Raw genomic sequence first — 57671 nt, 5'->3', positions numbered from 1 at the left:
TATTTTGAGACCGCTATCGCACGCGCTACGGAGCGTAATCCCAATCCTTATGATGGAGAACCTTATTACAACCTAGGTGTAGCTCTGCAACTATCTGGGGATTTGAATGGAGCTTATTCAGCTTTCTACAAAGCAACATGGAATGCAGCCTGGAAGGACTCTGGCTATTTTGGTTTGGCACAAATTGATGCGAAGAGAGGCGATTGGAAAGCTGCTTTGGAAAAAATAGATCACTCATTGAGCCGAAACTGGTATCACCACAAAGGACGACAGCTGAAGGCCTCTATTTTAAGAAAACTTGGGGTAAAAGATGCCGCTTTAGCATTTATTCAGGAATCAATGGAATTGGATCCCTTTAATATGGGCTGTCGATTCGAATGGTACCTGTTAAATAAAGAAGAATCCATTTTTTCTCCTATTCTCGATTTAGCGCGTGTAAATATTCATAGTGTGATTGAGTACGCATTGGATTTTGCGCATGCCGGTCTGTATGAAGAAGCATCGTTACTGCTGGAAAAAACCATTGAAGACGTAAGCTTAGTATACCCTATGGTATATTATACACTAGGTTATTTTGCGACCCAGTTAGGCTTGCGCGACAGGGCAAAGAGTTACTGTGATCAGGCCATGACTATGGATCCTACCTATTGTTTTCCAAATCGTTTGGAAGAGATTGCAATTCTCCGACATGCCATCGGTTTAAATAGTGCTGACGCAAAAGCCTCGTATTATTTGGGCAATCTTTGGTATGGAAAAAGACAGCATCAGGATGCGGCAGACTGTTGGGAGCATGCGATCCAATTGGATGGAGAGTTTCCTACCGTTTTTCGCAATTTGGCTTTAGCTTATTATAATCGGATAGGTAAGAAGAAGGAAGCCGTGACTTTATTGGAGCGGGCATTTTCATTGGATGAAACTGATGCACGTTTACTCATGGAGCTTCATCAGCTCTACAAGAAGGAGGGCCGTCCTTACAAAGAGAGGTTGGCGTTACTCGATCGATATCCGGATTTGGTGACGCTTAGAGATGATCTATTCTTGGAGCGGATCACCCTGTTTAATCTGTTGGGCGAATACGAGCGCGCGAAAACGTTGCTTGCTTCCCGGCAGTTTAAGCCCTGGGAAGGAGGAGAAGGTAAGGTCTCTCGTCAATACACGATATGTCAGCTGGAATTGGCCAAAAAATCGATATTGCAAAATGAACCGCAGCAGGCGCTTTCCTTGCTAGAGGCAATTGATTATTATCCACATAATCTTGGTGAAGGTAAGCTGATTACCATGGAGCAAAACGACATTCACTATTATAAAGGGCTTGTCTATCGTTTATTGGGTCGGGAAGAAGAAGCTAAGGTTTATTTCTATAAAGCAACAGAAGGTGCTGATGAACCCCAGCAAGCCCTTTTCTATAATGATCCACAACCAGATAAGATATTCTATCAAGGTTTAGCCTGGCATGAGCTTGGTGATCCAGGGCGAGCTGAGCAACGTTTTCAATGTTTAATAGATCATGGAAAGTTATTTATTGACAAGCCCTTTAAAATAGATTATTTTGCAGTTTCCTTACCTGATATGGATATTTGGGAGGAAAATCTGGATGATAAGAATAAAATACATTGTCTGTATGTCATGGGATTGGGGTATTTGGGGAATGGGGATCGTGCTCTGGCAATGGATTATTTTGCACAAGTTCGGCAGTTGGATCCCAATCACCAGGGGAGCCAGGCTATCATGCATTCTTTCTTAGGTGAAACTTCTTTAAAAAATTAATTTCGTATGTATCGCTATATCATAGTATTCGTCATTCTATTTCAAAGTTACATGGTCTCGGCAGATGGACTAAATCGGCTTGACCTTGCAGGTGAGTGGAAAGTTCGGCTTGATCCCGAAGATGTCGGTATCGAGCAGGGCTGGGCTGGTAAATCGTTCGAAACATCGATCAAATTACCAGGAACAACAGATGATGCGGGTTTAGGAACCTTAAATACGTTGACACCTGCTCTTGCCAAACCTCAGCTTTCGCATTTAACGCGAGCACATCGTTATGTTGGGGCAGCATGGTATACGCGGGAACTTTCAATTCCGGCAGGTTGGGCTGGTAAGGAGATGATCTTAACCCTCGAGCGTGTTCTTTGGGAGTCCATGGTTTGGATCGACGGGGTAGCAGTGGTACAAAAGCAACGTAGCCTTGTCAGTCCGCATGAGTTTGACCTAAGCTCACTTCTGAAAACTGGGAAGAAACATCGGTTGACAATCCGCGTAGATAACAGAAAGAAGCTTCCAATCAGCGTTGATGATATGGCGCATGCTTATACCGATCACACCCAAATTATCTGGAATGGTATTCTTGGAAAGATTGCTATTCAGGCCTATGATGCGGTGCGTCTGAAGTCGGTGTACGCTAGCCCTAAACTAGCGAAGAAGGAAATCAATCTGCAGATCAATCTCCGTAATAAACTAGCAAAAGGCATTGTCGGTAAACTGAAAATAGCGGTAAAAGACAATAGGGGTTCCCTACCACCGGTTGAAAAAACTATTCAGCTCTCGCCAGGGGATTCAACGATCAACCTAAGCTACCTTCTTGGGGATAGACTGAAACTTTGGAGCGAATTTTCGCCGCATTTGTATGACATCGGTCTGGAATTGGAAGCTGCAGATGCCGTATCAACGTTGTGTACCTCAATAGGTATGCGTGAGCTTTCTACTGATGGGACAATCCTAAAAGTCAATGGTGAGCCTTTATTTTTGAGAGGAACATTGGAATGCAGTATTTTCCCGTTAACGGGACATCCGCCAATGGATAAGGCCGGTTGGCGGAAAGTCTTTCTGACAGCGCGCGAATGGGGGCTAAATCATCTCCGGTTTCATTCATGGTGTCCTCCGGAGGCGGCCTTTGCTGTTGCCGACGAATTGGGATTCTATCTTCAAATTGAGTTGCCAATCTGGGAGAATAATATTGGTAAAGATGAAGGAGTGATGAGTTTTCTCTATGAAGAGGCCGATCGAATAATGCAGACTTACGGAAATCATCCGTCCTTTTGTTTTTGGAGTATGGGTAATGAGTTGAGTGGTGATTTCAATGCGCTGAATACTTTGGTAAAACACCTAAAGCAGAAAGACAGACGGCATCTTTATACGGCAACTTCTTTTACATTCCAGCAAGGGCATGGTGTGAAGGAAGAACCTTATGATGATTATCTGATTACCCAGTGGACAGCTAAGGGCTGGGTACGGGGACAAGGTGTATTTAATAGCGAAGCACCCACATTCAATAAAAATTACAGCAATTCTTTGGAAGGAATTTCGATTCCGGTCGTGACGCATGAAATTGGACAATATGCTGTCTATCCAAATCTCGCCGAAATCAAAAAATATAAAGGTGTTTTAAAACCGCTAAACTTCATTTCTGTAGCAGAAGATCTGAAACAAAAGGGATTATTACATAAGGCCAAAGCATATACGATGTCTTCAGGAAAATTGGCTGCTATTCTATATAAGGAGGAGATGGAAAGAGCTTTGAAGACACCTGGTATCAGCGGGTATCAGCTCCTTGATCTTCACGATTTCCCTGGTCAGGGAACGGCGCTGGTAGGCTTATTAGATGCTTTTTGGGACAGTAAAGATATACTTCCTGCGGCAGAATTTCGACAATTTAGCGCTCCTGTCGTGCCTTTGCTCCAGTTTGCGAAAGCTGTATATACCAACAATGAAACGTTCGAAGCTTCTATCGATGTGAGTAATTACGGCCAGGAGGTTTTGAAGAATCAGGGGATTAGCTGGTTTCTGAAAGATGGAGGAAAAATAATCGCACAAGGACATTTTCAGTCGACCATTGGAAAGGGACATCAAGGCCATGTGGGGCATTTAGAAGTGCCATTACAAGCAATTGGACAGGCGAAGAAATTGACGATTCAACTTAAACTGGAAGGTACATCCTATGAAAATCATTGGAATATTTGGGTATACCCTCAACAGCTCGCTGTTGATTTTGGGGACGTGAGTTATACGCGCGATCTGGCGGAAGCGATGCGCTTGCTGAAAGATGGGAAAAAGGTGCTTTTAAATCCCGATTGGAAGAAAATAAACGGTATTGAAGGGAAGTTCGTTCCTAATTTTTGGAGCCCCGTACATTTTCCAAAACAGGCCGGTACCATGGGATTGCTTTGTGACCCTAAACACCCTATATTTGCCGATTTCCCAACAGATAATCACACAGACTGGCAATGGTGGGATCTCCAAATTAAATCGACTACGCTAATTACGGATGAGATCAAAGGCGGGAATGCAATTGTAGAGCTCATTGATAACTTTGCTAATAATAGGAGATTAGCCTCTCTTTTTGAAGGGACAGTCGGGGCGGGCAAACTGATGATTACTTCGTTTGATCTGGAGACAGATCTAGCCAACAGACCCGTGGCAAGACAGCTGTTGAGCTCTATCTTAACGTATATGAACAGTACAAAGTTTAGGCCTAAAGTGATCGAAAATCCAGCTATACTATCGCAGGTATTACGCTACAAAGAAGCACAGGAAAAATCCGAACCTAAAGCGATCTATTAACGATAAGATCGCTTTGGAAAAATTTAATATGCTTGATTAATATGTAGAAATAATTGTTAACTTGGCCTTGTAATCTAATTGTTACCTGAAAAGCACAATGACCAATAAACTGAAGATTGGGAGCTTTAGTTATGAGAAAAGAAAATGATGAAGCCAATTTGATCCAAGCGCTCTCTATAGGGAAGCAGGCTGTTTTACCAAAACTTTACGAACGATATGCAGACCGCATTTTCGATGTATCTTTTCACTTGCTGAAAGATACAGGTTGGAGCGAGGATGTTGTGCAGGAAGTTTTCGTGAAACTGTGGACCAATAGAGAAACTATAAAACAGGATGTGGATCTCTGGCCGTTCCTCTATGTATTGACTAAAAGAGAGTGTCTCAATAAACTAAGAAGCATCAAACGTTCTCATTCGGCCTTTGAGCTTCTATATTACCATATTGAACATCATTCGGATAGGGCCGATGGTTTAATAGAACGAAAGGAACTTGCCGATGAAATAGAAAATTACCTTGCTCAACTTCCTGAACAACAAAAACTTGTTTTTACATTAAGCCGAATTGAAGGAATACCCCACAATCAAATCGCAGCGGAACTCAATCTTTCTAAGAACACAGTAAAAAACCATCTTGCGAGAGCATCGAAACATTTAAAACAAGTCCGTTCTGGACGAAATCGGCTATTATCCTTATTTTTCTATTTTTTTTGAAAAGGATTTCATGGATTGATGGAATCCTCCTAACTGCTTATCGATATGCTAAACAGTTGGACTGAAGTTCCATTGGAAATTTTATACCTATAACAATTTCATAAGGATCTAAAAAAAAATAAAAAAAATATCTCTTCCTGTAGTCCTTTTCTGTTTTTGCGGTGTACTGAAATAAATACTTAGAAAGTACGAACCAATTTGACCATGCAAGAAGAAAGACTACGCTATTTGCTAACCCATTATTTTAGGAATACAATCTCTCGTTGGGAATTGAAAGAGATGCTCGATCAATTAGATCAGCTGGAAGAAGCTGAGTTCTCCGATCTTTTTGAACGTATGGGCGAAAGAGTTCCTGAACGCTCGGAGCTATTTAACAGGGATCAGGTTTTAAATCAGATCTCAAGTCGAATAGGCGGACATCATAAAGAGATAGGAGATGAAAGAAAATCAAAGCTGCGCTACATCAAATGGGGGGGGATTGCTGCCGCAATTGTTGTCTTTTGTTTTTCAATTCTGTTTCTGGTCCAACAAAGCGCGAAGGAAGGAACTTCTCAACAAGCCGTCTCACCAAGGGAAATCGCCTTGCCAGAAAACGGTGCGCCTATACTTAAACTTTCCAATGGTGACCAATATTCAATTTCAGAAGATCATCCTGAAACCTTGGATAAAAACGGTCTGAGCATCGTTAAAGCAACAGATGGTACAGTGGTATATCAAGTTAAAAATAATGTCGAGGGCAAATCTGAGATGAGAACTTTCCTGAGTCCAAAAGGTAGCGCATTGACCGTGAAGTTGGTTGATGGCACACAGGTTCAACTAAACTCGGGCGCGAGCTTGACCTATCCAACACATTTTGATGAACATACCCGAACGGTATTCTTGGATGGTGAAGCTTATTTTGATGTCACTCATGACAGTAGAAAACCATTTATTGTTCAGACGAAACAAACCCAGGTCAAAGTGTTGGGAACACAATTCAATATTGCCTCTGATCTCAGCAAAACTAAAATCCTGACCACTTTAATCAAAGGTAAGGTTGCTGTAAGTGCGGGGCATAATCAGCAGATTTTAAGCCTTGGAATGCAAGCACAAACCAATCTGCATACGAAACAAATTTCCGTACAGGAAGCCGACCTAAAAGAGGTTCTCGCTTGGCGGGATGGCTTCTTCCGCTTTACAGAAGATAATATTGAGACTGTCTTGCAAAAAGTGGGCGAATGGTATGATATCAAAGAAGTGAAGGTGAATTCATCGTCCACCGATAAATTTACGGGGATGATAAAGCGGACCAAAAAGCTCTCGGATTTACTCCGGCAGCTGGAAAAAATATCCAATTATAAATTTAAAATTCAGGATGGGAGGGTCCTTGTTATGTAACAATGAGACTTTGAGCTAAAAGTAATCGGAAGTGCTCGCAACACTCCCGATCGTAGTTTAGCAATTAAATAAACCTAATTGAGTTATAAACCATTTAACACCAAACCTATACAAATGTATAAAAGGAATAGCAAAAGTTGCTTTTTTACACAAAAATTCTTTGTAAAAGCATTTATCAGGATGAAAGTATGCATACTAATCCTCATCATCTCCATGGTGCATGTTCATGCATCTAGCTTTGGTCAACAAGTGACATTGGATATAAAAAATGGACGTTTGGTGGACGTCCTGGATGAGATTCAAAAACAAACGGGGTACGAGTTTTTGTACAATAACAGTTTGATTAATAAACAGAAAAGAGTGACTATTAAAGCAAATCACAAAAACTTTAAAGAGGTCCTACAAGAGTTTCTGTCGGAAAGAAACCTGACTTACGAATTGAATCTGAACACGGTATTGATTATGGCCAAAGTGGGTTCTCCGCAAGTTGCTTCCAGCACCGCGGTGTTCTTGCAGCGGCGTAGAATAACAGGAGTTGTGTCTGATACGAAGGGAGCGCCATTGGAAAGTGTCACGGTTTCGGTTAATGGGACAACTATTGGAACGAAGACCGATGCGCAGGGGCAATTTGCCTTGGAAATTGAAGATCAGCATAAGGTGCTGCAGTTTTCGCTCGTAGGATTTCAGTCGTTTGAGCGGAATATTATTGCGTCAAATCAGCTGAAGATCACTTTGGAGCCTGCGGTAAGCGATCTGGAGGAAGCTGTAGTTGTTGCTTATGGAAAGCAACGTAAAATTAGCGTAGTGGGTGCAATTAGTAGCGTTTCCCCGCAACAATTAAAAACTCCCGTTGCTAAGATCAGCAGCGCATTGGCGGGACAGATGGCGGGCGTTGTTACGGTTCAAGGTTCGGGAGAGCCCGGCTCTGCAACGTCATTTTGGATACGTGGGGTGAGCAGTTTTGCGGGGGGGACCGGTCCACTGGTATTGGTGGACGGGATCGAACGTCCCATGGACCTCGTAGACCCCGAGGATGTCGAGTCATTCTTTGTCTTGAAAGATGCAACTGCCACAGCCGTGTATGGCGTAAGGGGAGCAAATGGTATTGTGATCATTACAACAAAAAGGGGAAAGAAAAGTGTTAAACCGAGTATCAATGCACGTGTTGAGCGCGGTATGTTGGAACCTGTTGTCCTACCGAAATTGGCAAATGCTGCTCAATGGTTAGATTATTATAACGATATCAATTTTGAAGCTTCTGGAAAAGCCCCATTGACACAAGAAGAGATAAATAAATATGTGAATAAAGTAGATCCAGATGTCTATCCAAATGTGGATTGGATGCAAGAGATCTTTAAAAAGAGAACATCAAATGAACGTTTGAATGTAAATGTGACTGGAGGAGGAGATTTTATTAAATATTACGTTTCGGGTTCTTATATGAAAGAGAATGGGATCTTTCAGCCTCGAAAAACATCGAATTATGATCCATCTGTGAATTTCGACCGGATTAATTTTAGATCGAATGTTGATATTAGACTGTCTCGATCGACTGAAGTAAACCTAAACCTCTCCAATCAATACGAAACAAAAAACCGATTAGGTGTAAATTTGGGTGATATGTATGATATTGTGCTCCACACCACACCAGTGGCAACACCTACCCAGTTTTCAAATGGCGCCTATGCACAGCCACAAGGAGGACAAAATCCCTATTATTCGCTCAATACTACTGGATTCTCGAAGGATTTCTGGAATAATGCGCAGTCGTTGATTGGTATCACTCAAGATTTTTCGGAGTTGATAACTCCCGGTTTAAAAGCGAATGTTAAATTTTCCTGGGATGCAAAGAACTCTTCGACATTAGACAAAAGAAAGGCACCAACCACCTATTATGTTGACAAAACAAAACCGCGGGACAGCGAAGGGAATCTTATTTTAAAAGATAACGGTAATGGCAGCGATTATCTTGCTTTAGCCGACTATCATTCGGGAGAGCGTGCGACTAATTTTGAAAGTTCCCTGATGTATGACCAGTTGTTTGGAAACAAGCATCGCGTCGGAGGACTATTTTTATTCTCCATGCGCGAGCGGACAAATAACTTTCCAGAACGGGATTATATCGCAGCATTCCCCTATCGTAATACGGGGATTGCTTCACGTTTGACCTATTCCTACCAGGACCGCTATTTTATCGAAGGTAACTTTGGCTACAATGGATCTGAGAACTTTGCGCCAAAGAAACGTTTTGGTTTCTTTCCTTCCCTGGCTATGGGCTATGTTATTAGTAATGAAGCGTTCTTTAAGTCGCTATTGCCTGTCGTTAACTTTCTGAAAATTCGGGGATCAATTGGTCGGATTGGTAGCGATAAAATCGGTGGTTCACGTCGATTTGCTTACAATTCAGAAATGAAGCTCGATGGTGGCTATTCTTTCGGCATTGGTGGCAAAAATTATCTTCAGGGTATAGCAACCGGTTATCCAGGGAATCCACTGGTTGCCTGGGAAAGTGCATTAAAGCGTAATATCGGGCTTGAGTTAAGCATTTTCAACAAATTGACCATACAGGCCGATTATTTTGCGGAGAAACGTGATGGAATTTACATTCTTCAGGAAAGTGTGCCTTCCATCGTGGGAATTAATGTAAAACCCTATGTTAATATTGGACAGATGCAAAATAAAGGGGCCGAAGGATCCTTGGAGTTTAATCATCGCCAGGGAGAAGTCGGCATACAGGTCCGGGGTAATCTAACTTACAATCGAAATAAAAAATTATTTGATGACAAGCCGATTCCAAGATGGGCATATCATTCTGAAATAGGACAACGCTGGGGACAACAGCGCGGATTAATTGCTTTGGGGCTGTTTGAGTCAGAAGAGGAAATCGCGCATAGCCCGATTCAACGCTATGGCGATGTGATACGTCCCGGTGATGTAAAATATCGGGACATCAATGGAGACGGCGAAATTACAGAAGAAGATAAAGTAGCGATAGGTGATACAGATATGCCGCAATGGAATTATGGATTTGGCGCCAGTGTATCTTGGAAAGGATTTGATCTATCGGCTTTTTTCCATGGCGTTGGACAAATATCCCGGATTATAGCGGGAGGACCTCTATATGGTCAAACTGGCAACATCTGGGGCTATGGACAGATCTATTCGGATGTCGCTGATCACCGCTGGAGTGCAGACAACCCTAATCCAAATGCAACTTATCCACGGCTCTCATTTAATATTGCCAATAACTCTCAGGCTTCCACTTTATGGCAACGCGATATGAGCTTTATCCGTTTGAAGAATCTAGAATTGGGCTATACGTTGCCAAAGCAGCTCACGGAAAAATGGAAAATGTCAATCGTGCGTATTTATGCACAAGGCGTAAATGTGTTCACATTCAGTAAGTTCAAGTTGTGGGATCCTGAATTGGAAACAGTTTCAGGAAGCAGCTATCCTCAAATGCGTGTATTTAATGTTGGTTTAAGTGTAACACTTTAATCTGAAAGATAATGATGAAAAAGTATATATACTCGATTTCCTGCCTATTACTGGTATTTTCCCTCGGGGCATGTAGCAAATATCTCGACGTGGATCTAGAAAATCAAATGACTTTAGAAGAGGTTTTTAATAAACGGAAAACCACGGAACAGTATCTGGCTCAGGTGTATGGCTATTTGCCTATAGAACATGATATGTTCAATGGTGAAGGCGGAAATGTTCCGCTGAGTGATGAAGCCTTATTTTCATGGGTAGCCTGGGTTCCATGGCTTAACTTTGCGAATGGGGCATGGGGCGTGACAACCCAGGATTATACAACTTGGGAACAGAACTATAAAGGGATTAATCAGGCAACCATTTTCATTGAAAATATTGATAGAAATGTGGAATTGAGTGCTGCTACTAAAGATATTATGAAAGCCGAAGCCCGTTTTTTAAGAGCCTATTTTTATTATCTGCTTTTAAAAAGATATGGACCTGTATTTGTATGGGGCGATCGTGCTCCCGATAGTAAAATTGATCCAACGACAGTAGATCGTATGTCTTTGCAGACAAATGTGGATTTCATAGTTTCTGAATTTGATAAAGCAAGTGCCGTATTGCCACAGGAAATAACTGATCAAGCCTGGTATGGTCGATTGACAAAAGGGGCTGTGATGGCCGCAAAATCTGAATTACTGCTGTATATGGCTAGGCCGCTATTTAACGGAGCGAAACTTTATATAGGAATAAGGAATAAAAGCGGTGAATTCTTATTTCCACAAACCGCAGATCCCAATAAATGGGAGCTTGCGGCCAAATCTGCCAAGGCGTTGATTGATCTGAATGTGTATGCACTTTACCAAGATAACAAAGAGACGAACTCTTTTCGACGTGCAATTAAATCCTACATGGGTATTTATTTTGATAAGTGGAATTCGGAGATTATTTGGGGAAGATGGTCTGATGACGGCTTCAATTATAACGTCCGTACGGCTCCACCGCGAGTTGTGACGATGGGCTGGGGCGGTTATGCACCTTCGCTAAAACTGGTCGACACCTATCCGATGGCAAGTTCAGGACGCTACCCGATTACAGGTTACAGTAGCAATGGACAGCCTATAATTGATGAAAAATCAGGATACCAAGAAACGGGGTTTACAGATAACTATGTGCATCCCTTGGACAATTTTGCCTCTTTTAAGGCGCACAACAGTTGTGTCGGAAGGGATGCACGTTTCTACGCATCCATTTTGGCAAATGGAATGTATTGGACCAATCCAAAACCTCAACCCAGACAGGTGACATTCTTTGATGGCGGAACATCTTCGTATACGAAAACAGGGGACTGCGTAAAATCAGGCTACTTGTGGCGGAGAATGAGTGACCCAACAAATGATATCGAAGCGGGTAACTGGGGGCAGTTTGCATGGCCCTATTATCGTCTGGCTGAGATCTATCTAAACTACGCGGAGGCTTGCAATGAAAAACCTGCTCGTGATGAAGTGGAGGCGTTAAAATTTATCAACCTGGTGCGTAAGCGGAGCGGCTTGAACGACTTGGAAGTTGCTTATCCAGAGGTTCGGGGAAATAAAGAACTCCTGCGGGTATTGCTGCGAAAAGAAAGAATGGTCGAATTGGCATTTGAAGGCCATCGTTACCCCGATCTGAGAACCTGGATGATTGCAGAGGAAGAAATGAATGAGCCCTATTATACCCGTAATGTTGCCGCAACTTCTTATGAATCCTCTTGGGAACGGACTAAAGATGTTTTTCCTGGAAAGCGAAGTTTTCAGGCCAAACATTATTTCTTCCCGATACAGCAAAAGCAACTGAGCGAGATGATCAACATTACACAGAACTATGGATGGTAGTACTTATTAAATAATACTGAAAATGATGAGAAATTATATATCCTATTGTGTTCTTCTGTTGACACTTTTCCTGATGAATGGATGTCAAAAGGATGATCGAATGAACAACATGGTCGACGACACCATTTATTTCAGAGATTTCAAAGAGAATAAAATAACGGTATTTGACTGGGGAAAATTTGATTATAATGTAACTGTTGTTAAGGCTGGAATTGGACAACAGGAAGCAAAGATAAACTTCAAGATTGACGAAGCGTACCTAGCAGCCTATAACGCGCAGCAAGGGACAAATTATAAGCTGCTTCCCACTGATTGCTATAAAATTGCAAATACAACACTAGCCTTTGAAAAAAAGGATTATCTGCAGGATATCGCAATTGCTTTTGATACTGAGCGCATAAAAGTGTTGCAAGGAAAATATAAGGAATTATATGTGCTTCCTTGCCGCATTGAAGCAGAGGGTGGGGTGTTGCATGCACTGAAACCTGAAATGGCAACGACATTGTTGATTCCTAACGTTAAAGACCCATTTTTGGAATTCACTTCACCGGGCCTGCAGCTTGATCAGATCAAACTGAGCCCCACGGGAGCTGAACAGGTCGTAGGAAAAGCGACATTGGTCACCAATTATCCCAATCAATGGAATCTTGACTATGAAATTGAAGTGGATCCCGTGATTTTGGATAATTACAACGGAACGGTATCAGACGATAAGAAGTTGAAATTACTACCAAAAGCGGCCTATCAGCTTTTACCCGCGCCTTATAAAATTGCTGAAAAGGAGAATAAAACGAGTTTTTCATACACTATTCTGAAAAAAGGACTTATTGATGGAACAACCAATTTATTTGGGGAGTATGCGTTGCCTTTACGGATTAAGTCTGTTTCAAAAAATGGTATTAACCCTGATGCTTCCACAATATTGGTTCCAGTGTCCTTTCAACCGCCAGATATCCCCCGTAGTGGCTGGAAAGTAATTGCGGCTTCTTCCGAATGGATTGGCGGAGGTGAAAAGGAAAATATATTGGACGGGAACCCCGATACCTACTGGCATAATGTCTGGATGGGAGGAGAACCCCCATTACCGCATTATGTCATAATAGATTTTGGAAAGGAATATAATGTGATGATGATTGAATTAACAAGAAGGTTATGGAATAATGACTTAAAAGTCGTTGAGTTTTCGACTAGTAATGACAATAAAACATATGTTCCAATAGGGAAGATTGATTTCGGAACAAACAGTCCCAAATCGACGTTGGCCGTGAATGTTCCGACGACAAAAGCCCGTTATTTAAAATGTACGGTAACAGCAAGTAATCGTCCGCCTTCATCCGCTATAGCAGAAGTATATGTCAAAGGATTATAAAATGCATCCGAGATTAGACATAATACAACTTCAAGTATAGTCTAGCTTGCAATCTGGTAGAGCTGAAAGTCACTCCATTTTCCGGAGTGACTTTTTTGCTTTTTTAATATTTGTTCCTAAAATAAAAAAAGCGACTCTTTTGAAGTCGCTTTTTGTAGCCGAAACCGAACAAATCTCGAAACATTTTTTGGAAGATTTGGAGCGGTTGGCAGTGATAGACAGTGATGATAAATGAGGTACTATTATCTATTACCGAGTGTTGTTTTTTGACAAATCATCAGCTAACATTTTAGCCTGTGTAATTACGGTATCAACTGCTTTTTCTTGTAAGTCCGGTGGATAGCCGGATTTTCTTAATACTCTTCGGATATTTCTCCGGAGTTCTGCCTGAACGGATTCTTTTATTGTCCAGTCGATAGTGGTACTGTTACGGACTGTTTTTAATAATTCCTGTGCTATCTGTTTTAAAATATTATCTCCAAGTACAGCAACGGCACTGTTGTTTACTTCTAATGCCGTATAAAAAGCATATTCTCGATAATCTAAACCTAATTTTTCGCCCCGCCTGTCTGCTTTTTTCATCTCTTCGGCAAATGGGATTAATACTTTCTCCAGAAATTCTACGGTGTCAATCATTCCGTTATGGTAGCGTTTGATAGCATCCTCCAACATCTCGGAAAACTTCTTACTTTCAACCAAGTTGATTTTTGACTTCTTTTTGATTTCGTCTTTGAGCAATTTTTTGAGCAACTCAACCGCTAAATTCTTTTGTGGTAAGTCTTTCAGTTCCTGTAAAAAACGTTCATCAAGAATCTCAATATTCGGTTTCTTCAAACCCGCGGCATCAAAAATATCAATCACGTTATCGGCTGTAATGGCTTCAGAAATGATTTGCTTGATAGCCGTTTCCATTTCGTCATCCGTTTTACTACCTTCGTTTCTGTCAGAAATTTTGACTAATCTTGTTTTTATCGCCTGAAATAAGGCTACATCATCACGGATTGCCATTGCTTTTTCGTGTGGCACAGAAATAGCAAATGCTTTTAATAAATTTTTGGTGTTCTCGGTAAAACTTTGCTCTCCGTTTTCCTGACTGAAAATATAATCTACGATTACAGGGATAAACTTCAGCTTTTCTTCCGGCGAGAGTGTAAAGAATTTCCGCCAGTCAAAATGCCGTAACTGATAATCAATAGCTTCGTGCAATTCCAACATTTTTGCTACTGCCAATTCCTGGTCAAGAGTAGGCTTTCCTTCGCCTCCACTTGCGGTATATTCTGCTATTGCGTTTTTTAGTTCTTGACCAATACCCAAATAATCCACCACTAAACCACCTTCTTTGCCTTCGGTAAATATTCGATTCACTCTGGCAATAGCCTGCATCAGGTTATGCCCCCTCATTGGTTTATCCACATACAGTGTATGCAAACAAGGGGCATCAAAGCCTGTGAGCCACATATCACGAACGATAACCAATTTCAAAGAGTCATTCGGATTTTTTAAACGGTCTCCAATAGCTTTTCGCTTGGATTTGCTACGAATATGTTTTTGCATATTCAGGGTATCACTACTGCTTCCTGTCATTATCACTTTGATAACTCCTTTATCATCGTCATCTGAATGCCAAAACGGACGTAGTTGGATAATAGCATCGTATAATTCTACACAAATCCTGCGACTCATACATACAATCATTGCTTTGCCATCCAAAACCGAATTGCGTTGCTCAAAATGATAGACCAAATCTTCCGCTATTTTGGCTATACGATTCGGATTGCCCACGATAGCTTCCAATCGTGTCCATTTAGCTCGCGTCTGTTGGCGATTGCTCAATTCTTCACCTTCGGTGAGTTCTTCAAACTGTTCGTCAAGACTTACTTTTTCGTCTTCGTTAAAATGAACTTTTGCCAAACGGCTTTCATAGAAAATCGGAACAGTAGCTTTGTCATCTACCGCTTGCTGTATGTCGTATATGTCCACATAGTTACCAAATACGGCTTGCGTATTCTTATCCGAAGTTTCGATAGGCGTACCTGTAAAGCCAATAAAAGTGGCATTGGGCAAGGCATCACGTAAATGCTTAGCAAAACCATCAATAAAATCGTATTGACTTCTGTGGGCTTCGTCCGCTATCACCACAATGTTTTTCCGTTCGCTTAATGCTTTTATGTCTGCACCAATGTATTCGACAGCCGGTTCTTGTAAAATATTTGAATTTTCAGGTTGAATAATATCTTCTTGCATCGGCATAAACTTCTGAATAGTCGTAAATACAATACCTCCCGAAGCTACCTGAAGTAATTGTCTTAAATCTCTCCGACTTTCTGCTTTCTGTGGTTCTTGCCTCAATAATTGTTGGCAATTAGTAAAGGTCTCGTGCAGTTGCTCATCAAGGTCATTTCTGTCTGTCAAAATCACCAAAGTTGGGTTTTCCATTCGAGGGTCAATAATCAATTTACCCGAATAAAAAACCATACTTAAACTTTTTCCACTTCCTTGCGTATGCCATATCACTCCACCTCTTTGGTCTCCTGTTTCCGAACTGGCAATCACTGTACTTTCTACCGCTTTATTCACGGCATAATATTGATGATAAGCGGAAACTTTTTTAAGCATTTTTGTATCGCTTTTTTCAAACACAACGAATTGACGGATTAAATCCAAAAGCGTTTGCTTATTTAGCATTCCGTCAAACATGACCTGCATCTGCATTTCCAAATGAGTAGCTTCTGTCTTTCCGTCTTTGGTCTTCCAGCTCATAAACCTACCGAAATCACTCGTAAGTGTTCCGCAACGGGCTTCCCAACCATCGCTGATAATTAGTAACTCATTGTAGGTGTATAATGATGGGATAGCTTGTTTATAGGTTTGCAACTGGTTATATGCCGATTTGATGGTGGCATTTTCGTCTACTGCATTTTTGAGTTCTATTACAACCAATGGCACACCATTGACAAACAAAATCAAATCCGGTCGTTTGTTCTGACTGCCTTCTATAATGGTAAATTGATTGACAACCAAAAATTCATTGTTTTCAGGATTGTCAAAATCAACAATATATACTTTTTCTCCCCTTATACCGCTTTCTGTCCTTACTTCCACATCTACACCATCCGTCAGGTAACGATGAAATGTTTCGTTGTTGATGAGTAGGTTTGGACTATCGGTACGCAGTACTTTTTTCAAGGCATCTTCTTTAGCACCTTGCGAAAGCGAAGGATTGAGTTTATCAATAGCATCACGCAAGCGAGTGGTTAATACCACCTCGTTGTATTGTCTTTCGGGGTGATCGCCATCGGGTGAGATATTTACTCCGTTCAGATATTCATAGCCTAAACTTTGTAAATAACCCAATGCAATTTCTTCTATTTGGTTTTCGGTGATGCTTGCCATATCTTCATATTCTTCTATGAGGTTTGAATTTCAATTGGGACTTCAATCATAGTTCTGACTGTTGTATATAGTTCAACGTCTTGGGCAGGGGTTTCAAGCGAAATAATCAAGGAATAACGTGTTTTATTTTCAACTTTTCCTAAGTGTTTCCGCTCACGCCACCATCCAATAACCGGATAAATGGCAATGTGATTACAAGTTGCTAAATCTGCCGCTGTACCTTCCCAAAAGTCAGAATGAATTGAACCGCTACTACGGTTATTAGTCCCTATTACCCAGCGATTACTTCCTGCATTTCCGTTTACTTCTTCATCTTCTTCTCTGGCTGCTTTATTTACTCGTTTTCTAAAATCATCCTCATTTTCACCAATATTGTTTACATCAAAACGTAAACCGTGTGATTGATAACGATATTTATCTTTCCAACCTATGTCGCCTGCCCCCGGTTCTATAAAATAGGAAAGGGTAATCCGCAATTTAACAGGTGTTTGTCCCATTTCCAATAATAAATCGCTTGGCCAAGGAAGGTCGAAAAAGTGAATTTCATTCGTTTCGGTATCGCTGCTACTTCCTTCTTTGTAACTAAAGGGTTGAATGGTTTCCTGTGCAATAAATGTTAATGCACTCTCCTGACTATATAAAGCTTTGTCTAAATTAGGGACTCCAAACCCAAAAGTTCGTAGTAGATTTGTAATATCTCTTTTATTGTTTTGCTTTTCGTGCTGATTGCGCATCGCATTATTCCAATCGGCAGAATGAATCATTAAACCTCTGATAGTTTCTGCCCAGGCATTCGGATATTCAAAAGCTACTTTTGCTGCAAACCAAGATGCTTGTGCAGCGGCTGCACTTGTAGCATTCACAGTATCAAATGGCTTAATTTGTATAGATTTTGAAGTGGAAAGCAGTTCCAAGTCTTCGTGAGACGTGATGTTGTTATCAGGTGCTTTCAGTAAGTTTCCTCCTTCAAAGACAACATCGGGCTTTACCGGCCATTTTCTTTCCCATATTAGCGAAGTCGAACTGTAAGGAGACAGCTCACCCTCATTGGCGACAAGAGAATGGTTTTGAAAATTAGGATCAGTTACCTGTACTTTTTCGGTATGTGCTCCTGCCACGACAGCATTCCACGCCTGCGCGGGGTTTTGAACAGAAGAGATAAAATTTGAATAAGGATAATTTTGCCACGATTCATCATCACGGATATTCCCGGCGGAGACAATTATCAATCGCTGATTCTCACCTTCGCCATAAGCTAAGTTGTCCATTGCTCCAGACCAAGAGGAAGGTCTCCCAACATTTACATCTTCTGTTGAAGTAACGGACATACAATAAACCAAAACCATATTGGGATTTTGAATTTCTGCTCTTGCAATTGCCTGTGCAGTTATATCACCCCATAATTCTTTTGGTGTTCCATTTTGATGGGGGCGTGGAAGAATTTTCACGGAACAAAGCCTATGTGTAAGCGGAACTTGATTTTGTGAAACAAGCACCTGTTCCATTTTTCCATAAGCCGCAACACCCGCCATCAATGTTCCGTGTCCTGCTCCTGATTCGTGGTCGTCTGTTCCCCAGACATTATCAACAGTCAGTGTATTAGCATCATCAATCAGTGGTTGCAACAATTGATGCCCATTGTTTACACCTGAATCTAATAAACAAACTTTTACATTGCTATCGACAAGCTCTATTCTTCCTAATAAATCATTTACCCAATTCTGTTGCTCCACATTACTTTCATTTACCCAAAATCCTGCAGGTTCTTGCCCTGCCCGAAATTCTGCCAACAAGTCACTTTGCAACATCAGTTCAATCAACTGTGTACGGTTTGCATTGACGAGTAAAACTGCTCTTTCGGGGAAAATAATACTGTTGTGTTTATATGCTATTCCAATGTTTTCCAGCGTAGTAAGAAATTGTGCAATTTGTTCTTGCTCTTGGTTTTCTTTTGTGTTTACATTTAACCACGCTTCACACCACTTAGTATTTTCTTCAGGAATAAGTTGTGGATTATCTGTCCACAAACCTTCTAATAGTGCTATGCTTACGTCTTCGATACTATTTACTAAAGGAGCATTTTTAGGCTCTCCTTTAGCCGTTTCTTCTTGCTGATATTTTTGGATTTTGGAAATGAAATGTCCTTCTTTTCCATTAGGAACATACACTGTTGCCCGTACCTGAGTTTGGTTTTCACCAACAGGGATCTCTTTGATATTCAATAAACGAATACCCTTTCTAAGGTCTTCCAAACTTTTGGTAATCAAGTCGTGGTCAGCAGCACTGGTAAACGAAATGTAGGTTCCCTCTCTGGTTGCTATTTGTTCAGCTCCACGTTGTTGTTGCAATTGTGCTTTTGCTTGCCAGATTGCATCAAACTGATTTAAAAGTTTTTGGCTGTGAGCTACTCTATTACGAGCAGGAATATTTGATTCCCCTCTGCCTCTTTGTGGAGTTTTAAATTTTTCACTATTTACATTTCCTGTAATAAAAATGTGTTTATATGATGCCATTCGTCCAAATTATTTATGATATGCTGCATTACGGTCTTTGATTGCCCTGAGAATTAATTCATTGTTCATTGGCTGCTTGTCATTCAAGATGGTTTCTTTAATTGCATCAATGCAGGCAAGTGATATTTCAGCATGGCTCAAACCGTTTATATTAGGCAACAAGTCTTTAAATTTGATTTTCTTGGCAAATTGAGCAAGTCTGTTTTTAAGTAATTCTTCTTTTTCTTCCAGACTTGGTAGGTTGTATAAAATAACATCATCAAACCTGCGGAAAAGGGCTTGGTCTAATAGTTCTTTATTGTTGGTAATGGCAATAATAAGACTGTCAGAATTATCCCGTTCGATGAACTGGAGAAAAGAGTTTAGTACTCTCCGCATTTCACCCACATCATTGTCACGGCTTCGTTCCCCACCAATCGCATCAAATTCATCAAACAGATAAACGCCTTGTCGCTGCTCAATCAAATCAAACACCTGACGAAGTTTGGCACTGGTTTCGCCCATAAATTTTGTTACCATCTTATCCATTAAAATGGTATAAAGCGGTAATCCCAATTCATAAGCAAGGATAGAAGCTGTTAGGGTCTTTCCTGTTCCGGGAGGACCCGAAAGCAAAATTTTCCTGCGGTTTTCCAAATCGTGTTTACGAAGTTTGTCTCGTTGTACAAACTCTGATATAATGCGGTTGACTTTTGATTTAATGTCATCGGAAGCAATCATATCCGAAAGATTTACCGCGGGAACGTTTTCCTGTATCAATCCTTGTAAATCGGGAGCAAACGTTTTGGTTTTATGTTTGGTTTCCTTTGCTTTGTCAATAATCGTTTTAATCTCGCTGGCTACAATATTATGCCCAAGTTTGGCTTCGTGGGCAGCTATCTGCAATGCAATAGTGGTGAACCTTTCAGGTTCATTATTATAATGCGATTTAATTAACGAGATGATGTAGTCTGCCTTTGCCATATAATGCAAATTTACACATTAATTTATGATGTTCTTTTCTATATTCGGTTTTCTTACAGCGAATTAAATATTATTTGTGCGTCTGCTGTATTCTCTGCTGTTGGATTATTTCTGTTTGGTGCAATAGTTTTATTTATCCGTGTGGTATTGAATTGGTTTAAAGCATTATTGGCTCTTACTTTAGCTGTATTGGTGCTTATTGCACAAACTAATACATCACAATTTTGACGGTCATAATCATAAATAGCGTTAGCCAAACAAGTAGAATAATCTCCGGCTGAGTATAGTGCTACCTTCATGCCGTTATAATCGAAGATGTCTTTAAAGTCATCTTTATAGTATATTTGGTTAGTTCCAAAAAATTGAAATTCATTTGGTATTGGGATACCACCGTTATTTAACAATAAGTCACGAACCAACCAAATCGTATTTGTTTTTCCTTTATTAGGCATTCCTTGTAAAACAATTATTCTCATATATTAGTTAGATTAAATTCTTTATTCCACTCTGGCAACCTACCATAGATTTTAAAATACTGTTGCATCAAAAATCCTTCTAAATATCCTGGCAAGTCGTTATTTTTTTCGTCTATCGTTACAAACCAATAAATATCCAAAGCATCAATTTGTTCGTTTTCTATCTTTTGAGTGAAATAATCTTGCCGCTTTATATTTTCCTGCTTATTGTTGATACGGCTTCTTAAAGTCTGTCCTTTAAAACTTCCTGTTTGCAGAATAGTCCCCGACTTTCCGATGTAAACAATTTCTACTTTCCCTTTAGCTAAACGTAAAACGTAATAGACACCCGGTAAATCGGGAACGAATTTACTAACTGTTCTTAAATTATCCCCTTTTTCAAAGAAGAAGTGCCCTTGCTGATATTGTTCTAAACCTGAAAACATTCTTTCTGCTTTAACTTTACTCTACTTCTTTATAAAAGGTAAAATCGCCTTTAATATTTTTTCTAATCCATTTATTGAAACTTCGTCATCATCCTTTTTCTCAGAATGAATATTTACCTGCTGTCCAAAATACTTTTTCACCAATTCTTCTTTGATCGTTTCTTTTTTCGCCTCTGGGAGCAATTCAATAAATGGACCTATAGAAGCTAACTCTAATTCCAGATTCCTATTTTGTGTTTCTAAATTTCGATGCTTCGTAGATTCCCTTGATGCGTAGATAGCAGGATACGTTAGTACCGAGGCTGCTAAAATTCGCACAAGTGATTTATACAGATTAAACTCAGAAGTGCTTAGTTCAATAATGGAATAAATCAGTAATCCCGACATCACGACCATAAATCCTAAAGCTACCCATCTAAAGAAGTTAGCCGACTTTTTGTGTTGCTCAGCTATCTTTTGATAATTTCCTGTAACACCTACATTTCCAACTATATTAACTATCTTTTTTGCTTCTTCAAGTTTGATCTGCAACTCTTTGACAGTTTCAACTGTCTGTTTTTCTAAATCTGATTTTTGTTTTTCATACTCTTGTTTATAGGAGTCCTTATCAGCATCTATTAGCTCTTTGAATGCTTTTCGGTCAGCTTCAATACTATCATTAAATTTCTTCTTTTCTGTTTCAAATGTGTTACTGTTATTGGCTTTAATCGTTTCAAATTCTGTATTGTAATTGGTCAATACATTTTGAATTTCTACTTCTTTATTTGCTAACTTTTGTTGCAAATCTGCTATTTGAGCGTTTTTATCGACTAAATCTTGTTGAGTTGCTTGTAAATCTTCTTGTAACTTTAAATTGCTTGCTTCGATGGCTTTATGGGCTTCTTCTACTGTGTTCTGAAAGCTTGCAATCACTTTAGAAAAGTCAAAATTAGTCTTAGCCAAAGGCAATGGAAAATTCCTTACTCGATTTAAAGCAGAGTTGAGGTTGTTAATCGCATTATTAATATGTCCTGCATTGTTGTTTCCAAAGAACGAATTTATTTGAACTGTCCCAGCTTCTATTTCGGAAGCCAAGTTTGTTAATTCAGCTTCTTGGACTAAAATAGGTATGGTTAACTGAAGCCTATTGATTATAAAAAGATATGCCGTTTCAAAAAATGAAAAATTATCTATGCCGATTTTTTCTTTGGTATTTTCTGTTTCAAGAGCTTGTTTAAGTTGCTCCAGTTTTTCAAAAACACTGTGATTGGTAAAGTTTTCAGGTTGCATATCTTATGGCTTAAGGCTGTTTCAATTTTTTATCTCCAATTGCCCACTCATCAACTTCGGTAACAAGGTGTCACGGGTTTGGGTAAGGGTTTGGGTTTGTTCTTTATTACAAAATATTTTCTCAAATATATGAGAAACAACATCTTCAAACAGGTTCAATATATTATCGTTAGGGATTAACATTAAATAATTTTTCAAATCTGTTTGCGTTACAAGAGGTTGTGTACTTCCTCTGTTTAATGAATTCATATCAATCATTCGCAAAATAAAATAGGCGTAATAAAAATATGAATAAGGTTTCATTATCAAAACATTATCAGAATACCATTTTTTACCATACGAGATATTGATTGCGCCAAGTGTCCCAACCCTACCTGTTAATAGAAATTTATCATCAAGTAAATAATTATCGGTTTTTCCTAATTCGCCATTTGCTCCTATAACGGGATATTTTCCATCAATTTTAAACTCACTTCTTTTTAACCCTTTACCCGTTTTTATATCTGTTAATTCTTCAAACTTCCCCATTTTCCACCCCTTTGGCAAACCGTCCACCAGCTCTCCATCAAATCCCGGAAAATTAAAATCTACAAACCATTCTTTAAAAATAGCCTGTGCTATGTTTTCAAGGGTTTGGTTCATTTGTTGAAGCAATTCTATTTTATCGTCCAATGATGAAAGGATTTGGGCGATTTGGCTTTGGGTAGTGAGGTCGGGAGCTTGGATTTCTAACTCTTCTAATGCGGACTTTTCTACTCGCTGTCTTCCCGACGTTCCTGACATCATTTGAATAGCATTATTTCGTACATAATCTGAACGCATCAAGTAATAAACAAAATCAGTATCCGAAATTTTTTCCTTCCCTCTGAATATCAAAAATTCCGTTGAACCAAAACCAACATTGTTTTCAAGCTCTTTTACCTGACAAATTTTTCCATTCTCCAAACAAGGCGTAATTCTTGCAAACAATGTATCGCCATTTTCAAATTTAGCTCCTCCTTTCAGTTCTTTTTTAGCTGATGGCGTCACATATTTGAAAGTAGCATCCAAATCTTTCATCTCAACAAAAGAATATTCATTGCCTTGCTTCAAAGAAATTCTCGGATTTATCTCTGCAAAATCACTCAACTTATATGTTTTCCAATTGTTCATTAAATCAGTTCAATATTATATACGGTTTCAATAATGTCTTTTGTTTCTTCGTCAGCAAGTTTTGTAGTCATTATCACTTCTTGCTGTTTTTTATTTGTACCTTCTTTGTAGAAAATAATTATGGAGGAATGAACCAATATACATTCATCTTCCTCTTCAAAAGGCGGCATTCGTTCAATATTTACAGAAGGCTCTTGTATTTTAAAATTTTCAATCTTTCCTGTGCCAGTTTCCGTTACAATCTCAGATTTCTTTTTGAGTTCGTCTTTTAAATAATTTAAAAAGTATTCCTTATGTGTATAATCATAAAGCACTCTTTCTTTGATATACAATTCATAATCTTTTATTATTTCTACAATCACAGAATTCTCATCTTTTTCAACAGCAAAATGCTTATTCCATTTTTTTTGAAATTCTTTATCACAATTACTATAGTCGCCATCCTTAGTGATAAATACTACTTTATCATAATCCTTAACTTCTTCATAGTGCATTAGGCTTTCCCATACGATATTATCTTTGAATCCTGCGTCTTTGTAATACTTTCCGGAAGTAGCGAATGGTTTCTTAAATTTCTCTTCTTTTAAAACCCGGCTCATCATACTTTTTAATACTGAACTTGCAAATTCGTCTTTAATTTCAAGCTTTTTAAGTTGTTTGGTGGCTAAAAATTCCTCTGCTCTTTCCTGTACGTATGCTCTGCAATCAAACCCTTCTTGTAGAAGAGGGATTTCTTGAAAACCGGGCAATCCAGAAAGTCTTTCGGTAACCTCCTTGTATTGTTTTAGATCTTCTAAATACTGTCTGTTTTTTTGGTCTTTTAATTCTTCAATTGCCCAACATGGAATCGCCAAATGAACGTACTCATTAAGATGATTTATGTTGATATAATCTTCAATCAACTGAAAGGGCTTGCCAAAAGCAAAGAAACTATATGCAACTTGTCCGGCTTCTGTACTGCGGAGTGCGTTGGTGTCAAAAACTATAAGCGTTTTAAGCATAGCATATTGAGTTTCTTCTGAATTACCTATTATTTTTTGTTCTCTACCTCTTTTTTTGGATTTGCTTCTTTTGAATCTACCCATTTAATTCAAATCCGATTTTAGCAAGATTAGTTTTGATAGCTTCATCCAATTCATTCGCTTTGTGCATTTGTTCAGCGAGCAAGCTTGTATGCGTTTGCATCTTTTCTTCAAAAGCTACACCATCATCTTCTACCGCTTTGAAGTCAATATATCTTCCCGGAGTAAGGATATAATTATTTTTCCGCACTTCCTGAATATTGGCAGATTTGCAAAACCCGGGAACATCCTTATAGTCTGCTTCAAATCTTTCCGGGCTTCTCCAATTGTGATACATCTCTGCTACCTTAGCAATATCAATATCGGTCAATTCCCTTTGTTTACGGCTAATCATCGTACCTAATTCACGGGCATCAATAAATAATATTTCGTGGTTTCGGTTTCTTAATTTACTGTTACCTTCTTTGTTCCGAGCCAAGAACCACAAACAAGCTGGTATTTGTGTATTGTAAAATAATTGGGATGGTAAGGCCACCATACAATCCACCAAATCGGCTTCAATCAGTTCTTTGCGTATTTGTCCCTCGGTTGCGATTTCCGAACTCATACTCCCATTAGCCAATACAATACCTGCCGTACCGTAAGGAGCAAGCTTACTTATAAAATGCTGTAACCATGCGTAGTTGGCATTTCCCGTGGGTGGAATGCCGTATTTCCATTTATGAGCCTCCGCTTTGTTAATGTTATAATCGCTGACATTAAAAGGCGGATTGGCAATCACATAATCTACTTTTAATTCAGGGAATTTGTCATTCATCAGCGTATCACCCAATTCTATTTTGGCATCTATTCCACGAATGGCTAAATTCATTTTAGCCAACTTGTAAGTGGTTGGGTTGCTTTCCTGTCCGAAAATGGAAACCTTTCCTTTTCGGTGTTCGTGTATTTCTATAAAACGTTCACTTTGCACAAACATTCCGCCACTACCACAAGCTCCGTCATACACTCGTTTTTCAGCTTCAGGGGCCAACATTTCCACCAACAGTTTTACAATACTTTGAGGTGTATAGAACTGTCCGCCTTTTTTGCCTTCGGCATCGGCAAATTGTCCCAAGAAATATTCAAAGACAAATCCTAAAACATCTTTTCCCTTTCCACTTCCGTTTTTACTTAGTGTGATAGAACCAATTAAATCTATTAATTCACCTAATCGTTGTTTGTCCAAAGCAGGTCGGGCATAATCTTTTGGCAAAACACCTTTTAATGATGGATTATCTTTTTCAATGGCATCCATCGCATCGTCAATATCCTTTCCAATGGTTGGTAATTTGGCTCTTCCTTGCAACCATTTCCAACGGGCTTGCGGCGGTACATAGAAAATCTTATCAGCCGTATATTCATCTTTATCTTCCGGATCAGCACCTGTTTCGGCTTCTATGGACTTCAAATGCTCATAATGTTCATCAAAAGCATCGGATATATATTTTAAGAAAATCAGCCCTAACACAACGTGCTTATATTCAGCTGCGTCCATATTGTTTCTCAATTTGTCGGCAGCTTGCCAGAGGGTCTTTTCTAATTGTAATGTATTGGTCATTATATTAATTCAAATATTATAGCTCTATGTTAATCTTAATTTTTCCCTGAAATCCTTTTTCCACGATTTCCTTTAGCGTTTGAAGCTTGATGTTGTTGCCATACTCTGTTTCCAATTTTGAGATATAACTTCTCTTTTTTCCAACCTTTTGGGCTAACTGCTCTTGTGTTAACCGACTTTGTTCCCGGGCTTCTTTAAGCATTTGCCCAACGCTTTTATCTGATATTTCCATTCTGAAAAATTTAGCTAAAGAACTTTATCGTGATAGCACAAATGTAATTTAAAAGTTGCATCGAACAAAGAATAAGGTGTTTTTCATTTAATCTTTATCTCTTCAAATACTTTCCATCAAACTCCTCGGTTAATTCCACTACTTTTTTAAATATCTGTACCATTTCAGCAGTTTGTTTTTCCAATTTGTAGAGGTATGCCAATGTTTTTTTCTCTGAAAAATTAGCTTTTAATAACTTTACAATCTGGTTATAGTTTACACCTACGGAACGATATTGACTATGAAACGAAGTCAGTCGCATATAAAAATCAATCGTTCCTTTGTCGATTTTAACCGTTTTCATTTCCTTTCCGAACAATAACGAAACAATAAATTTAGCCTTATTGTCCATTCCCGATGGGTTAAAAAGAGCTAAAAATTTTGCATTTTCTTCATCGGTAAGTCTGAACATATACCTATTTTGTGCAGGGTTCAACTTAGGTTTTCTACCGCCTTTGTTCTTCTTTTTGTTCACTTCTTCCATAATAAATCCATTTTTGATTTTTCAACCATTCGACTTCGGAGAAATGGTTTAGCTCCCTGCGTAAGGGCAAGTAGTTTTGAGGCACTATTTTTAATTTCGAGTGCCTCAAAACACAACTTGCCGTGTTCTGGTGAACACAAGAATCCGTCCTGCGGAACGGATTGGAGTTAGCAGAGAAAACGCTCATCTCCTGTATCAAATTTCGGAAAGAATAACAGATGCACCGCAAGTCAATGAACGCCAAAATAGTGCTACAAAACATTTAGTAGAGAAGTAAAAAATTACAGTTTTTGTATTGGTCTTTGGAAATAAAACTGTAAAGTTTTAAAAGCATAAAACTATAAAAGCGGTAAAGCATTTTGTCGTTTTCAGGGTTTGCCGATTTTCAAGGAATATTATGTTTGAAATGAAATAGTGTTCCTCCCTCTTAAAATTGTTTCCAAAAGAAAAAAACAGAAAAAAAAGAAAGCCATTTTAACAAGGCGGACAGGCGGAAAAACCAAAAGGAAACGGAATAAGACCCGAAGGGTGGTAGGGCAACACAACAACTCGGCGAAGCCACCTTTTTGCCCTGCCATTATGCCGTAGTCTTTTAGTTGGGTGGTGCGGTGGGTGTCCGCCTTATCTTTGCTACCTTTTTATTCTTTTTCGGGGACATTTTTAAATATTTCTTTTATAGTAATTGGCCTCTGAACGCCAAATGCAACCTCTGACTACAACCTTAATAATCCGACTTGTTTACCTGACTAATTTAGTTGGGACAAAAAAGTTAGGCGATGCAGGAGAGAAAAGAAATAGATAAAATACCTATCGAAGAAGCAATGGAGCTTCTCCGTGAGGTCGGTATTGATGTGGAACAGGAAAAAGCCGAACTGATTATGGAGTTTCTGTACAACCTCACAATGATAATTATCCGTGAATGCTTTGATACTGAATGATTTATTTTGTACTTTAGCTAATCCCACAAATTAATACCCACTTAAAAAGATTAGCTATGAAAAGAGCCGATTTATACATACGTGTTTCCACAGATGAACAGGCAGACAAGGGATATTCACAGCGCGACCAAGAGGAACGTCTGAAAAGATACTGTGCAACCTATAAGATTGCTGTCGGACAGGTTATTTATGAAGACCATTCTGCCAAGACTTTTAATCGTCCCGAATGGACAAGATTATTGAACAGTCTTAAAAAGAGAAGTTCAAAGACTGACCTTGTTTTGTTTACCAAATGGGACAGGTTCAGCCGTAATGCAGGTGATGCCTATCAGATGATTAGCACACTTAACAAACTTGGCATAGAACCACAAGCGGTAGAACAGCCTTTAGACCTCTCCATTCCCGAAAACAAGATGATGCTTGCGATATATCTGTCCGCTCCCGAAGTGGAAAATGACCGCAGGGCATTAAATACGTTTTATGGAATGCGTAGAGCAAGGAAAGAAGGGCGTTTAATGGGTAGAGCTCCTTTCGGATATATCAACAGAAGCAAAGAGGACGGACGAAAATACATTGCTCCAAAAGAACCTGAAGCAACAGCTATGCGTTGGGCTTTCAATGAAATAGCAAAAGGCGTGTTTGCCTGTGACCAAGTACGGCAGAATATGAATACGTTACACAAGACTACTATCAGTCGAAGTGCTTTCCACGTAGCCATACGTAATCCGCTGTACTATGGTAAGATATTCATTGCCAAATTCAAGGACGAAGAAGCACATCTGGTACAAGGTCAGCACGAACCGCTTATATCCAAAGAACTCTTTGATAGGGTGCAACTGATATTGGACGGAAACAAAAGGATAGAACGCCCCAATACCAAAATACTTTCAGATGAGAACCTGCCCTTACGTGGTTTCTTGGTATGTCCTGAATGTGGTCGCAACCTGACAGGAAGTGCTTCCAAAGGAAGAACAAGTCGATATTACTATTATCATTGCGTTTCCTCTTGTGGCTTCCGTCAAAAAGCCGAAGTAGCAAACCATATTTTTGAAAAGAGTATGCGACAGTTTGCGTTAAACGGTTCTGCTCAAATAGTGAAAAAACTGTTGCTGGACAACTACAAGAAATTCGTAAAAAATCCGTTTGACGAAAAGAAACAGATTGCACAGGAAATAGATAAACTGAATGCAAGATTATCAGTAGCACGCAACAAACTGTTATCTGAAATTATTGATGATGAGGAATACCTCGAAATCAAAGATGAATGTAGAAAACGAATCGAGAGTTTGGAAGAACAGTTGAGCAAGGACGGTTCTGATACCAAGAAAATCAATATAGAAGAGTCTTTGGACAGGGCTTTAAAGTACATAGAGAATATTCCCAAAATGTACAGCGAGGGCGAAATCAAGACAAGGAGAGGTATAATTGGTTCGATATTCCCTGAAAAATTGGAGTTTGACGGAAAAACGTATCGAACCGCCCGAATGAACATAATCGCAAACTATATCTTTCAGATAAACAACGGATTACTTCAAAAAAAGAACAGGACAAACGAAAATCAATTTCATTTGTCCTGTTTAGTAGCCCGTAGGGGAATCGAACCCTACTTGCATCAGTCTATTTATCAGTTATTTACAAACCTTCCATTTCCCTACTCACCGAATAACTCACTGGTTTGACATACGTTTTAGCTGCAAGTGCCTATAGATAAAGATAACGCAAAAAACTAAGATATTCACTTTAAAAGATAAAAGTATAACCATTTGTTTCTTTCAGTAAGATATATTATTATTTAGCTCTGGAAGTTTTACTCCAATATAGATTTCTTATAGGATTTGCTACAATTAGAGAAACCATCAATATATAAAAATATCTAGGGAAATCCCATAAGAAGGTCCAAACATAATTATTTTGGTAATACTCAAAAAACGAACGTATTTTATTGTATAAAGATCCTGTAAAGTTCATGTAAGTAGGATCACTGTAAATTTGCTGTCTAAAAATCATATTATACACGCCATACAAGCAAAAAATCAATAAAAAACTCCATGAAACCTTATTTCTAAAGAGCAATAAGATTATAAGAAGAATAACTATAAGAAAATGGTCAAATTTAAACCTGTGATTTTCTAAAAGTAATGTTAATTGTAATATCGCTATAAAGAATAAAAAAATAGCAATACCATAGAGTACAGTTTTATTCTTCATCCTCGTCATCCATTTTCAAATTGTAATACCTAATTTTCCGAGCACTATCATATATCCTATGCACTTCCTTTTTTGTTTGAACCTTTGGTGTCTCTTTAAATCCATTCTTAGACCAAAGATACAAAGTCCCATCTTTGGACACACCTAAATAGATTGCTGCGTGGATAGGTTCCTCATACTTTCCATCAAAAAAATTGGAATTCTCCTCATTAAAACTCACAACTGTTTCACCAAAAATATAATCATCTTTCTTTTCAGTAACTTCACGATAATTTGAACTAATAATGCTTGCAAAATCAGCGTTCTCAGTAGCTCGGCTTGAAAGGAAACGGGGAGTATCACCAATGGAAGTGGCAATGGCTGATTCATAGCAATTATAATTAATTTGATTAAACTTATACCACGGTGTATATTCCGCATAACGGCTTTTATTCGCTACAATATCATTTAATGCTGAATTAATAGATGCAACACCTGATATCTTGTCCGACAACCTCAATAGACCATATTTGCTTCTATTTGAATATTCCCTGTTAGCAGTATTCTGGTCAACATTTAAAAATTTTGCCAATGTCTGAGCATTGTCACCCTGTTCTTTTTGAAGTACCAATTTATTATTATAGACCCTCGGTTTCCATAACGGCGCCATCCCATCAGGATCTATGAAACGAATCGGGTTATCAAAAGCATAGTTATATGGTGAGTGTCTTCGCATTTTCTCTGCCAGAGGATCCACAACATTCCACCTACCGATTTCAGGGTCATAGAATCTTGCACCATAATCCAGCTGATCTCCGATTTCGTCCTGTTTTTCCTTTCCATTGTAAAGATATCTATTGCTTGCGCTTGCCAAAATAGATTTCGTCTTCCCGAATGGATAATAATCCTGTTTCTGTACCGTCTCTACATTGGATCCATTACGTTTTAAAACCGCACGTACATTTCCAAGGTTATCCTCAAGAAAATAGTGGTAAACATATGATCCTCCACTATTGACAAGATAGCCGTTCTCTGTCGCCACCCTTTCGATAGTATGGCTTGCAGAACCAACCTTATTATACTCTATCCCTTCAATATAATTTCGCAATGTCGTAGTGTTGCCGGAACTGACTATTTTCCTTAATTTCCCTCCCGATCCGTCATACAGGTATCCAACTTTCATTGTGCCGAACCAAACGGAATCCGGACGGTTAAGATGGTTATAGTTCAAGTTCATACCCATGCGTGTTGTTTTGGCATTTCCGTTCACATCGTAGGTATAGCGTCCGGAGAGCCCCCCTTTCAGTGAATCAAGTCTATTTCCGATATAGGCATATACAATAGCATTTGCATTATCCCGCTTTAGGCTGGTGATATTCCCCATCAAATCATAATCTACCTGCTCGCGCATAGAGGCCGAATTTCCATCTTTTAGTCTGTTCAACCTATCATAGCTGTAAGTAAAAAACTTGGATCCTGACTCTCCCTGACGGGTCCAGTACTGCTCAGAAATATTACCATTATACTGTGCCGTTGCTCCCTGCTCAGGGTCGTCATACCTGAGCCCATAGCTAAAGTAAGGCGAGCTAGCGGATCTCAGCCAGCCTCTGGCATTATAGCCATATTCCGTGACGTTATGAAAATTTGCACCCGAGCCATCTCCTCCGACAGATTTTTTCTTTAACTGCCCGATCTCATTATATTCATTGCTGACCAAAGTTACTGCATTCTGACTGTTTACACTATGCCCCACTGTTAATATCCGTCCTACATGGTCATATTTATAACTGTTTTTAAGTGTCAGAGCCAGAGCTCCGTCTTTATAATGTTTTCTGGTTGTGGAAACTACTTCATCAACAAAATTATAGCTGTTGGTGGTAATATCTACTCCGCCAAGTTGGTGCTCCTTTACGATCTTACTTATTCTCGCCTTATTATCGTAGTATGTCGCCACGATCAGAAATTTACTGGTTCCCAATATATTCGTCGCAGTCACTGTGGGTAGCCCTCTTGTATGCTGACTTTCGCTGGCGGTCCCATTTGGTAGGGTAAAATATGTACTGTAAGGATTCAGCGAGGAATTACCGAGTACTGCATAGTCATCATAATAACTGACCGTAAAAATGGTAGTTCCGCTGGTTGGCATCGTTATATTTGTATATCCCTTTGTAGCCGTCAGGGTCGCATCAAACGATTCATATAGCTGTGTGCTTCCTGTGGGTTTTAAAGTATTATCGACTGTCTGCTGTAAAGCTGCTCGGGTTGTCCCCACGGCAATTGCCGCTTCTCCTGTAATGATGATCCTTCCAAGTGCATCATATTTAACAAATCCCCATTTACCGCGATCTCTTTGCGCCTGATCACTGGAAAAGACAACCCGTCCGGCGACATTGTATACGGAATATTCCCACCCTTTGCCCGGAACCTTTTTTTCAATAAGCCTTAATTTACCATCATAACGATAGGCATAAATAAAATTTAAAAAGCTGGCATCCGACTCCGTAAAAGTTGAAATATTGTCCAGTGAAGGTGGTATAACATATATAAGTTGACCAAGATCATCATAGACATACTGCGTTGTCACAAAAGCAGGTGCCTGATCTGTACCGCCATTCTGTACTTTTCTACAGATTAGCAGCCCATCCCTATCTTTATACTCAAGAACTTGGTTCTGCTGCTCATCTTTCGATACAATCTTATATAGCTGTCCGGCATTATATGAACCGGTGCTCGTTGCTCCCGTACTTAATGTACCATTATAATTTATATTCCATAACCTTACTTCCCCAGCTATATTGATCTGGTAGGCAGTCGTCATTGTATGCCCATTGCCTATGGCCCAGCTTGCACCAGGGGAAGACTGCTCTAAGGGACGGTCGAGGGATGAGCTTTCAAAAACAGTCTCCGAAAATGGATTTGAAATCATTGCCACCGCGCCTGTTTCCTGCTGATAGAATCTATATTGTGCACTATTATTATAATTGGCCAGATCAAGGGCACCTGTTCTATAAGATCCAGCACTACCAGCTGACGCATAAGCCAGATATTTTTTTGTCTCCCTTCCGAGCGCGTCATAACTGACTGGGGTGACAATATCTTTATTGTCTGATGACGCCTTTACGTTTACAGTCTGCAAGAGCCTCCCCAGACCATCAAACTACTGAACATCAGCACGCATGCTATCCGAAGGAAGTACCAAAAGGTCCGAATCTGTCTTTGTCCCCTTTTTCATGATCACCCGCGTAAAGATATAATTTGGATAAGGGGTCGGGATCACCTGGGCATTCATTTCCCCGGATAAAAAGGCCATGACTAAAAATGACGCTATATATTTTAAATTAAGCTGCATAAAAGAATATTTACACTGTTTCCAAAATATGTGTTATTTACTGCCGGCAGAAATTCCACGCCGATGGTTAATTGCCTCCATCCTTTTATCCGAACGCTTTCTCATTGCTTCCAGTAGAGAATCATAACGCTGTAACTGACTTGGATCAAGCAATGCTTTCATTCTAATCCTAAAGTCCCGTTGTACAGACTTGATCTTTTCCGAACGTTTCTTTCCCAGATCATCTCCATTGCCTTTAAAATTGAAATAGATACTGTCGACCAGTCTGCTGCGTTCCCTGTCCAGTTTAAAGAAAACATCGGATTGTTCTTCCGTTAATGTAAGCCCGTTTTTTATTGACTCTTCCATCCGGCTAAGAAGTAAGTGTTCATTCCTTAGCTGGGCATTTTGCTGCGCAAATGTGAAAAACCCAACATGTACGAGAATAATAGATAATATTAAGATCTTCATAATAAATTTTAATAAAAGGTAATCCGATAATTGGTCCCCGGCTGTAAAAAATAATTATCGGCACATTGCTCGACCAGACATATCTGTACCCAGGTACCCCCAGGATAATTCGGACCCGGCACTTCGCCCGGACCACATTCAGGACAGAAAGTTGGAGGCTCATAGATCCATTCGCAGTCACTCTCATAGGAGCCATATATTTTTGCCTGGTATGCAAGAACGACAGAAGTTCCACTGGCAACCGCTGTGCGATAATAACCTGCCGGAACCGGGCCGGGTGGAACAGGCTCCGGTACCTCCCCACCATCAATTAAACCTCCGGTGCCGTATGTGTCCCCACCATACATTCCATCAACTGGCTCTGCAATAGGTTCACCCACTGGCAGACCGGGAATATTCGCACACCCAAAGTTTATATTATAATTGACGGTCATATTTTCAACACGTATAGGTCTGGTGCATGCCTCATCGGAAAAGAATTTCACAATAACATCCGCATAGTTATTTCCAGCACCGGGATTCCAGTTTTCATAGACCAGTTTCGCATAAACTATCGCCCCAGGTTCTGCCTGAGGAATGTAGTTAATATCAGCAAAACCATAGTCGTATCGTTTAACTATATCTCGGTTGGCATCATATACAGTTTTTAGCCTCTGAGCATTGTCATATGCGTAAAAAACATTAATTTCCTGTGGGCTGCCTATCTTGGAGAGAAGCCCCAGACTGTTGCTATTGTAGAAATAGATATCCGTCTTGTTGAAATAACTCCTGATACTATTTTCAAGATCATTTATTTTTGACTCTGTCAAAAAGTACCGTTCAGCGAGATCAATGTTGGCGCCAAACTGGGACTTGATCGTAGCATAATCAGCATTCTTTACTACTGCAATTGGACGGTCCTTGTAAAATCCCCACACATAACTGATCCTGTCAGCCTGTTTGAATAGTATTTCAGTCGGTTTTCCATATTTATTATAAGACTCTATCCGTGCAAGTTCATCGATATTACCCGCTTTTGTCAGGGTTGTTCCGGACTTATATAATTTCTGATAGGATGCAGAGAGAAATTTATTCCACTGAAATTCTTTAGAGATCTGTGCGGGATTGTTAAGTCCGGCATATGATTTATACTCATATATTTCCGCGGAAATTGGACTCCCATTTTTGTAGTTGATCTTTTCAATGGGTACCAGTATATTTTTTTGGGCCAATGTATTTATAGCCTGCCCAAAAGGATCGGAATAACCACTTGAAGCCATATCAATGGAATATCTATATTCAGTTTTCAGAATATTGCCCTTACTGTCATTTCGCGTGATCTCTTTTGGTTTTCTATGCTCATAGTAACTGTATTCTGTTGTATTTACCGCTGTAGTAGAACTGCTTCCGTTATAGACATACTCAGTAACTTTTTCCTTGGAGGGAAGGACGGAATACGTGTAATTCACATAATATTTTGCAGTGGACTCATACCATTCCCCCGCACACAATTTATTTCGTTCTACATAAATTGCCTTAGATATATTCTGGGCAGGATTAAGATTTATGAAAGTTGTCTCCACTTTCTTTACCAACCTTTTGGAATTATCATAGATTTCGGTCTTGTACTCTTTCCCCCGTTCTGCTTCTTTAGATGTATAGGGATTATACGGGCTTAAATCTGCAATAACTGACAGTCCTGATTCATCTTTGTGTCCATTGTCAAAATTCGTAAAATAATGCTTAATATAGCTTCCATCGGAATTCTCCTCGACAACTTCACTATACCCGATATGGCTTCCCTGACTGCTGCTAGCTGCGGGAATTACAGAATTATTGGAAAATATTGTTTTTGTCACATATACATCTCCTTGGGCCGCCTTGGTTTTGAAGTCCTGAAAATTGTACTGTATCTCATGGGAAAGCACGCCACTGGATCTCTGCTGACCAGTTGTATTGTAATTGGTCACATAATGATAAGTTTTAACGATCGGGGAGCCTATTTCCGGGTAGAAGCTCAGCTTTTTTATTCTCAATCCTCCCACAGATTTATTCCAGAGGTTCAAAGAGTCTGTACGATTTTTCGGAACGGAGAAATATGCGTCGTTCAATTCATAATCCAGTTCCGCCCTTCCACCAGTGGGATAGGTGATTGACTTTAGCATATTCATTTTCGTATGCATCAGAGAAGGATTGCGGGCGTTATAATATTTTGCAGGATTATTTTTAAGATCATTGGTTTCCACCGAGTAGATCGCGTTCGAATTATAGAACCCCAGTGGTCTGTCCGTCCATTGAAAAAATAACAGTTACCGTCCAACGCATTATAATCCATGGCATAGGAACTGATTTTTGAGCTATTTCCATCGCTGAAAACCACTCCGGTCAGATTGTACCTATTACTGCTTGCTGTGGAAGTCGTATAGTTCAGGTCGATATGCTGTATTTTCGAGATGTCGCTCAGGGCATCTGATGGAAGCACTGTGAGCGTGCCGTCCGCATTAACCCCGCTATTTACATTATTGAAAATGTCGATTTTCGACAGCCTCAGATCCTCAAGAAAACTCGAATAGAAATACGAAAAATCAGCGGACCGGAAATTATAGGGAATTGTTCCCGCAGAGCCATATGAGGATGATAAGTTATTATAATATTGTATCAGATAGGGAAGAGCTAATGTATTATAATAATAAGGGAAATTGGCGCTATCATTTTCCTCGTTCAGACGTACAGAAGGATAACTTAGACTCTGAAAATAAAAGTTATGCATATTCGTAAACGGGTTTACGGCTTGCAATATCCCCTGATTTACCCATGTGGCCGCAATCTTTGTCGGATTATTTTCATACTGGAACGTAATTCTCTTGCTGGAGCTTATGATTTCCGAAAGATAGATCGGTGCATTTAATCTTCCTGTAAATGTAGATTGCAGTGACTGGCTGTTTCCTCCACATGAAATTGCTCCTAGAAAATTAAAGATAGAGGTATTGGTATTGCTATATTTAGTCTGTATATTCCAATATTTGTATTCTGAAAGCTGCGCCGTGAAAGCGCCCCTAGTATATTTGAAGTCGATTATCTCGCCATTGGGGTGAATTACCTGTTTCAGATGCCAGGCATCTGCCTGCCAGAAGTCCCTATCCTGATTAACAAAATCAATACTGTATTCAATATAGTTACTGCTGCCCCCAAATACATATTTCGTACCGTCCTCATCGATTATCGTAAAACCTCCAAAGGTTTTATAACTGCCATATTGTGCCCTCCAGTTGTTACCGAAAGCTCCACTGAAAGAATACCCATCTTTATCCTTGCTCGTTACCGGTAGTTTAAAGGGAACTTCAAGAAACGTGCTATTGAGTTCAACTTTGAAATTTTTATCCGCCGCAACTACCCAGTTCCCATCTATATCCAGATAAAAGCTTCCTCCGCCCGTGGGAAGACTAAAGGAAAACTCATCCGGTTCCGTATCACGGTAGCCAAGCAGTGTATTGGTCAGCGGATTGGAAGAAGATAGTGGAAAAGCAAGGTCATTCAGGAAACTGATCTGTCCCCAGCGCGTTCCCATCATCGTCTTCAGCGTATCCCTATTGAAATAGAATCCCGAATAATTATACCTTTCTGCTTCATACTTGGAAATCCCGAGATTTGGAATGCCATCATATCCATAATAGTTCATATCATCAGCCCTGTCCTTTACTTTCCGCTGGATTACGCCACTGGACTGTAGGCTCCAGTTAGGAGCAATAATCCCCGGTTTTAAGTCCGATCTAAAGCCGCTAGCATGATAACTGAGCTTAACGGGAACATTTAATTCTCCCTCATGCAGATTATAAATAGGTATTTCAACATTGGGAAGTCCGGTAAACAGTGAAACAGGCATTTCTTTAAAAAGTCCCAAACTCGAAACGGATGGACTTTGTATCGATGCATTGAAATCACGGATCATCTGCCCTGAACTCGGAGTTGAACCTCCAATAAAAAGCATAATGCCCAGCAAATAACGGATAGCATAGGTTAATTTTCTCATAAATCCGGCTAATAAAACTGATATACTCAACGGAGCAAGCTAGAATAGCTTTGAAGCAAAACTAGGCTATCAGATTGTCAATTTAATTAATAAATGGTTTTGTTACACTAATATAATGAAACATAATGAAATGTGAAACAGAAATTTCACCCTATTCAAAAATAATTAACATTAGCCATAAGATCCTGATCCAGGATTTTCAATCTCAAAAACTAAAAGAACTTCACTGGTATATTATCAAGATAGAAAATATTGTTGGCCGATATGTATATTCAATCAAAACAAAATCTGCTTATTCTTAGTCAAAAAAATGGGAGCGTATTTATGCAACTATTCTACGACAGCAAAAGCAACGACAGGAGCGTTTCTCCTACAGCCTCTTCAAACATCTGCTGGAACAGGACATTGGTAGATCGGTTTGGTTAAAAACAAGCGAAAATAGTCTGATCTGCGAAAATGAATCCGGAAATATCAGTTATGAGTTTGCACCTAAATTCATTGTGAGAAATCAAAACACCGTAGAAAAAGATACTTTTTTGATCCAAACTGTCAACCTGGATATGACGCCAAGGATACAGCATCTTCCATCGGAAGAACTGACGGATCATATTAACCTGAATATCCGGTTTGAAAATAAAGAACATCAATTTGATTACCATAAGATCTATTCGGCTCAGCAACTTTTACAGCTTGAATCGGAGATCACTAATTAATGTATTTCGTCTATGCCTTCAATTGATATCTCAAAATATAAGAAAAAGCCTGAACAGCCTACTTCCCCTAAGAAAAAAGAAGGATCTGGCGATATTTTGGCCTTTCTGAACAAAGACATCAGCTTTGGAAACGGCCAGCTTCCCGACAAGAAAAAAGAAGAGTTCTATGTCGAATTCAGTACCCTGCTCTTATCTGGTGTTGACCTCAAGACTGCATTTGATCTTGTTCTTTTGGATCAGAAAAATAGCAAGGACAACAAGTTGTTCCAAGAAATCAAGAGCAATGTCCTTGTGGGCGACAGCCTATCAGATGCCATCCGTAAAAGCGGAAAATTCAGCAATTACGAATTTTTCAGTTTACGTATTGGAGAAGAGACCGGGAAACTTGGCGAGGTCATGAAAGAATTGGCTTCTTTCTACAAAAGTAAGATTGGGCAGCGCCGTAAAATTATTTCAGCACTAACCTATCCCGTCATTGTCTTAAGCACCTCGATGGGAGCGGTACTGTTTATGCTCAAGTTTGTGGTACCGATGTTTTCGGATATTTTCAAACGCTTCGGCGGCGAGCTACCGGCCATTACGGCGTTTATTTTAAAAGTCTCCCAATTTATGGACCGCACTTTTTGGTGGGGTGTATTAGTCCTTATTGGTCTTATTATATTTATCCGTTTCAACCAGAAGCAGCTGTGGTGGCGCAAGTGGTCTTCCAGGATTATATTGCGACTTCCACTATTTGGCGATATTATTCGCAAGGTCCATTTGGCGCGTTTCGCTAATACCATGCGTCTATTGGTCAGCACCAACACGCCGCTGTTGCAGTCTATCCAGCTGGTGCAGCAAATGACCGATTTTTATCCGATAGCACATTCCTTGGAGGGAGCCGAGAAGGAAATTTTACAGGGAGAATCCTTACACGCCGCACTTTCCAAATATCCTTTTTATCCAGCAAAAACGGTACAATTGATTCGTGTTGGCGAGGAGGTGAACAGACTGGATTTTTTCTTTGAAAAGATAGCAACCCAGCTGACGGAAGAAGTCGAATACAAGACCTCTACGCTCTCCAGTTTGCTTGAACCTTTTATCATTATCTTCTTGGGCTTGGTCGTTGGATTGATCCTCATCGCCATGTACCTGCCGATGTTCCAAATGAGCAATAGTTTTTAACCACAATAAAGTATATTTTATGAACAAGTTTATTTTTTCAATCGTCCTACTCCTTTTAGGATATAGCTACTGTGCCAAAGCGTAAAATGCGAATGACTATTTCCAGACTACAGTTACTTTTCCTGCAGATTTCAAGGTTGGCGATTATATTGAATTCGCTTCAGCCAACCAATCGCAGTAGGTGCGTCAGGTTATTATGAAGTTTCAATAGCTTACACCAGGGGTAACGTAGCGTCTGCGTCCACACATATCGTTTCTTCCACCCACTCCAATCCTTCGAGATGGCTAGGAGCAGGTCGAATAAATAATAACGTATATACAAGTGGTGGTGTTAATTTCACAATAGATCATAATACCGGTACTAAATCCTTTCGGATAAGAGCCATAAATACGCTCGGGATAATTGCACCATTGCAAGTATCGATAAAAATTCGTTCTATTAACTTTAACACTAGTTACACGAGTTCTACAATATCCGGTATTGAAGCGGAGACTGTAGGTCTTCTTCTAATGACTTTTGATTGGGATTTGATCGTTGGCAACACAATTACTCCGACTCCAGGCATTCTTGCCATCAAAGCCGCCTCGAATGGAAATGTTGGTATCGGTACTCCGAATCCTACAGAAAAACTAGCTGTAAACGGAACAATTCGGGCAAAAGAAATCAAAGTGAAAGCGTCTCCATGGCCAGATTATGTTTTTAACGATGACCACCAATTGATGCCACTGGATTCACTTGCAAGTTTTGTAAAAGAAAACAAGCATCTACCAAATATAGCTCCTGCAAAATCTGTTGAGGAGAATGGTGTCGCGTTGGGGGAGCTGAACCGTCAGTTACTACAGAAAATTGAGGAGATGACTTTGTACCTTATTCAACAAAATAAGGGCATGAAAACGCTCAATCAAGAAATTGAAAGTTTAAGAAAAGAAATTGATGTATTAAAAATGAACCGATAAAACACCTCTTTTAGGTCCAGTTTTTTAATCACAATTAAAGTATATTTTATGAACAAATTTATTTTATTCATTATTCTGATTTTATCAGGATTTGGCTATGCTGTAAAGGCACAAAATGTAAATGATTATTTGGAAACCAATGTCACTTTCCCAGCTAATTATAAGATTGGGGATTTTATTGAATTTGCATCAGCAAAACCGCTCTCGGCCGGTGCATCGGCTTATTATGAAGTATCAATAACCTATACGAGAGGTAATATGGCCGCAGCAGCGACACATATAGTTTCTTCCTCCCATGCAAATAGTCCAAGCTGGCAGGAGGCCGGTCGGGTCAACAATAACGTATATACAACAGGTGCCGTAAATTTCACGATAGACCATAATCCTAACACAAAAGCTTTTCGTGTTAGAGCGATCGAAACTTTTGGTGTTACAGCGCCTTTAGTTGTATATATCAAAATACGTTCTATTAATTTTAACACTGGTTTTAATACTTATCTGACAACTGGAAATGAGCCTAATTTAGTAAAAAGGCTACCTATGACATACGATTGGGATTTGGTTGTTGGCAACACTTTTACTTCTTCAGAAGGTATTCTAGCCATCAAGGCTGCTTCTAAAGGCAATGTTGGCATAGGTACAGCCAATCCTACAGAAAAACTAGCTGTGAATGGAACAATTCGTGCTAAAGAGATCAAGGTTGAAGCCAATCCATGGCCTGACTATGTCTTCAATGACGATCATCAACTGATGCCCCTGGATTCACTTGCAAGTTTTGTAAAAGAAAATAAGCATTTACCAAATATAGCTCCTGCAAAATCTGTTGAGGAGAATGGTGTCGCCTTGGGGGAGCTGAACCGTCAGTTACTACAGAAAATTGAGGAAATGACGCTGTACTTAATTGATCAAAGTCGAGAAATCAAAAGTTTGAAAAATGAAGTTCAGGCTTTGAAAACGCAACAACGTTAATTGTTCCAAACAAATATAAATCTTAGTGCGAATAGTAAACTTCAATAAACTATTCGCACTAATTCATTTGAGACAACTATCCTTAAAATAACTTCACAATATCTACAAAAGCTGTTGTCACGCCATAGTTGTAAGGTCATCGTTAATGATTTTTAAATGAATACACTTTATGAGACAGTTTCAAGAAAAAAAAAGCAATCAATCAAGGTTATCTAGGTTCAAATATCCGATTGCTAAATTTACATTTGTTTTCGAGCGATACTAATGAGTCAAATTAGTGTCACACGAACAAAATTGCTCCCTATTGAAGAAATCGTTTGCTCCAAGCCGATATCCCATATAACAGCTTTACCGAGATCAAAATCCCACGCCTACTATTTAGAATTCAACTTCAATTCCCTGGTGAAGGTCATAGAATTCTATGAGTGTCTCCTCTAACTAAGTAAAGATCCTAAAAGATAAATTAAAACAACCAAGCCCAATCTTATACTAGATTGGACCTAGTTCTTTTTTAGATCTCCTTCATAAATTTTCTTTATCATCATTTTTCAAAAAAATTTAATAACTGTTAGGCCCTAAGAACTTTTCATTGAAATTCCCATTTTCAATTTAATATTTAAAACTAGCTATCAATACATGTAATTTGACTCGATCTCCGGCGCCATAAAACACATAAACATTTACTTGAAATACTATTACCTTGTGAAGTTTAAAAATATCACTTCAAAAGATATAGCTTGGCAACAAATTTTAGATGATTTTATTTTCTATTTCCATTCCAATCTGTTACGCTTACTTGATAAATTGAATGCCATTTCTCAATAAAAAACCCTATATTTTGCATATCGCTAGAGATTAAATTTTTCAATTTTTCCACCTCCCGTTGAAATCCATTTGAAGAAAAACTTATACCCAATTTATAATGCGGTGAGAACAGTTCATTTATCAAAACTATACCTTTATTCCCATCCTCTCTTAACCTCATTTTAGTAAGACTATTAGGAGGGATTCCAAAATTTATTCCATTTAACTCTTTTAGCTGTTCAATATTCTCAACCGCTGGTGACAATTTAAAAATATTCAAATATATCTGAATCCATCTATCGTCCCGATTTATATAAACATTAAGATTTTCTAATATTGAATTATTCAATAAACGACCGATTTCAAAAATATAACAGTTTATTCCAGCATTCCAGCCAAACCAGGAAGTGCTGAATGGAGATCTTTTAAACCCCTGTTTTTCGAGCTTTGGCAGACCTTCTTCCATGAAGATTTTTTTTCTTATAACTAAAAGCTCTTTTTTCGACACGTTGTATGTTAATCCCATTTATCTATTATTTTGTGAACCTACTCCTGCGCCTGCACCAGTCGTCACAGCTCTAGCTGAATTACCCAATCCTTTACTGGTTGTCCTATCAACAATCAAGCCTCCTGCCGTCTGAACATTACCTTCTGCAGCCACTTGATTAGGAGTCAAAGAAGATGTATTAAATTTACTTTCAACCGTCAATTCTTTACGCGTAAATACGTTTTTCATTTTATGATCGTATTTAGCCACCTGAACACGTCCCGTGGCTGTCGCTCGTCCTGTATCAACGTTTGCCTTACCTTTACTCACGTAACCTTTAGCAGCATATTTAATTTTAGTTACACACTCTCTCTATTTTCTTTTGCCTAGTTTGAAAAGCAGCTATGTCACTATCTATTTTTTGATTTGGTTACTTTCAATTATAATTCTCAAATGCTGATATTATTTCAATCGGGCTCTTTGATGATAGGCTTGTGAAGTTCGTACCATCTTTTTACAAAACGATCAATATTTGTCATATCTGATTTGACCAGATGTTTTAATCTTTGACGTTTGTATTCATAACCAGATTTAGTGAAATAGCATTTTATATCATAGGATGATGAAAAAAGCATATGATACAGTGGTGAACCTTTATAATCGTCACATCTTAATTGCATATACTTATTCTTATTATTAATTGACATATAAAATGGCATTCCATCAGTTCCTTTCATAGAAATAAGTGAATCAATTTTAGGAACTAGTTTGAATGCGCAGATGTAAAAACATATATTATTTTCATTTTTATTAATTGTCACATAAAGCATTTCTAAATAAGTATTTTCAGTAAGACGACAAAAATTGTAGTTAAATTCTTGGTGAGCCAGATCAAATTCTCCATTGGAATCATTATTGAATACTGACATTTCAAAACCATTTTTCAATAGCGATGGAATACCAACTTCTTTAAAAATATCGTTTCTGTCTTTTAGTAACTGCTTTTTTTGATAGTTCAAAAAAATAATCCATATTAAAATCATCTATTTGTTTGAGCGCTAGCCTCCCCAGCGCTACCTACAATAGCTCCTCGAGCGGCCTCGCCTAGACGTACACTTGTTGTTCTATCGTTAAATTTACATTTGTTTTCGAGCAATACTAAAGAATCAAATTAGTGTTCATACCAAGAAAAATTGCTCTCTATTGAAGAAATCACCTGCTCCAAGTGGATATCCCATATAACACCTTTACCGATATCAAAATCCGATTTCCATAAATAGCATACTTTCTAAAAAAGCGCTCTCAGAGACGGGAAGATCATCAATACTATTGCTTATTAAGTTATTATAACTATCAAAAAGTCTTAAATTATCAATTTTAACATGTATAATGTTTTGCTCATCAATTCCCTTTTCAATCGCAAGAACTGTAACGTTATAATCATATTCATTAACCCTAGTTTTATAAGTCCAAATTTGTTCCTGATTTTATAGTTTTCATATTAATATTATTCTCCTTCGGCAACCAAGTCATCCGTATCTTAGAAAAAAACAAATAATTTTATCTATTTTTAATATAATCATTCGAAAAAGAAAAAGCTATTCGAGCACTTTATATCGAAAGATTTCAAAATCTATTTCAGTTTGAGTCTTTCTACCCAGACGTTTGGTCTGCCTAAATAGTGATCTTTTATTCGATCTTCGACATGGTTAGCTTCCCAAACAGCGGCTCGTTCTAAATTAGCGCATTCTCCTTTTGCAGCAGGTGTAACTTCTCCCGTATTAGGGTCATATAAATCACATTTATTAAAATTATAAGGATCCTGTATAAATTTCATTGGTTGGATAAGTAAATCGTGTCTAATTGGAAGCTTTCCTATCTTTTTCCACACCCCCTTTGTGACGACATCATCATATACCGCTATTATAAAAAGCACCTTACATTCGAGAAGATAATTTAAATCTTTTATCTTATCTTTTGACTTATAGTCAAAAAAAGCATATCCCAGCCCCTTTAATAATATCTGAGCATAAATGAAATACTCATTCTCTATATTAATCTCTAATATAGCACCTTCCGTTATTCTTTGTCTTTTCATTTCAATTTTAAAGCTTCCTGCATGTATTTTTGTAATCTTTTATTATGGGGACTTATACCATTAATGCGATTTCCTGACGTCCCTCCTACTGATATAGCCCCACCGCTATTTGTTATATTTATCTGCTCTCGTACCCTATTATCATCAGAGTTTGTAAAGGTTTTATCCAAATAAGCTGGTCCATGAGTTTCATTCATATGATGGTTTTTGTCCCTTTTGGCTATGTTTTTTTCAGGGGTATTAGTCCCACTCGTCCTACCTGAATACCTTCCGTGTTTTTTAGGATCTAACGCATCTTTAAAATAAGTTTGAAACGTTTTCTTGGCCTCAGTACTTACTTTCTTAACAACTTCCTTTTTAACCGCTTGATAAAGAACTTTCGAAACAGGTTGACTTTGCTGCCCGCCAGGCAGTGAATTTGTTACTATTGATGTATTGTAACTATCGTATGCCTGTTGAATTTTTGCAGCGTCTCCTGCAAGATCCCTTGTTGGAGCGACAGCTGGTTGAGATGTTGTCAAATATCCTATTATTAAAATAATTGGCACTATCGGCACTCTTCCGTCGGGATCAATAAACCGTATAGGATTATCAAAGGCGTAGTTATATAGGGAATATCTCCGCATCTTCTCCGCCATAGGATCCACCACATTCCACCGTCCTATCTCCGCATCATAGAATCTTGCTCCGTAGTCCAATTGCCCCTCAAGTATATAAGAACTTCCCAAAGTATGCGTACCGCCATTTAGGTCAGCCTGCATCTCTTTGCCATTATAAAGATACTTATTATCGATACTCGTTGCAATACTCTTCGTCTTCCCAAATGGATAATAATCCTGCTTTTGCATTACTGCCGCAGTTGGCACGGTAGCTGTGCCTTCTTTCTTCAATACTATACGTACATTACCCAAGTGGTCCGTCAGATTGTAGTAATAGCTATATGCCCCCGAACTGTTCAACAGAAAACCATCCTCAGTACCAATTCGTTCAATGACCGGACTACCAGTTCCAGTCTTACTGTATTCTATTCCTCCGATATAATCCCGTTGCGCATTGATTCCTCCTACATCCGACGTTCGGCTTAGTTTTGTTCCAAGGGCATCATAGGTGTAAGAGATAGTCTTTCCTCCTCCACTAACTGTTTTCGGAAGGTTCAGCTGATTGTAGCTCAATAGCATACCAGTACGGTCCTTGGTTGCATTCCCGTTCAGATCATAGGTAAACGATCCTGACAGACCTCCCGACAATGTATTCAACCGATTACTTTTATTGCTATTGTTATAACCATACGTGATAGCTGTACCATTGTCCCGGATCAGTGTCCGGATATTGCCCATATCGTCATATTCTAGAGCCTCACTCATTACTGTTCCCGAACTTACACCACTCTTTAACCTGTTTAGGACATCATAGCTGTAGTTAAAAGTACTACTTGTGGTAGCGGAATATCCCCACAGTTGCTGAGCGATATTACCATTGTACTGCGCATTTGCAAGCACTGTGTTTCCGTTGACATTATAGTTCAGTAATGAGGTGAACTGCGCCGAACTGCCTTTGGTCTGCCAGCCACGTTCGTTGTAGGCATAAGCTATGCTGGTCATAAAATTACCACCGCCATTCTCACTGTGAAGTGATTTGGTCGTAAGCTGGCCAATCTCGTTATAAGACAGTTTACTTTGGATAACCTCTGTTTGACTATTCACCTTTTTCCTTATCTGAACTAGACGCCCCTGATGGTCATAATCATTGCCCGTTGCAAGAGTAACAGCAGTCCCGGTTGCTGGAGTGTGTACCCTGGTAATTTTGACAAGTTGATCCGTAAAATTGTATTCATTTGTGACGATATCGTTACCGCCAAGATGGTTTGTGCTACTTACTCGCACAATCCGGCCCTGATCATCGTAATCATTGACAGTCCATAACCATTTTGCGGGGCTTGAATCGAGTACAAGCACCTTATTGGCTACGGGCAGACTCTGTGTCCTGATACTATAAGCACTATGGTCTGTAAATGGCAAACCTGGTATGGAAGTATAACTATCATAATAGTTGACTGCCTGAACGGTAATATTGCCTGTATTCTGCGGGATCGTATTGTTGGTATATCCTTCCATAGCAGTTCCGCGCTGTTCCCAAAGGGGACCTGTAAAGGATGACAGCGCTGACTGTAAGCTGCTCTGGTCATCACCGGTGTGCCCTTTCTCTATTCCGGTCAATATTACTCTTCCCTGAGCGTCATATTTGGTAAAACTCCATTCCCCACGTGCTACCTGTTCAGCGTCACGTGTGAACACCACCTGGTCATTATTGTTATACACAAAATACTCCAAGCCTTTTCCCGGTATTTTTTTCCTGACAACCCGTTTTCGTGCATCGTACTTATAAGCATAAATAAGCTCAAAAAAATCTCCGCTAACCGTTTCCGAAAATGTGGTACCCGTAAATCCTGGTGGCAGTACATAGCGAAGATCACCAAAATCATCATAAACATAGTATGTATTTAATGCTTTGGATTCTGTTTCCCAAATTCGCTTAAGGACCACACGATCCTCAAAGTCCTTGAATTCCTCCACTGTGCCTTCTTTGGACGGCGGAAGCCCGGTCCCATTTTTATTGATCCAGTTTTCGTCTTTCAGCACTGTTTTGTAAAGCCTGCCTGCCGCGTAGTAAGTAGCTGCAGCACCATTGTTTGAGGTATTGATAGTCCATAAACGGACATCGTTGACACCATTGGTTCCATATTCGGTTGCTACAGTTCGCCCTGCATTTGCTCCCGAAGGCACCGTATTCCGGTCCGTAGCAGGCTGCCAGGCCGTACCCGGAGCCCCCTGCTGTTGAACGCGGTTCAAAGGGCTACTTTCAAATACGGCAACAGCATAGGGGTTACCTGTCTTCATCACTGCGGGATCCCAACCGCCTCCTACCTTGTAAAAATCAGCTTGGGTAGTCTTTGCAGCACTTCTAAAACTTCCATTGCTGGATTGCTCTGCATAAGGCAAATATTTTGTATTCTCCCTGCCAAACCCATCGTATTCAATATGCTGAACAATGTCCTTATACGTCGGACTCGCCATCAGCTGTACAGTTTGTACCGCGCGGCCCAAACCGTCAAAATACTGAATTGTATGATTTTCCTGCCCGATGGTACGCTGTGCTGCCAATTGGGCTATCCTTACTGTATCCCTAAAAGTCCGGGTCAAGATATAATTCTGGTTTGAGGTGGGGATGCTCACAATATTCTGACCTTGTACAATACCGGCTGTCAATAAAGATAATATGGTTAAAAAGTTCTTTTTCATAATTTCGTCCAATCTTTTATTTAACAATATATCCGTCGTTATTGGAAAGAGTGATCACGCTGTTATAGCAGGTCGTGACATCTCCACCCTCTCCAGGTGGAAGCCCCCTCGTGGCTATATCCCCCTGGGCTACCCGCGATATTTCGATAGGGCCGCCCTCACAATAGCTCCAACCCGTACTAAAGCTTCGTGAAGATGCCCCTGCTTCCAGTATTATCTGATATTCATATTCCAGTACTTGCGTTGGCGCTGCATTAGAAGTAATAGTCGTTTTTTCTTTGAATTTGATCTGTATGGGATTTATAAGTGTGTAAGGAATTGTACAAGCCGCATCCGAATAAAAGGAAACAATGTATGGTGTGGCAGTTTTCATCACTCCATTATGATCTGATGTTGTCTGGGGACCGGTGGTCAGCTTTGCATACAATACAGAAGGCTGTGTCACCGGAGGTACGATGACCGGTGGGTCAGCAACATCAATATAGTTATAATCATACACGCTTTTTATATGATGGTTATCATCTTCGATCGATCTTAATCTGTTGAAATCATCATAGGAAAAATAACTGGTTTCAGCACTGGGCGAAACGATGCTGCGTATGCCTATTCCCGGGTAATGCGTATAGGTCGTAACAGAAGCATCCTGCGGATATATGCGGACATCGTCAATTCCGTTCGGCGCGGCAATAGTGATATTGCCCGTATAGCCCTGCTTCATATATTTCCATACTCCCCCCTGTAGTAGCCAATATTCAAGAAGATACGATTTGCTATTGGGACGTTGCCAGGATAGTGCATATGACCCCGTGAAATACTTGGCTCCTGAATGTGCATTTCCCACCGTACCATTTTCTTCAAAACCTTCATAAAATAGTTCATTTTCCTCCCCGTTTACAATCTGCCCAATCACCTCCGTTCCAACTGAAGGATATCCTACCAGCAAAGGATTCGACGCATAACCATATTTATAGGAAGTGGAAGACCCTTGCTTCAATTTTTGTGTTATTAGCTGCCCGTTTATATTGTAGGTAAAAATAACCCGATCAGAAAGCCTTGTATCACTTAGCAGATTATTGAATAGCTGTCCGGTTCTGGATTCAGCATTCAGCGCTGGGATAGCCCCATCAGGTTTGAATATTTTAATCGGTTTAAAGAGACTATTGTCATACTGTGTAACCGTCATATCCACAAGGGAGGAATCCGAAGTACGCTTTTTCCATATCTGCTCCTCCAGTACGACATTTCTCACATTTGCATTTAAGAATCCAGTCGAAATACTTCCAATGTAGTCTTCAGGATATTTATATTTGGACAGCAAAAGATTGCCATCGGAGGTTGTATTCCGCTGTAGTTTTAGATTTCGATGATTGTTATCATAGATATATTCCTTGCTGCTGAGTATCGGTTCACCGGTTTCGTAACTATACTCCCTTTCCTTAAAAAGGGATTTCCAGACCTGATAGTGAACCCCTAATTCTGGATTGAAAGCGTAGGGCGGTTCGGCAGATGGTCCACTCATGCCAAGTGTGCCCTTAGTTTGCTCAACCCTTAAGAAATTGAAGATGGTATCGTATTTAATTTTATACTCCATCTCCTTTTTGTTGAGCCGCACAAATTTATTGTTCACCTTACGGTAGGTAACAACCGAATCTAGATCAGCATCGAGATTAAATACCCTATCGTAGTCCTTGTAACTATAGCGTGTTTTTAAAGTATCTGTTCCTTTAACCTGTAGTTCGTCGACCACACTATAAAAATAGGTCTGTCCAAAAGCACCCGATGACGCTATTGTAGAACCATATATTATCCCCGGCATAATGGTAACCGTAGGTGATCCATTCTCCCAGACCAACTGCGTATAACCTTTGGCAGAAAAATTGGGACGCATATCCGAGCCGCTGGAATATCCCAAAGCATTTAGATATTTATATTCTTTGCGCATTTTTTGCCCATTTGAAGGGTCTACTTCTATGGCTTTCATTCTTAATCCAGATGTTTTTTCACCGATGATCTGTTCGGTACCTGGGCTCGTATAATTAAATTCACATTTAATGTATTCCTCTTTTATGTCATTCTCGACACGGGCTTCATATTCTCCCGGCAAAAGATGCAAGGTCCAATTGTAACCCGCGCCGTCGGACTCCAGTCCCAACTTAATTGAATTCTGTAAATTCAGTCCATCTCCCCCCACTACCGAATAGATATATAGATCAGGTACCGTATTTCGTGAATTGTTGTCTGCATAGGGAGAAAATGAACATCGGGCCTCTTTGAGTGGGGCAGTAACAACGGTATTAACGACAAATAAGTATGACCATGTTGGTCGACTGAAAGAAGTCCGGAAAAAAATCAATAACCAGGCGGAATTTGTCCAGAGCAGTCTGGCATACAACGAGATCGGTCAGTTGAAGCAGAAGAGCCTGCATGGTAATAGTTCTGCTGCTGCCCAGCAGCGTAGCTATGCTTATAACGAGCGCGGCTGGCTTACCCGGGTAAACGACCCTGCATCTGTGACTGCCCAAAGGCGCTTCGGGATGTTATTGGGTTATGGAAATGGCGGGCGTACATACAATGGCAATATTGGTACAATGCAGTGGAATACCACCGTAGGCACAGGACAGACCCAGACAGGGCTCCAGAGTTACAGTTACACCTATGACATGATGGACCGTCTGCGCAAGGGATGTTATAGTACGACAGGTAAGGTTGGTTTCTACAATGAGGAGTTTGCCTATGATAAGATGGGCAACATCGATAGCCTGCGCCGGAGCAATGGATCTACAGGGTGGTACAATAATTTTAAGTATAACTATATAGGTCATCGACTGACCAACGTGGCAGATGGCGGCACGGCCTTGAAGTCCAATACATTCAGTTATGATGGTAATGGCAATAATGTATCGAATTCGCGTATAGGCATTACGACTATTGAATACAATTATTTAAATTTACCGCAGAAGTTTGTGAAGGGTACCGACTCGCTTGTCTACAAATATGACGCTTCGGGCAAAAAGCTGACTAAAACGCATGGTACAGCTGTTACGCAATATGTGGACGGTATACAGTACAAAAACGGGTCAATTGAGTTTATACAGACTGAAGAAGGCCGCATTCTTCCTAACGGGAGTTCTTTCACATATGAATATTTTTTGGCAGACCATCTGGGCAATACGCGTGCTGTTGTAGATCAGTCGGGTTCTTTACGTCAGATTCAAGATTATTATCCCTTCGGGCTCGAGCTGAACCAGGGCAACGCCTTGAATAGTGCCGCTAATCTTTATAAGTACAACGGTAAGGAAAAGCAGGTAGAACTCGGTCTTGACCAGATAGATTTTGGCGCCAGGTTTTACGATCCCGAGATCGGCAGGTGGAATGTGATAGATCCGCTGGCAGAGCAAATGAGCCGCCATTCTCCCTATAATTATGCTTTTGACAATCCGCTTCGTTTTATTGATCCAGATGGTAGGGCACCCTTTGACTGGTATCTTCCAATGTGGGCTACGGGTTTTCAGGACGCTAAATGGATTGATGGTATTCAGTCATATTACGGGTATGCCTGGCTGGGTGGAGACAACTACATCTTTGGGAGCGAGAGTTTTCAGGAAGCCCGAATTTCTTCAGGCCTGGCCGCTATGGAGTACGATTTTTTATCCAGGTATAACCAGAATAAATCTGATTACAGGCGTCGGGCAGGGTCATTGTTTATGGGATATCCGGATGATATCGCATATCAGACCTATCTTGAAGGATTCGAAAGGTTTAAAGGCTGGGAGATAGATCCGTTTACTAAGCGCCCTACGGGAAATGGGGCTCTTGTTGATGCAAACTGGATCATTGATCTTGGTGTAGGTGGAGTGAGCGCTGCTGTCAAAGCCCTCTCTACAAGGTCTACATCAGTTGTTGCGGCAGAGCTTGTAGATGACATCAGCTCGCAAGGCTCAAAAGCAATTTCGGAATATTGGCCGAAAAATGGTGGTGCGTTGGGTAAATGGGAGAGTGAATTTTTATTACCAGGCACGGAGATAGATCGGTTTGGAAGTGGATTTGGAAAATACTTTTCTCCTAGAAATACACCTATGGATATGCGAGCATTACCAGGCGAGAATACAGGTGTTTATAACGCTTTCAAGGTTCTCAAGCCTTTTGAAGTTCAGTCTTCAACAATAGCACCTGCATTTGGGAAAATTGGATTAGGAAAACAATTTCTTGCTCCTGTAAATATGAATACTTTAATAAAAAGAGGAATAATTGTTCCAATAAAATAATATGAATCGAATAGAATTAAAAGAGAAATTGGAATTTTTAGGAATAAATGAACATTTTTATGACCTATATGGCAACCTAAATAGTGACAGTGTTATACTATATCAAAGTTATAATGAATGGCAGGTTTTCTATTTAGATGAACGAGGGAAAAGAAATAACATCAAAATATTTAAAACTGAAGACCAAGCATGTTTATATATTCTTGAGCTTTTCAGAGAATCAAATAGGATAACGAATAAATTCGGACTTAATATGTAGACCCACAGTATGACGATACATTTTGTAAAGTAAGAACCGTATTAGACCTTGTGTAAACCTATAATAGGAGGAGTCATTAAAGCAAGCAGAAGTTGGGCAAAGCCCTACTTTTCTTGCCCAATGCGCTGCAAATGGGGTTTAGAGTATCCTCCGGGGATACTCTCTTCGCTTAATGATAGCATTAAGTCTCTTTTTAGTATACTGGACAGTATACTTAGATTGATTGTATACGCTAGGCAAACAAATCCATAGGCTATATATCTAATATGCTAGCAATATAGATAAATATACATCTGGCTATCTGAATATAAGCAGTCTTTTAGCAATAACTGATATAGCTTTTTCCTTTCATCTCCTCAAACGTGAAAACTTTGAACACAATCCTTGACAGGTATTCCATCACCTGTTTGATTGAGTTGCTAGGATCCAATTCCAGATACAACAATGTTTCTTTTGAGTCCCATTGGAAGCCCATCTGCTGTAGTAGCCCTATCTGATAATCCCAAATGGCGTATTTACTCCTCAGAGTTTTTATTTTAGGAATACGTAGCATTAACTTTCTCCCTCTGGTAATTATGATCCCAAGATCCTGTTTACTATTGAGCATCAGTATGACTTTGCTAACTTCCTTTTGCGTCAGTTTTTCCAATATTTCCTCCAAAGTCTTTGAAAATGGAGATTCTGGGACAGTAAGGTTGTTCATCCGCTCCAATTTTTCTTCAGCGTCTCTTATCCACCGTCCGTAAAGCTCCCTTAAATCTTTTTGGCCCGGCAATGAGCGATTCTTTTTATAATGGGCAATCTGTCTAATCAGGATCTGTTTATCGCCATAATTGGGATCAAGAATTGTCTGCAATATCTGTAACTCCCTATTGACCTGCCCCAGCCTCTGAGCATAACAATCTGCCATCATATAATCCCAATCGTTAAGGCAGGTAGAAATAAACTTTTTTAGGTCCTTAGCCTCCTTCTGGTACAGTCCGATCAAAGTTTTCAATCTATCTAAATCATGCATAATATTGGAAGTTTACCAAATTTAATCATTGTTCACTATTAGTTGAGTAACCTCAAATAATAATATTCATATCCAAAAAATTGATTCATATTCATTGTGATGATTTTATTAAATTCGTTATATGACAGCAACTTACTTTAAAGCAAGAAAAGCCTTTGACTTAAATCCGCACCCTTTTGAACTAGGAAACATTTTGGGCCTCAAAATGGGGTATGAAGACAATCATTTTCTTTTGAAGGTCTATGATCTGGAAGAGAATGTATTTCAAGATTATTATCAGTACCATCTGGATTATTACCTTTCCGGCGGAAACCGCTCGGAAAAAGATTTCTTTTCCCATGTGTGGCATATCGTTTCCGATCGGATTGATTATTTTAAGGGACAGGATCCTTTCTCCTCAAAGCATTCCCTCCATATTTCTAACATCAGAAAACTGAATGAATTTTTGGATTTTCTCGCTCCACGAGACAAATGGAACATCAGGCCAAATGATCTGCTGATTAAGGAAAAGGATGAACAGATCTCGGGATTGCAGTCAGAACTCGAAATTCTGAGAAACAAACTGACCGATCTGGAAAAATACGAGGTATCCGTCAAACCGATGATACAAGATGATCATCTTCCCACTTTTATAGACCTGCTCCAACAGATGAGAGATCTGAAGCTTCCCAGTGGAAGGAAGCTACTAATCAGCGACCACGAAAGCCCTTTTTATAAAATGGTCTCAAAATATTTCGTCTACAATGGCAAACATATACCGGTCAATACCGTGCGTAACTATTTTGTACAGAAAGATCCAAAAGATTCCATGAAAGGCGTCAAAATCCCTGACGACAAAAAACTGTTCCAGATAATACCCATAAAACAGGGACAATAGCGATCCTGTTCGAATGTTGAACATGACCAGCGGAGTCCGATGGTCATCCAAACAGCCTTTCGTGTACCCAATTTTGTAGCAATGGCGAGGCACAACAGCCGAACCGGTATTGTTCACAAAATTGGTATACTATGGTATTTGACATCCTGACAAAAGAAGACTTACAGCAGTTCAAGAAAGAACTACTTGAAGAGATCACACAGGTTCTAAAACGAGAAACCCCAGCTGGCTTCGGAGATAAGGAATGGCTCCGAAGCAGGGAGGTCAGAAAGAAACTGGATATATCTCCCGGAACCTTGCAGAACCTACGGATCACTGGAATCCTCCCATTTAAAAAGATCGGAGGTAGCATGTACTATCGCAGCAGTGATGTCAATAAAATGATGGAAGGAGGTAAAGGCAATGGATAACTGTATGCAGGATCATTACTTTTGCTCATATTTAGAGCAAACTGCAAAAGACAGCAGGTTGCTTCCATCGCACATCGGACTGCTCCTGGCAATGTTCTATTATCACCAGAAAGAGAGTTCCGGGGAATTCTTTCATTCCAGCCGTAAAAAGCTGATGCATTTTTCACGTATAAAGTCCATTGCGACCTATCACAAATGCCTTTCCGATCTCATCCTTTATGGCTACGTGGATTACATCCCCTCCTGGCACCCGACAAAGGCCAGCAGGTTTCGTTTCATCATCGACTATAATTCTAGTAGCAATGGCTAGATCAGATGAGAATACACGGTCTGTCCGGTTCCCGGTGGAAGTGGATGGTCGTCTGGCGCTGCTCTCGCGTAAACTGGGTAGGACCAAGCGGCAATTGGTGATGGAGATGGTCGATTATTTTTACAGGAGCAAAAAAGACCCTGTTGACCTGAATGATGAGGTCCTGAAAAAAGAGCTCTCCAGTGGAGTAAATCGTATCCTTTCTTTTATCCGAAAACAGGAGACCGATCTATTGGTACCCCTGTATTCCATGCTGGACGAGCTCGGTGCTGTCTCCAGACAGCAATCTGGTATAATTGACCTGATTTCCGATGAACAGCAGAAATCCTCTGAATTTCTGAAAGCAAATACGGAATATCTCGGAAGTCTGGATAAAGTCCTTAAAAAGATATTTCTGGGGATTACCCAGAGGCAGGAATTAAAGGATGGTTTCAAGAGGATCCTTGAACATTATATTGCCCAGCGGGAAACACTGGGATGGCCGGTATCCAACGCAAAAAAAGAGGAACTTGCAAAACAGGTCAGGGAAGCACTGGATAAACTTTAGCTGCTATGTATATAAATATCACGGATTCCGAAACAAGGAATAATAAGGGAAGCTGTGGCGATCTTGTCGCCTATCTGGAAAAAGAAAACCGCCTTGCCGATAATAAAAAACAGGAGCACTGGTTCAATGGAGGACGGAACAATATTAAACCCCATGAAGTGCGCATCGGGATTGATGGCAATATTGCCAAACTGGGCAGGGACGACAGTAAGTTCTTCCTGCTCAATATCAGTCCTAGCAGAAAGGAACTCGACTTCCTGCTGGCTACTTATGGCGAGAACGGGACAAAAGAAAAATTAAAAGAATATGCGGAAAGGATCATGGATGAATATGCACGCAATTTTAAACGCCCAGGAATAGAAAATAACAAAGATCTGTTATGGTTCGCCAAACTGGAAAATTACCGCTACTATAGCCATAAAGATAAGGAGGTTAAGAATGGTACGAAAAAAGCGGGGCAGCGAAAGGAAGGCCAACAATTCCACATACAGGCTATCGTTAGCCGAAAGGACATCACAAACCGTATCAAACTGAGCCCGCAGAACAAATCACGGGGCAGGAATGTGGAACATTCCAAAAAGGTCGGGCAATTTGACCAGATGGCTTTTAAACAGTGCGGAGAAACTGTATTTGACAGGATGTTCGGTTTTGACCGAAAACTGAAAGAAACCTTGCAGTATGCGAATATCATGAAGAATGGCAATGCGGAACAGAAAGCACGGCTTCATACCTTTGACAGGCTTCTGGAAAGTGGGGCTATTCCAAAAATGAAAGAAGGCTGGACAGATACGATACTTTCTAACCCCGTTCAGGACAGATCTACCATACTTGGCGACATATTTTCCTCATTTGCGACAAATGGTCCGGGACTTCTGGATATTCTTCTTGATCCTGTCCAAGAGTTTGGAGGTCAAGGAACGGTTGCCGATGAGGAAGAAAGAAAAAGGAAGCGCAAAAAGAAAAAACGTGGACAGCGGAGACAATAGGCTATTTGAATATTTATCAATATAAATAGACCGATATATGGGTATCCACTGTCCGCACCTGCAAATTTACCCACGATGGTACAAAGATCAAGGGTATACTAAGCGCGCCTACCCACAATCTCCCAGCTAGCGCCCTTGACCCAATTGTGCCATCTTGTCTTTTGGTGGCCTAAGCGGTGACAATGGGATGGTATGTTCCAATTTAATGCGCTTAAATGGAGGGCTTTAGTGACAGCTATTTTAGCTGTAACATATATCGGTAATTGATACGCTATTGTAGCATACCATAAAAAATCGTTCTTTTGATATATCGATATTAAATAACCCAAACTGTATTTCCATTATATATCTGAATGCAAATTAGCGATATTCTATCTAAAAGGCTTAGTCAATAATTCTTGGTTTTGTCCTCATAGACATTCTAGTTTTCGGTCAGATGAGATATATCATATTTTTCATGCTCTTTTTTTGCATTTTCTATCGCAATTTTGAAAATCAAATCTGCATCTGTATTAGAAATATCAGCAAGCTTCAAAATATCTTTTAACGTGAGTTCCTCGGGATGTTCAAACCTAGTGATAAATGTATTGTACCCCATTGACATAGCTTTGTAGAGACCATTGACATAAAAACTTGGAGTTGCGATTTC

Annotated in this window: 42 protein-coding genes (2 of these 42 cut by a window edge); 18 read left to right on the top strand and 24 right to left on the bottom strand. The window is 39.7% G+C overall.

What is annotated here, in order from left to right; genetic code table 11:
* From B3H30_RS16425 to B3H30_RS16395, 7 genes are all read left to right on the top strand, one after another.
* Positions 1 to 1767: the 3' portion of a tetratricopeptide repeat protein gene (locus B3H30_RS16425; RefSeq protein ID WP_286834687.1), read on the top strand. It extends 1602 nt beyond the left edge of the window; 1767 of the gene's 3369 nt are visible here — the last part of the coding sequence; its start codon lies beyond the left edge, outside the window; it ends in the stop codon at positions 1765 to 1767.
* A 6-nt stretch (positions 1768 to 1773) separates the two neighbouring features.
* Positions 1774 to 4557, top strand: coding sequence for a sugar-binding domain-containing protein (locus B3H30_RS16420; protein WP_286834686.1), 2784 nt, complete (start codon positions 1774 to 1776; stop codon positions 4555 to 4557).
* 131 nt (positions 4558 to 4688) lie between these two features.
* Entirely contained in the window at positions 4689 to 5267 is a 579-nt protein-coding gene (locus tag B3H30_RS16415; RefSeq protein WP_112375096.1) for an RNA polymerase sigma factor, read from the top strand.
* A 204-nt stretch (positions 5268 to 5471) separates the two neighbouring features.
* Entirely contained in the window at positions 5472 to 6644 is a 1173-nt protein-coding gene (locus B3H30_RS16410; protein WP_286834684.1) for a FecR family protein, read from the top strand.
* 180 nt (positions 6645 to 6824) lie between these two features.
* On the top strand, positions 6825 to 10142 hold the full coding sequence (locus B3H30_RS16405) for a TonB-dependent receptor (RefSeq protein ID WP_286834682.1): 3318 nt from the start codon (positions 6825 to 6827) through the stop codon (positions 10140 to 10142).
* A gap of 11 nt (positions 10143 to 10153) precedes the next feature.
* Positions 10154 to 11995 carry a RagB/SusD family nutrient uptake outer membrane protein gene (locus B3H30_RS16400; protein ID WP_286834681.1) on the top strand — a complete coding sequence of 614 codons (1842 nt, stop codon included), beginning with the start codon at positions 10154 to 10156 and terminating at the stop codon, positions 11993 to 11995.
* 22 nt (positions 11996 to 12017) lie between these two features.
* Complete coding sequence (locus tag B3H30_RS16395; protein ID WP_286834679.1) at positions 12018 to 13364, top strand: BT_3987 domain-containing protein; 1347 nt, start codon at positions 12018 to 12020, stop codon at positions 13362 to 13364.
* 249 nt (positions 13365 to 13613) lie between these two features.
* Here the strand turns inward: B3H30_RS16395 and B3H30_RS16390 are convergent, their stop codons facing one another.
* The 11 genes from B3H30_RS16390 to mobA form a co-directional block, all read right to left on the bottom strand.
* Complete coding sequence (locus tag B3H30_RS16390; protein ID WP_286834678.1) at positions 13614 to 16757, bottom strand: type I restriction endonuclease subunit R; 3144 nt, start codon at positions 16755 to 16757, stop codon at positions 13614 to 13616.
* 14 nt (positions 16758 to 16771) lie between these two features.
* Positions 16772 to 19270, bottom strand: a complete 2499-nt coding sequence (locus B3H30_RS16385; protein ID WP_286834676.1) for a S8 family peptidase — start codon at positions 19268 to 19270, stop codon at positions 16772 to 16774.
* A gap of 9 nt (positions 19271 to 19279) precedes the next feature.
* Positions 19280 to 20233: an AAA family ATPase gene (locus tag B3H30_RS16380; RefSeq protein ID WP_286834674.1), complete on the bottom strand. Its 954-nt coding sequence runs from the start codon at positions 20231 to 20233 to the stop codon at positions 19280 to 19282.
* Between the two features lie 53 nt (positions 20234 to 20286).
* Complete coding sequence (locus B3H30_RS16375) at positions 20287 to 20709, bottom strand: hypothetical protein (RefSeq protein WP_286834672.1); 423 nt, start codon at positions 20707 to 20709, stop codon at positions 20287 to 20289.
* Entirely contained in the window at positions 20706 to 21134 is a 429-nt protein-coding gene (locus tag B3H30_RS16370; protein WP_286834670.1) for a hypothetical protein, read from the bottom strand. The genes B3H30_RS16375 and B3H30_RS16370 overlap by 4 nt, the downstream gene beginning before the upstream one ends.
* 21 nt (positions 21135 to 21155) lie before the next feature.
* On the bottom strand, positions 21156 to 22403 hold the full coding sequence (locus tag B3H30_RS16365; RefSeq protein ID WP_286834668.1) for a hypothetical protein: 1248 nt from the start codon (positions 22401 to 22403) through the stop codon (positions 21156 to 21158).
* A 21-nt stretch (positions 22404 to 22424) separates the two neighbouring features.
* Positions 22425 to 23555 (bottom strand): restriction endonuclease subunit S, encoded by a 1131-nt coding sequence (locus B3H30_RS16360; RefSeq protein ID WP_286834666.1) that lies wholly within the window; start codon positions 23553 to 23555, stop codon positions 22425 to 22427.
* Positions 23555 to 24640: a PIN domain-containing protein gene (locus B3H30_RS16355; RefSeq protein WP_286834665.1), complete on the bottom strand. Its 1086-nt coding sequence runs from the start codon at positions 24638 to 24640 to the stop codon at positions 23555 to 23557. The genes B3H30_RS16360 and B3H30_RS16355 overlap by 1 nt, the downstream gene beginning before the upstream one ends.
* Entirely contained in the window at positions 24633 to 26174 is a 1542-nt protein-coding gene (locus B3H30_RS16350; RefSeq protein ID WP_286834663.1) for a type I restriction-modification system subunit M, read from the bottom strand. Before B3H30_RS16350 ends, B3H30_RS16355 begins: the two co-directional genes overlap by 8 nt.
* Positions 26175 to 26190: 16 nt before the next feature.
* Positions 26191 to 26406, bottom strand: coding sequence for a helix-turn-helix domain-containing protein (locus B3H30_RS16345; protein ID WP_286834661.1), 216 nt, complete (start codon positions 26404 to 26406; stop codon positions 26191 to 26193).
* Positions 26407 to 26500: 94 nt separating this feature from the next.
* On the bottom strand, positions 26501 to 26929 hold the full coding sequence (mobA, locus tag B3H30_RS16340) for a conjugal transfer protein MobA (RefSeq protein ID WP_286834659.1): 429 nt from the start codon (positions 26927 to 26929) through the stop codon (positions 26501 to 26503).
* A 776-nt stretch (positions 26930 to 27705) separates the two neighbouring features.
* Here mobA and B3H30_RS16335 point away from each other — a divergent pair.
* Positions 27706 to 27867, top strand: coding sequence for a hypothetical protein (locus B3H30_RS16335; protein ID WP_166666239.1), 162 nt, complete (start codon positions 27706 to 27708; stop codon positions 27865 to 27867).
* A gap of 56 nt (positions 27868 to 27923) precedes the next feature.
* On the top strand, positions 27924 to 29546 hold the full coding sequence (locus B3H30_RS16330; RefSeq protein ID WP_286834655.1) for a recombinase family protein: 1623 nt from the start codon (positions 27924 to 27926) through the stop codon (positions 29544 to 29546).
* Positions 29547 to 30064: 518 nt separating this feature from the next.
* On the opposite strand, the gene B3H30_RS16325 is transcribed toward B3H30_RS16330, so the two are convergent.
* The 5 genes from B3H30_RS16325 to B3H30_RS16305 are packed head-to-tail and all read right to left on the bottom strand — an operon-like array spanning position 30065 to position 37862.
* Positions 30065 to 33202 carry a DUF6443 domain-containing protein gene (locus B3H30_RS16325; RefSeq protein WP_286834694.1) on the bottom strand — a complete coding sequence of 1046 codons (3138 nt, stop codon included), beginning with the start codon at positions 33200 to 33202 and terminating at the stop codon, positions 30065 to 30067.
* 9 nt (positions 33203 to 33211) lie between these two features.
* Positions 33212 to 33403 carry a hypothetical protein gene (locus B3H30_RS16320; protein ID WP_286834653.1) on the bottom strand — a complete coding sequence of 64 codons (192 nt, stop codon included), beginning with the start codon at positions 33401 to 33403 and terminating at the stop codon, positions 33212 to 33214.
* A gap of 33 nt (positions 33404 to 33436) precedes the next feature.
* Complete coding sequence (locus B3H30_RS16315) at positions 33437 to 33853, bottom strand: hypothetical protein (RefSeq protein ID WP_286834652.1); 417 nt, start codon at positions 33851 to 33853, stop codon at positions 33437 to 33439.
* Positions 33854 to 33861: 8 nt separating this feature from the next.
* Positions 33862 to 35997: a hypothetical protein gene (locus B3H30_RS16310; protein ID WP_286834650.1), complete on the bottom strand. Its 2136-nt coding sequence runs from the start codon at positions 35995 to 35997 to the stop codon at positions 33862 to 33864.
* Positions 35998 to 36014: 17 nt separating this feature from the next.
* Positions 36015 to 37862 (bottom strand): hypothetical protein, encoded by a 1848-nt coding sequence (locus tag B3H30_RS16305; RefSeq protein ID WP_286834649.1) that lies wholly within the window; start codon positions 37860 to 37862, stop codon positions 36015 to 36017.
* A gap of 500 nt (positions 37863 to 38362) precedes the next feature.
* On the opposite strand from B3H30_RS16305, the gene B3H30_RS16300 reads away from it, so the two are divergent.
* The 4 genes from B3H30_RS16300 (at position 38363) to B3H30_RS16285 (ending at position 41665) form a co-directional block, all read left to right on the top strand.
* Entirely contained in the window at positions 38363 to 38575 is a 213-nt protein-coding gene (locus tag B3H30_RS16300; protein ID WP_286834648.1) for a hypothetical protein, read from the top strand.
* A 12-nt stretch (positions 38576 to 38587) separates the two neighbouring features.
* Positions 38588 to 39739 carry a type II secretion system F family protein gene (locus B3H30_RS16295; protein ID WP_286834647.1) on the top strand — a complete coding sequence of 384 codons (1152 nt, stop codon included), beginning with the start codon at positions 38588 to 38590 and terminating at the stop codon, positions 39737 to 39739.
* 510 nt (positions 39740 to 40249) lie between these two features.
* Positions 40250 to 40696 carry a hypothetical protein gene (locus B3H30_RS16290; protein WP_286834645.1) on the top strand — a complete coding sequence of 149 codons (447 nt, stop codon included), beginning with the start codon at positions 40250 to 40252 and terminating at the stop codon, positions 40694 to 40696.
* 48 nt (positions 40697 to 40744) lie between these two features.
* Positions 40745 to 41665, top strand: coding sequence for a hypothetical protein (locus B3H30_RS16285; RefSeq protein ID WP_286834644.1), 921 nt, complete (start codon positions 40745 to 40747; stop codon positions 41663 to 41665).
* 760 nt (positions 41666 to 42425) lie between these two features.
* On the opposite strand, the gene B3H30_RS16280 is transcribed toward B3H30_RS16285, so the two are convergent.
* From B3H30_RS16280 to B3H30_RS16255, 6 genes are all read right to left on the bottom strand, one after another.
* Positions 42426 to 42995, bottom strand: coding sequence for a hypothetical protein (locus B3H30_RS16280; protein WP_286834643.1), 570 nt, complete (start codon positions 42993 to 42995; stop codon positions 42426 to 42428).
* Complete coding sequence (locus B3H30_RS16275; protein ID WP_112375250.1) at positions 42996 to 43286, bottom strand: hypothetical protein; 291 nt, start codon at positions 43284 to 43286, stop codon at positions 42996 to 42998. It lies immediately after the preceding gene.
* A 137-nt stretch (positions 43287 to 43423) separates the two neighbouring features.
* Complete coding sequence (locus B3H30_RS16270) at positions 43424 to 43999, bottom strand: hypothetical protein (RefSeq protein ID WP_286834641.1); 576 nt, start codon at positions 43997 to 43999, stop codon at positions 43424 to 43426.
* A gap of 590 nt (positions 44000 to 44589) precedes the next feature.
* Positions 44590 to 45054, bottom strand: coding sequence for an immunity 26/phosphotriesterase HocA family protein (locus tag B3H30_RS16265; protein ID WP_120336697.1), 465 nt, complete (start codon positions 45052 to 45054; stop codon positions 44590 to 44592).
* Complete coding sequence (locus tag B3H30_RS16260; RefSeq protein ID WP_286834640.1) at positions 45051 to 48353, bottom strand: DUF6443 domain-containing protein; 3303 nt, start codon at positions 48351 to 48353, stop codon at positions 45051 to 45053. Before B3H30_RS16260 ends, B3H30_RS16265 begins: the two co-directional genes overlap by 4 nt.
* 16 nt (positions 48354 to 48369) lie before the next feature.
* Positions 48370 to 50706: a hypothetical protein gene (locus B3H30_RS16255; protein ID WP_286834638.1), complete on the bottom strand. Its 2337-nt coding sequence runs from the start codon at positions 50704 to 50706 to the stop codon at positions 48370 to 48372.
* On the opposite strand from B3H30_RS16255, the gene B3H30_RS16250 reads away from it, so the two are divergent.
* A complete protein-coding gene (locus tag B3H30_RS16250) occupies positions 50624 to 52618 on the top strand; it encodes a glycohydrolase toxin TNT-related protein (protein WP_286834636.1) in 1995 nt (664 codons plus the stop codon). The two genes, B3H30_RS16255 and B3H30_RS16250, sit on opposite strands and share 83 nt — an antisense overlap.
* 578 nt (positions 52619 to 53196) lie before the next feature.
* Here B3H30_RS16250 and B3H30_RS16245 read toward each other — a convergent pair.
* A complete protein-coding gene (locus B3H30_RS16245; RefSeq protein WP_286774739.1) occupies positions 53197 to 53892 on the bottom strand; it encodes a hypothetical protein in 696 nt (231 codons plus the stop codon).
* A 121-nt stretch (positions 53893 to 54013) separates the two neighbouring features.
* Here B3H30_RS16245 and B3H30_RS16240 point away from each other — a divergent pair, with 121 nt between their 5' ends.
* The 4 genes from B3H30_RS16240 to B3H30_RS16225 all read left to right on the top strand — a co-directional run bounded on the left by B3H30_RS16240 (position 54014) and on the right by B3H30_RS16225 (position 57022).
* Positions 54014 to 54769: a hypothetical protein gene (locus B3H30_RS16240; protein ID WP_286774738.1), complete on the top strand. Its 756-nt coding sequence runs from the start codon at positions 54014 to 54016 to the stop codon at positions 54767 to 54769.
* Between the two features lie 131 nt (positions 54770 to 54900).
* Positions 54901 to 55179 (top strand): helix-turn-helix domain-containing protein, encoded by a 279-nt coding sequence (locus tag B3H30_RS16235; protein WP_286774737.1) that lies wholly within the window; start codon positions 54901 to 54903, stop codon positions 55177 to 55179.
* A 302-nt stretch (positions 55180 to 55481) separates the two neighbouring features.
* Complete coding sequence (locus B3H30_RS16230; RefSeq protein ID WP_286774736.1) at positions 55482 to 56036, top strand: BfmA/BtgA family mobilization protein; 555 nt, start codon at positions 55482 to 55484, stop codon at positions 56034 to 56036.
* A gap of 5 nt (positions 56037 to 56041) precedes the next feature.
* Positions 56042 to 57022 carry a DUF5712 family protein gene (locus B3H30_RS16225; RefSeq protein ID WP_286834635.1) on the top strand — a complete coding sequence of 327 codons (981 nt, stop codon included), beginning with the start codon at positions 56042 to 56044 and terminating at the stop codon, positions 57020 to 57022.
* 421 nt (positions 57023 to 57443) lie between these two features.
* Here B3H30_RS16225 and B3H30_RS16220 read toward each other — a convergent pair whose 3' ends face one another.
* Positions 57444 to 57671: the 3' portion of a hypothetical protein gene (locus B3H30_RS16220; RefSeq protein ID WP_286834634.1), read on the bottom strand. Its footprint extends 108 nt past the window's final position; the window shows 228 of its 336 coding nt (coding positions 109-336); its start codon lies beyond the right edge, outside the window; it ends in the stop codon at positions 57444 to 57446.

It is taken from the genome of Sphingobacterium sp. UBA7038, from assembly GCF_002494055.1.
GTDB lineage: Bacteria > Bacteroidota > Bacteroidia > Sphingobacteriales > Sphingobacteriaceae > Sphingobacterium > Sphingobacterium multivorum.
Note: the sequence above shows the minus strand (reverse complement) of the source record. Positions and strands in the feature narration are given on the sequence as shown.

What these genes read in the sequence shown, in the direction of transcription:
- B3H30_RS16420 (WP_286834686.1), top strand. Translation starts at nt 1,774, where the DNA reads ATGTATCGCTATATCATAGTATTCGTCATTCTATTTCAAAGTTACATG.
- B3H30_RS16415 (WP_112375096.1), top strand. Translation starts at nt 4,689, where the DNA reads ATGAGAAAAGAAAATGATGAAGCCAATTTGATCCAAGCGCTCTCTATA.
- B3H30_RS16410 (WP_286834684.1), top strand. Translation starts at nt 5,472, where the DNA reads ATGCAAGAAGAAAGACTACGCTATTTGCTAACCCATTATTTTAGGAAT.
- B3H30_RS16405 (WP_286834682.1), top strand. Translation starts at nt 6,825, where the DNA reads ATGAAAGTATGCATACTAATCCTCATCATCTCCATGGTGCATGTTCAT.
- B3H30_RS16400 (WP_286834681.1), top strand. Translation starts at nt 10,154, where the DNA reads ATGATGAAAAAGTATATATACTCGATTTCCTGCCTATTACTGGTATTT.
- B3H30_RS16395 (WP_286834679.1), top strand. Translation starts at nt 12,018, where the DNA reads ATGATGAGAAATTATATATCCTATTGTGTTCTTCTGTTGACACTTTTC.
- B3H30_RS16390 (WP_286834678.1), bottom strand. Translation starts at nt 16,757, where the DNA reads ATGGCAAGCATCACCGAAAACCAAATAGAAGAAATTGCATTGGGTTAT.
- B3H30_RS16385 (WP_286834676.1), bottom strand. Translation starts at nt 19,270, where the DNA reads ATGGCATCATATAAACACATTTTTATTACAGGAAATGTAAATAGTGAA.
- B3H30_RS16380 (WP_286834674.1), bottom strand. Translation starts at nt 20,233, where the DNA reads ATGGCAAAGGCAGACTACATCATCTCGTTAATTAAATCGCATTATAAT.
- B3H30_RS16375 (WP_286834672.1), bottom strand. Translation starts at nt 20,709, where the DNA reads ATGAGAATAATTGTTTTACAAGGAATGCCTAATAAAGGAAAAACAAAT.
- B3H30_RS16370 (WP_286834670.1), bottom strand. Translation starts at nt 21,134, where the DNA reads ATGTTTTCAGGTTTAGAACAATATCAGCAAGGGCACTTCTTCTTTGAA.
- B3H30_RS16365 (WP_286834668.1), bottom strand. Translation starts at nt 22,403, where the DNA reads ATGCAACCTGAAAACTTTACCAATCACAGTGTTTTTGAAAAACTGGAG.
- B3H30_RS16360 (WP_286834666.1), bottom strand. Translation starts at nt 23,555, where the DNA reads ATGAACAATTGGAAAACATATAAGTTGAGTGATTTTGCAGAGATAAAT.
- B3H30_RS16355 (WP_286834665.1), bottom strand. Translation starts at nt 24,640, where the DNA reads ATGGGTAGATTCAAAAGAAGCAAATCCAAAAAAAGAGGTAGAGAACAA.
- B3H30_RS16350 (WP_286834663.1), bottom strand. Translation starts at nt 26,174, where the DNA reads ATGACCAATACATTACAATTAGAAAAGACCCTCTGGCAAGCTGCCGAC.
- B3H30_RS16345 (WP_286834661.1), bottom strand. Translation starts at nt 26,406, where the DNA reads ATGGAAATATCAGATAAAAGCGTTGGGCAAATGCTTAAAGAAGCCCGG.
- mobA (WP_286834659.1), bottom strand. Translation starts at nt 26,929, where the DNA reads ATGGAAGAAGTGAACAAAAAGAAGAACAAAGGCGGTAGAAAACCTAAG.
- B3H30_RS16335 (WP_166666239.1), top strand. Translation starts at nt 27,706, where the DNA reads ATGCAGGAGAGAAAAGAAATAGATAAAATACCTATCGAAGAAGCAATG.
- B3H30_RS16330 (WP_286834655.1), top strand. Translation starts at nt 27,924, where the DNA reads ATGAAAAGAGCCGATTTATACATACGTGTTTCCACAGATGAACAGGCA.
- B3H30_RS16320 (WP_286834653.1), bottom strand. Translation starts at nt 33,403, where the DNA reads ATGCAGCTTAATTTAAAATATATAGCGTCATTTTTAGTCATGGCCTTT.
- B3H30_RS16315 (WP_286834652.1), bottom strand. Translation starts at nt 33,853, where the DNA reads ATGAAGATCTTAATATTATCTATTATTCTCGTACATGTTGGGTTTTTC.
- B3H30_RS16310 (WP_286834650.1), bottom strand. Translation starts at nt 35,997, where the DNA reads ATGCTAAAGTCAATCACCTATCCCACTGGTGGAAGGGCGGAACTGGAT.
- B3H30_RS16305 (WP_286834649.1), bottom strand. Translation starts at nt 37,862, where the DNA reads ATGAGAAAATTAACCTATGCTATCCGTTATTTGCTGGGCATTATGCTT.
- B3H30_RS16295 (WP_286834647.1), top strand. Translation starts at nt 38,588, where the DNA reads ATGCCTTCAATTGATATCTCAAAATATAAGAAAAAGCCTGAACAGCCT.
- B3H30_RS16290 (WP_286834645.1), top strand. Translation starts at nt 40,250, where the DNA reads ATGACTTTTGATTGGGATTTGATCGTTGGCAACACAATTACTCCGACT.
- B3H30_RS16285 (WP_286834644.1), top strand. Translation starts at nt 40,745, where the DNA reads ATGAACAAATTTATTTTATTCATTATTCTGATTTTATCAGGATTTGGC.
- B3H30_RS16280 (WP_286834643.1), bottom strand. Translation starts at nt 42,995, where the DNA reads ATGGGATTAACATACAACGTGTCGAAAAAAGAGCTTTTAGTTATAAGA.
- B3H30_RS16270 (WP_286834641.1), bottom strand. Translation starts at nt 43,999, where the DNA reads ATGATTTTAATATGGATTATTTTTTTGAACTATCAAAAAAAGCAGTTA.
- B3H30_RS16265 (WP_120336697.1), bottom strand. Translation starts at nt 45,054, where the DNA reads ATGAAAAGACAAAGAATAACGGAAGGTGCTATATTAGAGATTAATATA.
- B3H30_RS16260 (WP_286834640.1), bottom strand. Translation starts at nt 48,353, where the DNA reads ATGAAAAAGAACTTTTTAACCATATTATCTTTATTGACAGCCGGTATT.
- B3H30_RS16245 (WP_286774739.1), bottom strand. Translation starts at nt 53,892, where the DNA reads ATGCATGATTTAGATAGATTGAAAACTTTGATCGGACTGTACCAGAAG.
- B3H30_RS16240 (WP_286774738.1), top strand. Translation starts at nt 54,014, where the DNA reads ATGACAGCAACTTACTTTAAAGCAAGAAAAGCCTTTGACTTAAATCCG.
- B3H30_RS16235 (WP_286774737.1), top strand. Translation starts at nt 54,901, where the DNA reads ATGGTATTTGACATCCTGACAAAAGAAGACTTACAGCAGTTCAAGAAA.
- B3H30_RS16230 (WP_286774736.1), top strand. Translation starts at nt 55,482, where the DNA reads ATGGCTAGATCAGATGAGAATACACGGTCTGTCCGGTTCCCGGTGGAA.
- B3H30_RS16225 (WP_286834635.1), top strand. Translation starts at nt 56,042, where the DNA reads ATGTATATAAATATCACGGATTCCGAAACAAGGAATAATAAGGGAAGC.